At 43.7% G+C, this 57,671-nt stretch carries 54 protein-coding genes, 1 pseudogene and 1 riboswitch (2 of these 56 only partly in view); of the genes and pseudogenes, 11 read left to right on the top strand and 44 right to left on the bottom strand.

What is annotated here, in order from left to right; genetic code table 11:
- Positions 1 to 962 carry the 5' portion of an ABC transporter substrate-binding protein/permease gene (locus tag QF049_RS05575; RefSeq protein ID WP_307535514.1) on the bottom strand. 502 nt of this gene lie to the left of the window's left edge, so 962 of the gene's 1,464 nt are visible here — the first part of the coding sequence; its start codon is at positions 960 to 962; the stop codon falls past the left edge of the window.
- 183 nt (positions 963 to 1,145) lie between these two features.
- Here QF049_RS05575 and QF049_RS05570 point away from each other — a divergent pair, with 183 nt between their 5' ends.
- Positions 1,146 to 2,321 carry a M20 family metallopeptidase gene (locus QF049_RS05570; RefSeq protein ID WP_307535511.1) on the top strand — a complete coding sequence of 392 codons (1,176 nt, stop codon included), beginning with the start codon at positions 1,146 to 1,148 and terminating at the stop codon, positions 2,319 to 2,321.
- A gap of 266 nt (positions 2,322 to 2,587) precedes the next feature.
- A complete protein-coding gene (locus QF049_RS05565) occupies positions 2,588 to 4,354 on the top strand; it encodes an alpha-glycosidase (RefSeq protein WP_307535508.1) in 1,767 nt (588 codons plus the stop codon).
- A gap of 149 nt (positions 4,355 to 4,503) precedes the next feature.
- Here QF049_RS05565 and glgA read toward each other — a convergent pair whose 3' ends face one another.
- Complete coding sequence (gene glgA / locus QF049_RS05560; RefSeq protein ID WP_307535506.1) at positions 4,504 to 5,946, bottom strand: glycogen synthase GlgA; 1,443 nt, start codon at positions 5,944 to 5,946, stop codon at positions 4,504 to 4,506.
- Positions 5,943 to 7,949: a 1,4-alpha-glucan branching protein GlgB gene (gene glgB / locus QF049_RS05555; RefSeq protein ID WP_307535504.1), complete on the bottom strand. Its 2,007-nt coding sequence runs from the start codon at positions 7,947 to 7,949 to the stop codon at positions 5,943 to 5,945. Before glgB ends, glgA begins: the two co-directional genes overlap by 4 nt.
- A gap of 193 nt (positions 7,950 to 8,142) precedes the next feature.
- On the opposite strand from glgB, the gene QF049_RS05550 reads away from it, so the two are divergent.
- Positions 8,143 to 9,369, top strand: a complete 1,227-nt coding sequence (locus QF049_RS05550) for a glucose-1-phosphate adenylyltransferase (RefSeq protein ID WP_307535502.1) — start codon at positions 8,143 to 8,145, stop codon at positions 9,367 to 9,369.
- Positions 9,370 to 9,483: 114 nt separating this feature from the next.
- Here QF049_RS05550 and QF049_RS05545 read toward each other — a convergent pair whose 3' ends face one another.
- The 5 genes from QF049_RS05545 to QF049_RS05525 all read right to left on the bottom strand — a co-directional run bounded on the left by QF049_RS05545 (position 9,484) and on the right by QF049_RS05525 (position 15,012).
- Positions 9,484 to 10,983, bottom strand: coding sequence for a sensor histidine kinase (locus QF049_RS05545; protein ID WP_124115249.1), 1,500 nt, complete (start codon positions 10,981 to 10,983; stop codon positions 9,484 to 9,486).
- A complete protein-coding gene (locus tag QF049_RS05540; RefSeq protein ID WP_017688086.1) occupies positions 10,980 to 11,678 on the bottom strand; it encodes a response regulator transcription factor in 699 nt (232 codons plus the stop codon). The genes QF049_RS05545 and QF049_RS05540 overlap by 4 nt, the downstream gene beginning before the upstream one ends.
- Complete coding sequence (locus tag QF049_RS05535) at positions 11,671 to 12,885, bottom strand: hypothetical protein (RefSeq protein ID WP_143780983.1); 1,215 nt, start codon at positions 12,883 to 12,885, stop codon at positions 11,671 to 11,673. The genes QF049_RS05540 and QF049_RS05535 overlap by 8 nt, the downstream gene beginning before the upstream one ends.
- A 127-nt stretch (positions 12,886 to 13,012) precedes the next feature.
- Complete coding sequence (locus QF049_RS05530) at positions 13,013 to 13,738, bottom strand: phosphonate ABC transporter ATP-binding protein (protein ID WP_091020744.1); 726 nt, start codon at positions 13,736 to 13,738, stop codon at positions 13,013 to 13,015.
- Positions 13,739 to 13,821: 83 nt separating this feature from the next.
- Entirely contained in the window at positions 13,822 to 15,012 is a 1,191-nt protein-coding gene (locus QF049_RS05525; protein ID WP_307535498.1) for an MFS transporter, read from the bottom strand.
- Between the two features lie 208 nt (positions 15,013 to 15,220).
- Here QF049_RS05525 and QF049_RS05520 point away from each other — a divergent pair, with 208 nt between their 5' ends.
- A complete protein-coding gene (locus QF049_RS05520) occupies positions 15,221 to 16,141 on the top strand; it encodes an ArsR/SmtB family transcription factor (protein ID WP_124115252.1) in 921 nt (306 codons plus the stop codon).
- 49 nt (positions 16,142 to 16,190) lie between these two features.
- Positions 16,191 to 16,955, top strand: coding sequence for an HAD family hydrolase (locus QF049_RS05515; protein ID WP_091029388.1), 765 nt, complete (start codon positions 16,191 to 16,193; stop codon positions 16,953 to 16,955).
- A gap of 35 nt (positions 16,956 to 16,990) precedes the next feature.
- Here the strand turns inward: QF049_RS05515 and QF049_RS05510 are convergent, their stop codons facing one another.
- The 9 genes from QF049_RS05510 to pdhA all read right to left on the bottom strand — a co-directional run bounded on the left by QF049_RS05510 (position 16,991) and on the right by pdhA (position 28,895).
- Positions 16,991 to 19,330 carry a type IA DNA topoisomerase gene (locus tag QF049_RS05510; RefSeq protein ID WP_307535495.1) on the bottom strand — a complete coding sequence of 780 codons (2,340 nt, stop codon included), beginning with the start codon at positions 19,328 to 19,330 and terminating at the stop codon, positions 16,991 to 16,993.
- Between the two features lie 125 nt (positions 19,331 to 19,455).
- Positions 19,456 to 19,947 carry a ferric iron uptake transcriptional regulator gene (fur, locus tag QF049_RS05505; protein WP_036613667.1) on the bottom strand — a complete coding sequence of 164 codons (492 nt, stop codon included), beginning with the start codon at positions 19,945 to 19,947 and terminating at the stop codon, positions 19,456 to 19,458.
- A gap of 231 nt (positions 19,948 to 20,178) precedes the next feature.
- A complete protein-coding gene (locus QF049_RS05500; protein WP_133385186.1) occupies positions 20,179 to 21,666 on the bottom strand; it encodes a glutamate synthase subunit beta in 1,488 nt (495 codons plus the stop codon).
- 615 nt (positions 21,667 to 22,281) lie between these two features.
- On the bottom strand, positions 22,282 to 22,770 hold the full coding sequence (locus tag QF049_RS05495) for a dihydrofolate reductase (protein ID WP_124115255.1): 489 nt from the start codon (positions 22,768 to 22,770) through the stop codon (positions 22,282 to 22,284).
- Positions 22,771 to 22,820: 50 nt separating this feature from the next.
- Positions 22,821 to 23,615, bottom strand: a complete 795-nt coding sequence (thyA, locus tag QF049_RS05490; protein ID WP_307535491.1) for a thymidylate synthase — start codon at positions 23,613 to 23,615, stop codon at positions 22,821 to 22,823.
- 215 nt (positions 23,616 to 23,830) lie between these two features.
- Positions 23,831 to 25,246, bottom strand: a complete 1,416-nt coding sequence (gene lpdA, locus QF049_RS05485) for a dihydrolipoyl dehydrogenase (RefSeq protein WP_036613658.1) — start codon at positions 25,244 to 25,246, stop codon at positions 23,831 to 23,833.
- A gap of 3 nt (positions 25,247 to 25,249) precedes the next feature.
- A complete protein-coding gene (locus QF049_RS05480; protein WP_091020738.1) occupies positions 25,250 to 26,572 on the bottom strand; it encodes a dihydrolipoamide acetyltransferase family protein in 1,323 nt (440 codons plus the stop codon).
- A 176-nt stretch (positions 26,573 to 26,748) separates the two neighbouring features.
- Positions 26,749 to 27,726 carry an alpha-ketoacid dehydrogenase subunit beta gene (locus tag QF049_RS05475; protein WP_076210115.1) on the bottom strand — a complete coding sequence of 326 codons (978 nt, stop codon included), beginning with the start codon at positions 27,724 to 27,726 and terminating at the stop codon, positions 26,749 to 26,751.
- A gap of 101 nt (positions 27,727 to 27,827) precedes the next feature.
- Complete coding sequence (gene pdhA / locus QF049_RS05470; RefSeq protein ID WP_017688072.1) at positions 27,828 to 28,895, bottom strand: pyruvate dehydrogenase (acetyl-transferring) E1 component subunit alpha; 1,068 nt, start codon at positions 28,893 to 28,895, stop codon at positions 27,828 to 27,830.
- Positions 28,896 to 29,151: 256 nt separating this feature from the next.
- Between pdhA and QF049_RS05465 the strand changes: the two genes are divergently transcribed.
- A complete protein-coding gene (locus QF049_RS05465; RefSeq protein WP_091020737.1) occupies positions 29,152 to 29,886 on the top strand; it encodes an alpha/beta hydrolase in 735 nt (244 codons plus the stop codon).
- Between the two features lie 165 nt (positions 29,887 to 30,051).
- Here QF049_RS05465 and QF049_RS05460 read toward each other — a convergent pair whose 3' ends face one another.
- Positions 30,052 to 30,522, bottom strand: a complete 471-nt coding sequence (locus QF049_RS05460; protein WP_307535485.1) for a low molecular weight protein-tyrosine-phosphatase — start codon at positions 30,520 to 30,522, stop codon at positions 30,052 to 30,054.
- 1 nt (position 30,523) lies between these two features.
- Positions 30,524 to 31,225 carry a trimeric intracellular cation channel family protein gene (locus QF049_RS05455; RefSeq protein ID WP_307535483.1) on the bottom strand — a complete coding sequence of 234 codons (702 nt, stop codon included), beginning with the start codon at positions 31,223 to 31,225 and terminating at the stop codon, positions 30,524 to 30,526.
- Positions 31,226 to 31,407: 182 nt separating this feature from the next.
- Here QF049_RS05455 and QF049_RS05450 point away from each other — a divergent pair, with 182 nt between their 5' ends.
- Together QF049_RS05450 and QF049_RS05445 are read left to right on the top strand one after the other, a co-directional pair.
- Positions 31,408 to 32,049 (top strand): thiamine diphosphokinase, encoded by a 642-nt coding sequence (locus tag QF049_RS05450; protein WP_091020734.1) that lies wholly within the window; start codon positions 31,408 to 31,410, stop codon positions 32,047 to 32,049.
- A 296-nt stretch (positions 32,050 to 32,345) separates the two neighbouring features.
- Positions 32,346 to 32,846: a C40 family peptidase gene (locus tag QF049_RS05445; protein WP_091020733.1), complete on the top strand. Its 501-nt coding sequence runs from the start codon at positions 32,346 to 32,348 to the stop codon at positions 32,844 to 32,846.
- A 109-nt stretch (positions 32,847 to 32,955) separates the two neighbouring features.
- On the opposite strand, the gene QF049_RS05440 is transcribed toward QF049_RS05445, so the two are convergent.
- From QF049_RS05440 to QF049_RS05365, 16 genes and pseudogenes are all read right to left on the bottom strand, one after another.
- Positions 32,956 to 33,660, bottom strand: a complete 705-nt coding sequence (locus QF049_RS05440) for a response regulator transcription factor (RefSeq protein ID WP_307535476.1) — start codon at positions 33,658 to 33,660, stop codon at positions 32,956 to 32,958.
- Positions 33,661 to 33,779: 119 nt separating this feature from the next.
- Positions 33,780 to 34,829 (bottom strand): ThiF family adenylyltransferase, encoded by a 1,050-nt coding sequence (locus QF049_RS05435; protein WP_307535474.1) that lies wholly within the window; start codon positions 34,827 to 34,829, stop codon positions 33,780 to 33,782.
- Positions 34,826 to 35,593 (bottom strand): thiazole synthase, encoded by a 768-nt coding sequence (locus QF049_RS05430; RefSeq protein ID WP_307543101.1) that lies wholly within the window; start codon positions 35,591 to 35,593, stop codon positions 34,826 to 34,828. The genes QF049_RS05435 and QF049_RS05430 overlap by 4 nt, the downstream gene beginning before the upstream one ends.
- A gap of 2 nt (positions 35,594 to 35,595) precedes the next feature.
- On the bottom strand, positions 35,596 to 35,799 hold the full coding sequence (gene thiS / locus QF049_RS05425; RefSeq protein WP_091020730.1) for a sulfur carrier protein ThiS: 204 nt from the start codon (positions 35,797 to 35,799) through the stop codon (positions 35,596 to 35,598).
- On the bottom strand, positions 35,796 to 36,968 hold the full coding sequence (gene thiO / locus QF049_RS05420; RefSeq protein ID WP_307535470.1) for a glycine oxidase ThiO: 1,173 nt from the start codon (positions 36,966 to 36,968) through the stop codon (positions 35,796 to 35,798). The genes thiS and thiO overlap by 4 nt, the downstream gene beginning before the upstream one ends.
- A 17-nt stretch (positions 36,969 to 36,985) precedes the next feature.
- Positions 36,986 to 37,648 (bottom strand): thiamine phosphate synthase, encoded by a 663-nt coding sequence (locus QF049_RS05415; protein WP_307535467.1) that lies wholly within the window; start codon positions 37,646 to 37,648, stop codon positions 36,986 to 36,988.
- A 226-nt stretch (positions 37,649 to 37,874) separates the two neighbouring features.
- Positions 37,875 to 37,984: riboswitch (TPP riboswitch) on the bottom strand.
- A gap of 75 nt (positions 37,985 to 38,059) precedes the next feature.
- On the bottom strand, positions 38,060 to 39,610 hold the full coding sequence (locus tag QF049_RS05410; protein WP_036613631.1) for an ABC-F family ATP-binding cassette domain-containing protein: 1,551 nt from the start codon (positions 39,608 to 39,610) through the stop codon (positions 38,060 to 38,062).
- Positions 39,611 to 39,748: 138 nt separating this feature from the next.
- Complete coding sequence (locus QF049_RS05405; protein WP_307535465.1) at positions 39,749 to 40,732, bottom strand: hypothetical protein; 984 nt, start codon at positions 40,730 to 40,732, stop codon at positions 39,749 to 39,751.
- Positions 40,719 to 41,270 (bottom strand): hypothetical protein, encoded by a 552-nt coding sequence (locus tag QF049_RS05400; protein WP_307535463.1) that lies wholly within the window; start codon positions 41,268 to 41,270, stop codon positions 40,719 to 40,721. The genes QF049_RS05405 and QF049_RS05400 overlap by 14 nt, the downstream gene beginning before the upstream one ends.
- Complete coding sequence (locus QF049_RS05395; RefSeq protein ID WP_307535461.1) at positions 41,267 to 41,665, bottom strand: hypothetical protein; 399 nt, start codon at positions 41,663 to 41,665, stop codon at positions 41,267 to 41,269. The genes QF049_RS05400 and QF049_RS05395 overlap by 4 nt, the downstream gene beginning before the upstream one ends.
- A gap of 16 nt (positions 41,666 to 41,681) precedes the next feature.
- A complete protein-coding gene (locus QF049_RS05390) occupies positions 41,682 to 42,167 on the bottom strand; it encodes a hypothetical protein (RefSeq protein ID WP_062834890.1) in 486 nt (161 codons plus the stop codon).
- Positions 42,168 to 42,229: 62 nt separating this feature from the next.
- Entirely contained in the window at positions 42,230 to 44,296 is a 2,067-nt protein-coding gene (locus QF049_RS05385; protein ID WP_307535459.1) for a hypothetical protein, read from the bottom strand.
- Positions 44,286 to 45,492 (bottom strand): annotated as a pseudogene (locus QF049_RS05380) (ATPase, T2SS/T4P/T4SS family); the annotation flags it as partial. The gene QF049_RS05385 and the pseudogene QF049_RS05380, both read right to left, overlap by 11 nt.
- 496 nt (positions 45,493 to 45,988) lie before the next feature.
- The gene (locus QF049_RS05375; RefSeq protein ID WP_307535457.1) at positions 45,989 to 46,660 is read right to left on the bottom strand and encodes a hypothetical protein; all 672 of its coding nucleotides are present in this window, start codon (positions 46,658 to 46,660) and stop codon (positions 45,989 to 45,991) included.
- Between the two features lie 195 nt (positions 46,661 to 46,855).
- Positions 46,856 to 47,149, bottom strand: coding sequence for a hypothetical protein (locus QF049_RS05370; protein ID WP_307535456.1), 294 nt, complete (start codon positions 47,147 to 47,149; stop codon positions 46,856 to 46,858).
- An 11-nt stretch (positions 47,150 to 47,160) separates the two neighbouring features.
- Positions 47,161 to 47,355, bottom strand: a complete 195-nt coding sequence (locus QF049_RS05365; RefSeq protein ID WP_307535454.1) for a hypothetical protein — start codon at positions 47,353 to 47,355, stop codon at positions 47,161 to 47,163.
- A 367-nt stretch (positions 47,356 to 47,722) separates the two neighbouring features.
- On the opposite strand from QF049_RS05365, the gene QF049_RS05360 reads away from it, so the two are divergent.
- The 3 genes from QF049_RS05360 (at position 47,723) to QF049_RS05350 (ending at position 50,571) form a co-directional block, all read left to right on the top strand.
- A complete protein-coding gene (locus QF049_RS05360) occupies positions 47,723 to 48,679 on the top strand; it encodes a hypothetical protein (RefSeq protein WP_307535452.1) in 957 nt (318 codons plus the stop codon).
- Positions 48,680 to 49,045: 366 nt separating this feature from the next.
- Positions 49,046 to 49,717 (top strand): SOS response-associated peptidase, encoded by a 672-nt coding sequence (locus QF049_RS05355; protein WP_307535450.1) that lies wholly within the window; start codon positions 49,046 to 49,048, stop codon positions 49,715 to 49,717.
- A gap of 488 nt (positions 49,718 to 50,205) precedes the next feature.
- On the top strand, positions 50,206 to 50,571 hold the full coding sequence (locus tag QF049_RS05350) for a toxin-antitoxin system HicB family antitoxin (RefSeq protein WP_307535449.1): 366 nt from the start codon (positions 50,206 to 50,208) through the stop codon (positions 50,569 to 50,571).
- Positions 50,572 to 50,625: 54 nt separating this feature from the next.
- Here QF049_RS05350 and QF049_RS05345 read toward each other — a convergent pair whose 3' ends face one another.
- The 9 genes from QF049_RS05345 to QF049_RS05305 all read right to left on the bottom strand — a co-directional run.
- A complete protein-coding gene (locus QF049_RS05345) occupies positions 50,626 to 51,063 on the bottom strand; it encodes a hypothetical protein (protein ID WP_307535447.1) in 438 nt (145 codons plus the stop codon).
- 130 nt (positions 51,064 to 51,193) lie between these two features.
- Positions 51,194 to 53,815 (bottom strand): lipase family alpha/beta hydrolase, encoded by a 2,622-nt coding sequence (locus QF049_RS05340; protein WP_307535445.1) that lies wholly within the window; start codon positions 53,813 to 53,815, stop codon positions 51,194 to 51,196.
- Between the two features lie 281 nt (positions 53,816 to 54,096).
- Positions 54,097 to 54,957: a glycoside hydrolase family 25 protein gene (locus QF049_RS05335; protein ID WP_307535443.1), complete on the bottom strand. Its 861-nt coding sequence runs from the start codon at positions 54,955 to 54,957 to the stop codon at positions 54,097 to 54,099.
- Positions 54,944 to 55,372, bottom strand: coding sequence for a phage holin family protein (locus tag QF049_RS05330; protein ID WP_307535441.1), 429 nt, complete (start codon positions 55,370 to 55,372; stop codon positions 54,944 to 54,946). The genes QF049_RS05335 and QF049_RS05330 overlap by 14 nt, the downstream gene beginning before the upstream one ends.
- 88 nt (positions 55,373 to 55,460) lie before the next feature.
- Positions 55,461 to 55,610 (bottom strand): hypothetical protein, encoded by a 150-nt coding sequence (locus QF049_RS05325; RefSeq protein ID WP_307535438.1) that lies wholly within the window; start codon positions 55,608 to 55,610, stop codon positions 55,461 to 55,463.
- Positions 55,610 to 55,897, bottom strand: coding sequence for a hypothetical protein (locus QF049_RS05320; RefSeq protein WP_307535436.1), 288 nt, complete (start codon positions 55,895 to 55,897; stop codon positions 55,610 to 55,612). The genes QF049_RS05325 and QF049_RS05320 overlap by 1 nt, the downstream gene beginning before the upstream one ends.
- An 11-nt stretch (positions 55,898 to 55,908) precedes the next feature.
- Positions 55,909 to 57,219 (bottom strand): tail fiber protein, encoded by a 1,311-nt coding sequence (locus QF049_RS05315; RefSeq protein ID WP_307535434.1) that lies wholly within the window; start codon positions 57,217 to 57,219, stop codon positions 55,909 to 55,911.
- Between the two features lie 17 nt (positions 57,220 to 57,236).
- Positions 57,237 to 57,626: a phage tail-collar fiber domain-containing protein gene (locus QF049_RS05310; protein ID WP_307535432.1), complete on the bottom strand. Its 390-nt coding sequence runs from the start codon at positions 57,624 to 57,626 to the stop codon at positions 57,237 to 57,239.
- Positions 57,627 to 57,640: 14 nt separating this feature from the next.
- Positions 57,641 to 57,671: the final stretch of a hypothetical protein gene (locus QF049_RS05305; protein WP_307535430.1), read on the bottom strand. Its footprint extends 1,034 nt past the window's final position; only the last 31 of its 1,065 coding nucleotides appear in the window; the start codon falls outside the window, past its right edge; its stop codon occupies positions 57,641 to 57,643.

Raw genomic sequence — 57,671 nt, 5'->3', positions numbered from 1 at the left:
CCGATCCAGCGCAAGATTGCAGCGTCATGCAAACGGAACAAACAGATGATCAATCCAATAATTACCCCGAAGATAACCCCAAGTGCAGACAACAGAAGTGTGTATCCTACACCTGTAGCATAGAAACTTTTATATTCCCAGAATACTTGGAAAATATTTTGTGATTTGTTCGCTTTATCCGCCATCAAGAGGCTGGCGTCCGTCACCATCTGATTGATTTTATCTTCACTTTTCAATCGCTCCAGTGTTCCATTTACTGCAGCTAGCAGCTCGGTATTACCTTTGCGAATCCCGATTGCCGCTTCTGCTTGCTCTTCGTCCGGAACAGCAGCAGCAAGTCCAATGATATCGTCCAGATAACCTGCAGCAACGGTATCTTCAACGATTGCCGCGTCAATGCGTTTTGTTTGCAGTTGAAGCACGATATCCGAGATTTTATCAAGCGCAGTAAGCTTCGCTCCTGGAATACTCTGTCCGATCGTTTCCTGAATGGAGCCTTTCTGAACGCCAATTTTCGCATTTTCAAGTTCTGCCATGGTTGGATATTTGTCTTTATCCACATTGCGAACCATAATCACTTGTTTTGATTTATAATAGGTGTCGGAAAAATCGATACTTTTCTTCCGCTCATCCGTCGGCGTCATACCTGAAATTACCAGATCAACACGCCCGCTCTGCAATGAAGGCAGAAGACCGTCGAAGCCCATATCCTCAATCACAAGCTCAGCGCCAAGATCTTTGGCAATCTCTTTGGCGATCTCAATATCAAAACCGACGATTTCATCTTTGCCATTAATCACTTTATGGAATTCATAGGGTGCAAAATCGGCACTTGTACCGAGCACCAGCTTTTTACTGCTTGAATTATCTGTAGTTCCACTTGCAAATGCCACAGGAACGGCAGTTGTCAGCAGAACGACAAAGGTCAACAGCATTATGGTGTAACGACTTATTAATTTCAACCTTGTTCTCTCCCCTTACAATACTTTGTATGCTTCTCATGTTGATGACTGAGTCATTATAAAGTACAATGCATGATTATGCAATGCATTTTGACATTACAAATCTTGACTTGTTTCTGAAAAATTGAAGCAAACATGATATAATCAATGAATTATTTTCATTTTTGCATAAGGAGTTTACTAATGACAGCTAACAAATCACAAATTCTGACGGTTATTGATCAATATGCTTCCCGTTTTAAAGCCATTTCATCATATATCGGTGCCAACCCCGAACTGGGAAATGAAGAGTATCTCGCTTCTGCCCGTTTGAAAGAAGAACTGGTCTACCACGGTTTCACTGTAGAAGCTCCAATCCTTGGACTGGAGACAGCCTTTATCGGAACCTATTCAGCCGCCAAACCCGGCCCTACCATTGCATTATTGTGTGAATATGACGCCTTACCGGAGATCGGTCACGCTTGTGGACACCATCTGATCTGCATGATGAGTCTTGGAGCTGCTGTTGGGCTGAAATCCATTCTGGATGAAGTAGGTGGAACGATTAAAGTGTTTGGCACACCCGCTGAAGAGACACGTGGTGCCAAAGTTCCAATGGCAGAAGCAGGTTTGTTCGATGACTGTGATGTCGCTCTCATGGCGCATCCATATTATGCCTACGAAAAGTCAGGCAGCTCGCTGGCTATTGATGCAGTACAATTTGAATTCCATGGCCGATCTTCACATGCTGCTGCAAGTCCACACGAAGGTATTAATGCTCTTGATGCCGTCATTCAAACGTTCAACGGAATCAATGCATTCAGGCAACAAGTGAAAAGCACCGTTCGCATTCATGGTGTGATCAACAACGGAGGTCACGCAGCTAATATCATTCCTGACTATGCTTCTGCGCAATTTTATGTACGGGCAGCAACTCGCAAAGAACTGAATATCCTCACAGAAAGTGTGATTCAGATCGCTGAAGGTTCTGCTCTCCAGACAGGATGCAAGCTGGTGACATCCAACTATGAAACGTCCTATGACGAGATGGTTACCAATGAAGCATTCTCAGCTGCGTTTAGTCAAAATCTGATGGAACTTGGTATCCCGCAAGAAGAGATTGTGAGTGGTAATGATCACGGCTCTATGGACATCGGTAACGTTTCCCTGAAATGTCCTGCAATCCATCCCTACATTCGTGTTGTGGATGAGGTTCATACCCTGCACTCCATAGCCTTCCGTGACCTTGCACTTCAGGAGCGCGCGCTGGATGGCATGATTCTGGGAGCAAAGGCACTTGCCACAACAGCCTATGACGTACTGAGCCAGCCAGAGCTGCTTCAAACCATCCGCACGGAGTTTGAGCAAGCTATTCGCTAAAATTCACTTTCAACATGTTATATAGGGGTGCCCTGAACAATCTTGAATTTCAAGCTGTTCGGGGTACCCTTTTTCTAAATTAGCTGTAAGTATATTCAGCACGAAGCTGGAAATGCTGTGAAAGAAACCTTTGAAAACGATGAAAATAATACATTTTATTACAGTAAATGTGATTCATTTGCTGGCTAACTTGGTTAATTATAACTATAAGTGCGTGTTCAAAAGACCGGTTTTCATAACTTATCCTATATTCAGGAGGTGCTGTCATGCTGCTCGAAGCCATGTATCATGTTCCTCGTGACAAGTGGGCTTATGCCTATAATTCGTCTACCATACATCTGCGCGTACGAACCAAACGAAATGATGTGCAATACGTGACTGCACTGACCGGAGATAAGTACGATTGGAATGGAACGTACAAGGAAATTCAATTGGAGAAGGCTGCTTCTGATAACATGTTTGATTATTGGGAGGCTGCCGTCAAGCCACAATTCAAACGTCTCACCTATATATTTCGGATAACTGCCGGTTCAGAAGATGTTTTTCTTGCGGATAATGGAATTCATTATGAAACCCCCTATCCAACTGGAGGATATTATGAATTCTCGTATATACATGAAATTGATGTGTTTAAGGTGCCCGAGTGGGCCAAAGAAGCTGTCTTTTATCAGATCATGACGGAACGGTTTGCTAATGGAGATCCTAAGCTGAATCCAAAAGAAACTCATGACTGGGGTGGCAAACCTGAGTTGGACAATTATTTTGGTGGAGATCTGCAAGGTGTGCTGGATCATCTGTATGACTTAACTGAACTTGGCGTGAACGCCATTTACTTTACCCCGTTATTCCAGGCCAATTCTTACCACAAATACGACACGATTGATTATAAAAAAGTCGACCCTCATTTCGGTGATAATGCCCTGCTCAAACAATTGACAGAAGAATGTCATCGCCTGGGTATACGTGTCATGCTTGATGCGGTGTTTAACCATTGCAGCGAAGACTTCCCTCCTTTTCAAGACGTGCTCCAGAATGGAAAAAACTCTAAGTATGCCGATTGGTTCCACATCAATGAATATCCGGTTCAGATCAAGGACGGTATACCAACCTACGATACATTTGGGTTCTATGGAAATATGCCCAAGTTCAATACAGCCAACCCTGAGGTTAAGGCATATCTACTTGATGTAGCTGAGTACTGGATCAAGGAAATTAAGCTGGATGGGTGGCGTCTGGATGTAGCAAATGAAGTGGACAACCATTTCTGGCGTGATTTTCGCAAGGTTGTTAAGGCAGCGAACCCTGAAGCCTATATTGTTGGTGAAGTATGGAGCGACTCCTTGACCTGGCTTATGGGAGATCAATTCGACTCCGTCATGAATTATCCATTTGCCGACAAAGTGCTTCAGTTCTTCTGTGGTTCAATGGATGGTTATAACTTTGCCAACGAGATGGGTTCACTAATTATGCGCTATCCGCAACAAACCAACGAAGTGATCTTTAATATGCTATGCAGCCACGATACGCCACGACTGCTCACCCGGTTAGGAGAAGACAAACGCCGTTTAAAATTATCGGTTGTATTTCTTTTCACTTATATCGGTACACCTTGTATTTTCTACGGCGATGAGGTGGGAATTAGTGGTGATGCTGACCCGGATTGTCGAAAATGTATGGAATGGGACCCTGCCAAGCAAGACAGAGAATTGTATGATTTCTATCGTCTGATGATCGATTTACGCAAAAGCAATGAAGCCCTGCGCAAAGGGCGCTTCCGATTCCTCAAGGCTGATCACAATGATCCCTGTATCGTGTACGAACGTGTGGATGACAACCTTCACTTTACCGTATGGATGAACAATACACCTCAAGATCGAACGCTTTCTCATCCGATGGAAACAAAAGACTGGAAGGATGCATTAACTGAAGAGCCTGTCTTTCCAGCCGATGGAATGATGAATATTAAGCTTGACCCCTATGGGTACCGCATTTTGTACAGGCAGCTTGATCCGGCAACCATCCAACACTACTGAGGTTTAAATTCAGACACTCATATAAAAGAAAAACACTTCCACCGTCTCAGATGATGACTTTCATTCTGAACTTTTGGAAGTTTTTTTGTTTATTTGATTAAAAAGAGCCACAGCAGGAATGCTGTGACTCTGACTCATTCAGGATTGCATCAGTTTACTGGATCAAGTGTGATCCGACGATAAATGTCCATATATTCCTCAGCTGAGACATTCCAGCTGTATTCTCCGCCCATTGCATTTTTCACAATTTTCTTCCAGTGTTCTGGCTGTTTGTAGATCTCCTCAGCACGCCGAATGGTATTCATCATGTCATGTGCGTTAAAGCTTGTGAATGAGAAACCATTCCCTTCTCCAGTAAACTCATTGTATGCCTGCACAGTGTCGTTCAGACCGCCTGTTTCCCTTACGAGAGGCACACTACCGTACCGCAGAGCCAGTAGCTGACTAATACCACATGGTTCGAACCTCGATGGCATCAGGAAGATATCACTGCCTGCATAGAAACGTCGGGATAACCCATCATTAAACGTGATCTGGGCTGACATTTTGAGCGGATAACGATTAGCAGCTTCACGGAACCAGTGTTCATACATAGGCTCTCCTGTTCCCAGTACCGCGAATTGAATATCATCATAGTACAGCAATTCATCAAGGATACGGCAGACCAGATCAAGCCCCTTAGAGTCGACGAGCCTTGTCACCATCACCATAAGTGGTACATCAGGACGAACAGGAAGTCCAAGTTCCTTTTGCAGCTCAATTTTGTTCTCCGTTTTCTTGGACAGACTGGTTCTGTATTTCACTGGAATTTTGTTGTCCGTTGCCGGGTTGTAACTCTTGGTATCAATCCCGTTCACAATCCCGCTGAAACGATCTCCAAGTGAACTGAGCAGTCCGTCCAGGCCATATCCATAATAAGACGTTTGCACTTCCTGTGCGTATGTTGGGCTTACGGTTGTCACATGGTCAGCATACACAATTCCTGCTTTCAAAAAATTGACGTTACCGTAATATTCGGCTCCATCCACGGTGAAATATCGATTGTCCAGCTCCAGGATTTCACTGAATAACTCATGCGGGAATACCCCTTGGTACAACAAGTTATGTATGGTGAATACCGTACGAATACCACTGTAGAATGAATCGTGTCTGTAATGGGCTTCAAGCACCAAAGGGATCATTCCTGCATGCCAGTCATGACTGTGCAGCACGTCAGGCTTGAACTCAATCTGTGGCAACACTTCCAGAACTGCACGGTTGAAGAAGGCGAAACGCTCGCCATCATCCATATAACCGTACACTCCATCACGCCCAAAATAATACTCATTATCCACAAAATATACTGGAATCCCATCATGAACCAGCATTTCTATTCCACAATAGGGTCTGCGCCAGCCAAGAGGCACATCCGTTGTAATTACGGGCTGTAATGCGTCTTTATATTCATCGGGAATTCCCTTGTACTTAGGCATAATCACCCGCACATCTGCCCCGTTCTTCTTCAATGCAAACGGGAGAGCACCGATTACGTCAGCAAGGCCTCCGGTTTTGATAAATGGATGTACTTCAGCAGCAGCAAATAGAATATTCATGCCTTTGTCCTCCTCTTCGGTTTGAGCGTGTTGCTTTCATTTTTATTCTTCGTTTTTGAACTGACGGAAGTTATGCTCGCAGGTGATTCATCCGTTTTCCGACGCGTGTTCTTTTTTAGAATCACGATGCTCAGCGGAGGCAATACCAATTCGAGACTATGCGGATGCCCATGAAAAGGAATCTTTTCGGTAGGCAGTTGCATATCATTAGTAATGCCTGAACCGCCGTAAACGGAATGGTCACTGTTCAGTACTTCGGTATACATACCGGGACGCATGACACCAATCCGGTAACGCTCCCGCTTGACCGGCTGAAAGTTAATGAGCACAAGGAGTGTATCCGCAGGTTTTTTTCCTTTGCGTACGTATGAAATGACACTCTGGTCCTGATCATCCGGAGTGATCCATTCATAACCGTCCAAGGAATGATCAAGCTCCCACAAAGCTTTTTCACTCAAGTACAGGTTAGACAGCTCACGCTCAAACTTATGCAAATTGCGGTGACTGTCATAATCCAGCAAGAACCAGTCCAGTTGATCCTCATCTTTCCATTCGATGAACTGGCCAAAGTCTCCACCCATAAACAACAGCTTTTTCCCTGGGAAAGTCATAAAATAGCCCAGAAAAGCACGCATGCCGGCAAATTTTTGCTCATAGGTTCCTGGCATCTTGTCGAGGAGCGACTTTTTGCCATGAACAACCTCGTCATGCGACAGAGGTAGCACATAATTTTCAGCAAAGGAGTATACGACCGGGAAAGTCAGCAAATGATGTTTGGAAGGACGCTCATGAAAATCAGATTCCATGTAATCAAGCGTATCGTTCATCCAGCCCATGTTCCATTTGTAGTTGAAACCCAGACCACCTTCATCTACAGGTAAAGTCACCATTGGCCATGCACTAGATTCTTCAGCCATCATCAACGCATAAGGGAAATACTTGAACACCGTCTTATTCAGCTGCTGCAAAAAGGCTACAGCTTCCTTGTTCTCAAGACCACCTTCATCATTGGTACGATATTGTCCTGGCTGCTTCTCAAAATCAAGCCGAAGCATACTCGTAACCGCATCAACACGGAGTCCGTCAAAATGGTACATCTCCATCCAATATAATGCATTGGAGATCAGAAATGAACGAATCTCAGGTTTCGAGTAGTCAAAGCTAAGTGTACCCCAGCCCGGCTTCTCTGCTAACATCGGATCTGCATACTCATACAAAGGCGTACCATCAAACATACGCAACCCATGAGCGTCTTTGGCAAAATGTGCAGGTACCCAATCCAGCAATACGCCAATCCCAGCCTGATGTAGTGTATCCACTAGATACATCAGATCTTTTGGATGCCCATAACGACTGGTCGGCGCATAAAACCCTGTGTTTTGGTAGCCCCACGAAAGGTCATATGGATGCTCACTGAGGGGCATCATTTCAACATGTGTATATTTCATTTCTAATAAGTAAGGAACAAGCAAATCAGCCATCTCACGATAACTATAGAGGCTTCCGTCTTCTTTGCGCTTCCAGGTTCCCATGTGCATTTCGTAAATATGTAGAGGTTTGTTATACATGGCACGTTGTTTGCGTCTCCAGGCTCCATCATTCCATTTGTACCCTTCGATTGAACTGGTGACAGAGGCTGTCTGAGGTCGAACCTCTGCTTGAAACGCATATGGGTCCGCTTTGAGCAATTCTGTTCCATCTTCCGTTAATATACGGAACTTGTATAAAGTTCCTTCGTGGATTTCCGGAAAAAAACGACTCCAAAATCCTGATTCGGGTATCTTATATAAAGGTTCCTTTTCGCCTTTCCATTCATTGCGGTCCAGAGCCAGTCCCACTTCTACGGCATTTGGTGCCCACACGGTAAAGCGATACCCCTGAAGGCCATCGCAAGTCTCAGGCTGCGCGCCCAACATTCGATAACTGTGATGAAGGTTACCTTCATGAAATAAATAAATATGCTCCGGCAATATGTCCGGGTGTGCTAACGGTTGAATGGCCAAGAGATCACCTTCTTCTCAAGAAAATAGATATAACAGTAACCATTACCCCATTCTAGCCAAGTTGAAAAGAAAAATGCGGTGAATTAGAAAATGTTGTACATTTTCAGAATTTTTACAGTAACAATCGTTTCATTTGCTCTACTTTGCGTTAATGATGTACTACAATGCACAATATTTTGGGAGGGAAACGATTATGTTTAATAAAGATTGCATCGCTATGCTGTTGGCGGGAGGAGAAGGGAAGCGATTAGCCCCTTTAACCTCAAGTATCGCAAAACCCGCTGTACCGTTTGGCGGGCACTACCGGATCATCGATTTTCCTCTCAGTAACTGCGTAAACTCAGGGATCGATACTGTAGGAGTATTGACGCAGTACCAAGCGGAATCTTTACACGATCATATCGGTGGAGGAGAACCATGGGGACATGGCAACTCTAGTGAAGCAGGAATCTCCTTGCTTCCATCTTATCATACAGGAAATGACGAATACTTGGGAACGGCGGATGCTATTTATAAAAATATCGACTATATTGATCAACAAAACCCCGAAAATGTTCTAATTTTGTCGGGTGACCATATTTATCATATGAATTATCGTGATATGTTGGAGGCTCATCAAGCCAATAATGCCGCAGCAACGATTTCAGTTATGGAAGTTCCATGGGATGAAGCACATCGCTTTGGGATTATGGCTGCCGATGCGGATTTGCGTGTAACCGAGTTTGCCGAGAAACCGGCTGAACCAAAGAGTAATCTGGCTTCAATGGGCATCTACATGTTCAAATGGGATTATCTGAAACGCCATCTCTTGGAAGATGCCGCTAACCCTGAATCCAGCCATGACTTCGGTAAAGATGTTATTCCACAAATGTTGAACGAAAATAATCCCCTGTTTGTCTATAACTTTAATGGTTATTGGAAAGATGTAGGTACAGTAAAAAGTCTGTGGGATGCACATATGGATTTGTTACACAACGATGAAGACTGGAGTCTTCAAAAAGAGAACTGGCCGATGTTTACTCGCGACTGGCGCTCCAAGCCAAGTGCTTACAAAGCAAGACATACAAAGATCGAACATGTTACTTCCATGATTCACGACTCTTGTGCAATCGAAGGTCGTTCAGAACGTTCCGTTATCTTCTGCGGTGCAGAAGTAGGTAAAGGCTCTGAGGTTAAAGACAGTGTCGTTATGCCTAACGCACGCATAGGCCGTGGGGTTCACATCGAACGCGCCATCATTGGTGAAGGGGCCATAATCAAGGACGGTGCAATCGTTAAAGGTACGGCGGATGAAATTGTAGTCGTTGGACCTAACGAGATCGTCTCTGCCAAACCTGCAGTCCGTACACAACCTGTTCGTATGTTGAAAGAAGTATATGAAAAAAGTGGGCGCCTGCGCACTGGTGAACTTTCTTCATAATAATATGCAAAAAAGGTGAGCCTTGGATGGCTCACCTTTTTTTCTGTTGATATGGATGTTATAAAGCGTACATGCTCGATCGTCAGGTAGAAAAGTCTCTTATCTTTTAAAATCTTAAGACTTTTCTATATCTGATTTTGTATCGCTTGCTGTTCGCTCATCTGTGAATTCAGCATCACCAGACGCAGTTACAGATTCTTCTGTACCCATCTCCTCAGACACAGCCGGTAATGTAACAGTAACGGTTGTACCAGATCCAAGTTCACTCTGCATCGTGATCGTCCCCTCATGCAGTTCTACCAGTTCTTGCGTAATCGCAAGACCCAGTCCCGTTCCCCCATTTTGATGATTTACCTGGAAGAAGCGGTCCCGTACTTTGATTAGGTGTTCTTCACTAATTCCGATACCGGTGTCCTGAACAGCTGCAATGATCTGACCATTCTCCTCTTTGACGGACAAGAAGATCCAGGAATTCTCATGTGAAAATTTGATCGCATTATCAACAATGTTTAAGAACACTTGTTTCAGTCTGTTGCCGTCTCCATGGACATTATAAGCGCGAGTCTCGTCCGTTTCCAACTTGAGATGGACTTGTTTTTGTTCCGCTTTGGCCCAAACATTCAACATCGTTTCCTGTACAATTTCACGAATGTTGACTGTTCCTTTGACCAGCTTCATCTGATTCTGTTGTAATTTGGAGAAATCCAGCATCTCTTCAACAAGTCCAATCAGTCGTTCGGTTTCCTTGGAAATGATGCCCATACCGATACGGGTCTCTTCCGGATCATAACCACCTGAGTCCAGTGTCTCGCTCCAGCCCTTAATGCTGGTCAGAGGTGTTCTTAATTCATGTGAGATCGAAGAGATAAAATCATCTTTGATCTGATTACTGCGTACAATCTCATGTGCCATGAAGTTAAGTGTTGATGCCAATTCGCCCAGTTCGTGCTTATAATTCCCCTTAACCCTGACATCCAGCCGTCCTCTGGCCATTTGGGCAGATACTGCGGTGATGTTGTTGATTGGACGTACAATGGAATTTGCCATCCCAATACTGATGATCAACACTATGGCAAGCACGCCAACACCGACCGCAGCGGCGAGTAGTCCCATATTCAACAGCTTTGAATTCACATCTTCGAGTGAAGTCAGATATCGAATAACATAAGTATTTTCGCCGCCCAGATCAAACTTGTGTGAAACGGCCATGACGGATTCTCCAGTACCTGGTTGTCTTCCAATCCAGCGTCCCATATCCCCATTCAGAGCCTGCATAATATCACTGGTTTGCAGCACAGCACGGTCAGATTCAAAAGCAGTCGAACTCGCCAATACGCGCCCGTTCAGATCCAAAATTTCCAGTTCAGTATTGGACAATGCCAAATTCACAATCAATCTGGACAGATTATTGCCGTCTTCCGTGTTATTCTCACGAGCGATCGGCTCGAAAAAGTCCTTTGAATTGGAAATGTGGGTACTAATCGTATTGTAGATACTTTCATAATAGTACCTTTGCACTGCCAACATAAATACGAATTCGACCAACAGCAGAGCAAGAAAAACTACAAAGAAATAATGTAGTACGATCTGCCGTGTAATGCCTTTTTTAATCATTGCTCCCGGCCCTTCCATTTGTACCCGTGACCCCATACTGTCTGCAGGTATTCGGGCTCGGAAGGATTGTTCTCAATTTTCTGACGTAGACGACGAATGTTGACATCCACAATTTTTGGATCACCCATGTACTCTTTTCCCCATACATGATCTAACAATACATCGCGGCTGAGCGGTGTGTTTTCTTTTTCCAGGAAAAATTGAATCAAGGAAAACTCCGTTGGAGTTAACTCAATAGCTTCATTTTGTTTCTTGAATTGCTTCGAGATCAGGTCCAGTGAAAATGGCCCAGACTGGAACGTAACCTTCGCCGCAGTTTCCCGATGCACGTTCACACGACGCAACAATGACTGAATACGTGCAATCAACTCTGTTGGGCTGAAAGGCTTGCTAACGTGATCATCTGCACCAACGGAGAGTGCGTACACTTTATCCTGTTCCTGAACTTTCGCGGTCAAAAAGATGATGCCCAGACGTTCATTGGTTTCACGGATCCGTCGACACACCTCGAATCCATCAATACCTGGTACCATGACATCCAGCAGAGCCAGATCAATATCCGGTACCGTCTGCAGTATGCGAAGCGCTTCATGACCGTCACCCGCTTCAAGCACTTCGAATCCGTTTCTCTTTAAATTAATCACTATAAAACTGCGGATGGATTCTTCATCCTCAAGAATAAGTACTTTACTCATTAAGTTCTCCCTTTCTATTCAGCTGTGAAGTATTGCTCAGTGCATCTTTACCCGCCTCTGATTGTGCTACCCGTGAAGCAATAACCCGATCTTTGGTGCGCGTAATTTCCTTCCAGCTTTTACCCTTCTCCTGTTCCCACTTGGAAAGGGTGAAATATTTGATCTCTGCCACGGTTTCGTCCGTATCAATCATTTTAAATCGAATATATTTTTCCTTCTCCGATTTGGTGTCAATAGTGATCTTACCGTACCACTCTGGTTTGAGATTTAGATGGAATAAATCAGCATCATCCCGGAATTGGAATGAGACAAATTTCTTGCTGTCTTTGCCATCCCACTGATAATAGGTGTAAAACCACAACCGAGAGTCAAATACGTAATGCTCCCAACCTTTTGGAGTCTCTTTAAGTCCAAACTCAATAATACCATCATTATCGACATCACCGCTTAAAATTTTGTCATCTCTATACGTTTGATCCGGTGATTTGAAAGCATTGACTAACTTGTTATCTTTAACATACATAATTTGCGAGAAGGAACTCCGATCATCCAGCTCGGCATCCAGTACAATGCCCATCTGTCCTTTGGCGATCTCTCCGCCCAGAGCATTATAAACTTCTTTAACGGTATAATCGGTCTGCACCCGATCAACTTCCTTGAAGCTGCCATCTTCGTACTGATATAACGCAATCGTTGCAAAACCGCTGTTGTTCAGCGAAATGATAACAAAATCACTCTTACCATCTCCGCTCAAATCCAGCGTGTTCCCCTGCGCATCATCAATGATATATTGATTATACGGAACTCCACCCAAGACCTGCTCCAGTGCCCCGCCCTTGTACGAATATGCAGTCAGGGCCTTCTGCTCCTGCAGACTTACACCAAGAATAATATCCGGATTTCCGTCATTCGTAATATCCAATACTTTAAAGGATTGCAACTCATTTCCCGGCACATCAAATGTAAGTTTTTTAACCCAAGTGCCTCCCTGCTCTTCCAAAATCATGCCATGGATTCGCACATTCTCATTTGGTGTCTCATAAAAAACAATCGCTTCCCGAGTTCCATCCCCGTTCAGGTCTTCCACCCGAATCATGCTGGTATTATTCATATCCTTGGGACGAATCAATGTACTCTCTGGCGGCAATTTAACCTGAACCACGTTGTACAGTTTCTCCTTATCGGTGGACATCATTGGTTTTCTCATCAAACCCTTGGGGTCACTTATGACTGTGCATCCGCTTAGAACAGAACCAAGCATAATTGCCATTGTTCCTGCTGCAATGAAGCGTCCCCACCGTGAATTAAACAATCTCATCACTCTTTTCAATAGTTTAAATCTGGTTTTTTTCTTGCTGTGTCAGTCTTCGTCCACGAATATCAAAAGCAATCTTGCCGTCTGCCAATCCCCAGATCCGTGTGGCATGTTTCTCAGCAAGTTCAATTGGCAATACTGCAATGACTGTTGCACGTTCTTCTTCACATAATTTGCGCAGCGTTTCCAGCACCGAATCTGCTGTGTGCGGGTCAAGACCAATCACAGGTTCGTCGGCTAAAACCACTTTGGCACCATGAGCAAGTGCTCTTGCAATAGCAACACGCTGCTTCTCGCCACCACTGAGCTTCTCTGCTATTTGATGTGCTTTATCAAGTAATCCCAATCCTTCGAGATAATCCATAGCACCCATATAATCATCTGAACGTACCATACCGGTTACCATTCTCCATACAGGAGTCTGACCCGATCGTCCGATTAACACATTTTTAAGAGCCGTACGTCTGGGAAATAGTTCTGGATTTTGTTCCAAGTATGCCCATTCCCGTTTGATTTTCCGTTTTCCGGACCAGCCTTCTTTCAAAATCTCGGCGCCATCCACCGTAAATCGGCCTGAATCCCATTTCTCCATCATAGCCAGACATTTGAGCAGCATGCTTTTTCCGCTACCGCTTGAGCCAACTACAGCTATCATCTCACCTTGTTGCATATCAAATCGAATATCCCGTAGAACGGGAACGCGGTCCACGCCAACGGATTTACTCAAGTTCTCTACTCTGATCATCGCGATGTCTCCTCTTGTCCATGTTTTTCCCTACCACTAGTGTACTCGGAAATGGACATCAATTTCCATGCGAACACCAGCTTCTATTTTAACACAGATTCGAACTCTGGTTTACGACGAAATAATATACCTGCCAAGCCGAAAAGAAGATACATGATTCCAAGCAAGGTGAACATGCTTCCGGGTGAAATCCAGTTGATCATCTGACCACCCAGATTCGGTCCAATAATACTTCCAATCGTGAAATGAAAGGAAGCCACAACGTTAGCTGCAGGCAGCAACACTTTAGGCAAAATGTCTGCGGCATAGGCCAGGCCCAGTGAGAAAAAGGAACCGACCAGGCCACCTGCGATTGTTAACAATACAAGCGTCCACCAGAAATGCGTACCTGCGACTGGAACCAGCATGAAGATGATTCCCCCGCTGATGCCCGCAAACATCAATATCTTTTTACGCCCGTATCGGTCACTCAACATCCCCAGAGGCAATTGAAGGAACAAACCTCCAATCCCGATAAAGGGAAGCAACGACGAAATCTGATCGGTGTCGAACCCAATACGCAGGCCATACACGGGGAAGTTACTATTCATGCCAGCCTCCATATATCCGTATAAAAGAGCAGGTAACAGTGCGTACCAAGCCCATGCCAGACTACGACGGAAGCGCCGTTCAGGGAGCTGGCCATGCTCTGCTTTTTCCGGTTTCGTATTCGGAAGCTTCATTAATACCAGTATAAGTACTGCTGCTATACATACGAACAATACCCAGAAAGGGACAGCATCACCGAAGCCAAGCAGCTTGATTCCCAGCGGACCAATGCTGAATCCCAGACCGTAGGACATGCCATATAGCGATATGTAGCGACCACGCTTTTCAGGTGCCGTAACAAGCAGCACCCAGAGCTGAGCCGCATAATGCAGTGCGCTGTCTCCTATTCCAACGATCAGGCGCAATATGAACCATATTTTAATATCTGGTAAATACGGAAATAGTATTAAAGGGACCATGACCAATATCAGGCCACCCACAATCAGTTTTTTGAACCCGAGTGCTCCTAATAGTCGTTCCGCAACTAGAGTCATGGCAAAAGAGCCAATGTACAATGCAGCAGCGTTTAATCCGTTTAAACCTGGTGAAACCCCTTTTTGCTCCAAAAAAATCGAAAGCACAGGCAGCAAAAGCCCCTGACTAATTCCAGCTACCACAATAACCGTAATCAAAATCAGATAGTTGGCTGTCGAGTGTGATAGTTTGGGGCGAGTAATCGATGACACGAATTCATTCCTCCTGCGAGCACACAAAGAAAAATCGCCATCGCTGACGACTTTTGTATGGTATACATATGGTTTTAAACTGCTATTCTTGAATCAGGGCTTTGCCCCGGACTTGAACATTATAGTGGACAACGCCCTGCAAAACAAGCCATAATAGTACTTAAGTCGCTGCGTACACTTAGATGTGACGGGAGGATTCTGCAACAATATGGCTTATCATGTTAAAATTGATGTTTCACCGATATATGAAATGCTCAACAGCTTTCTGGTTTATGTCACGAAAAAATGGATTCAGCATCTGGATATAGGTCCTGAATGGATTCTGGAAGTGGAAGGCAAACTAAGTTCCAATGTACGAGCTGCGCTCGCACCTGCTGCCACTTGGCCTTTTGATGATTTTGATGTCCTGTTTGCATGGGCTGCTTATCAAAATGATACGAAGGAAAATCGTGAATTTCTGGACATGCTTGCCGGAATGACAGCGGAAGACCTGTTTGCACGTGTGTCTCCTCTTCTGCCCGCTCTTACATTAGAAGAATCTACGCGCATTCGGAACAGTTATGTCCCATTATTGCGACTATGGGATGAACACTACTGTCAGAATATGAGCGAAGATCAGCGTGTGTGGCTGGAAGAAGATGCCGAAGAAAAACGCATTTTGCTTGACAAAATGGGCCCTGAACTGCTAATTGAATATGCTACAGCAGGAGTTCTTGTTGAACCAATGCCTGGATTGAACGAAGTTATCCTGTTTCCAACGGTGCACAATCGCCCTATTAATATGTACTGCTTCTATGAGGGGATGATGATTATGCAGTATCCCGTAGATGCACCTGAAGAGAACGAAGACCAGCCGCCAACATGCCTTTTACGTTTTACCCATGCACTGGCTGATCCCGAAAGACTTCGCCTGCTTCGTTACGTATCGGATGAACCCAAATCCCTCGCTGAGATGTGTGAAGAATTGGATAAAGACGAAGACACGGTCAAAGACCAGGTGATGGCGCTACGCATCGCAGGTCTGCTACGGACCCATCTGCTCGGAAGTAACCGCAAAGAGAAATACAGTATTCGGCCGGATGGCGTATCTGAATTGAATATGTTCCTGGAATCCTACATTCGCATTTAATTTAGTTGAACCATTGTGGAGTTACTGGCTACAAGGAGTGAGTTAGATCATGAAAATAATGAAACAACATATTTTGTTTGACCTTGATGATACACTCGTATATTGCAACAAGTACTTCAACCTGATTTTGGGAGAATTCTTTGAGAATATGCAAGAGTGGTTTGATGGACATTCTCTGACAACGCAAGAGATTCGGGAAAAACAGCTGGAGATCGATGTAACTGGAGTGAACAAGCTTGGTTTTGCAAGTCATCATTTCCCGCAATCCCTGATTGATACCTATCGTTACTTCTCCGGAAAGTTCAACAGATTAACTTCTCCCAGAGAAGAGTCCTATCTGAGCAAGTTGGGCATGAGTGTGTACGACCAGGAGGTTGAACCCTACCCTCATATGGTTGAAACGCTTGAGAACCTCAAAGGTGCTGGACATTCCCTCTACTTATATACCGGCGGCGAAACCGTGATTCAGCAGCGCAAGATTGATCAGATGAAACTCTCGGCTTATTTTGATGATCGGATCTATATCCGACAACACAAAAACGTCGAGGCACTGGAAGGCATTCTGTCTAACGGTCCGTTTGATCGTCGTGCAACTTGGATGATCGGTAACTCACTGCGGACAGACATTATGCCCGCGGTAAAAGCCGGAATTCACAGCATATATATCAAACAACCAAATGAATGGCAATACAACATCGTAGAACTTCAACCTAATCCGGAAACATCGATGTATACCATCACTGCACTGGAAGAGGTACCAAAAGTCATACACGAAAATATACAACAGCAGCAACAAAAAAGGACCCTTGGATAAGGGTCCTTTAACTGTATGTTAACTGTTAACTAACATCAAGCATCCTGTTTCTCACCAGATAATTTGCCTGTTACCACATCTTGCAAAATAATACGTGCCTTCACCGTACTCCCGTCTTTTCGTTTGAAAGACAGTACCTGGGTACTCCCCTTCTCAATCAGCGATTTTAACATCGTACTGGTGATTTTTTTGCCCGCATACTCTTTCCAGACTACAAATGAACAGCCTTCTTTGAAACGTGAGCATCCATAACCCTTCTTGCCCTCTATAATCTGACCTGTGCAGCCGGGAGAAGGACAAGGTGCCAGTAACTCTCTCACTCCCGATGGGCTCGCACTTGAGGACGGCGCCTTGGTGGTCGCATTTTTCCCACTGCCGGCTCTCGATGAAGATGCCGTAGCCTGACGAGACGTTTTTACAGTTGAACCGCCACTAGCTGTCTTGGCTGATGTCCTTGTATTACCTGCCTGGGTTCTGGCTCCCTTGCCTTTTCCCCTGCCTGCACGCGAATCTTCTCCAAAAGCATCTGCCGGCGCCGGGGCTTGTACACGCACTTTCTCAATGATGGACAAGGTGAATTTCTTAACGTTCTCCATGAACTTGTCCTGACCCGCCTCACCTTTGGAAATCTGATATAATCTTCTTTCCCATTGCCCGGTCATCTCAGGTGAAGTTAACAGATCTACGCCTGCTCGGCGAATCAATTCGATTGCCGTTCTGCCTTTGAGCGTTAACTGCATTTTTTTCCCCTGCAGCGTAATGTAACCCACGTTTTTGAGGCGTTCAATTGTAGCCGCACGTGTAGCCGGAGTACCCAGACCACTATCTTTCATCGCATCTCGCAGCTCTTCATTCTCGATCTGCTTGCCTGCACTCTCCATCGCTTTCAGCAATGTTCCCTCGGTATAACTTTTGGGAGGCTGGGTCGCCTTCTCCTTAAACTCACTCTTCGTACATTGAACAGGCAATTCAGGTTGTACAGCAAAAGCCTTGTCCGTCCACTCTTCAGCTTCCTCTTCCTCATTGCCGTTTTTCTTAGTCTTCTTCTTGCCTGCACCGCCCTGTTCCTGATCTCCAGAACCGAGAACCACTTTCCATCCGAGGGACAGCAGCTCTTTGACAGATGTCTTAAACTGATGTTTCTCCACTTCGGTGAGCACGGTATGTTGCTTATACTCCGCCGGAGGATAAAAGTGAGACAAGAATCGTCTGACAATCAAATCATAGATGTTCTGCTCATCCTTGGATAAGGTACCTGGTCGCTTCAAAGTAGGTAGGATCGCATGGTGATCCTCAACCCTGCTCGGATTACATACCCCTTTATTATTCTTATGAACAAGCTCTGGCTTGGCCCCTTGCACAAGCTCACTATAGGTACCATTTTTAAGCAGGTTTAGGGTTTTGTGCATACCTTCGATATTCTGTTCAGTAACATAGTTAGAGTTTGTCCGCGGATACGAAATTACCTTGTGTTTTTCATACAAGGCCTGTGCAATATCCAGTGTTTTTTTGGCACCATATCCGAACTTGGCATTGGCTTCACGCTGTAAAAGGGTCAGGTCATACAAACGATACGGATACTCCTTCGTCTGCTTTGCTTCGTATTTGGTAATCTGCCCTGTCTTGCCCTTCACACTGGCTGCAATGGCCTCTGCTGCCTCCGCATCGGTCAACTTATCTCCCTGACGCAGTCCCCGGTACTCGACACCTTCCTGCCGAAACCAGGCGGCTACTTCATAAAAGGTCTGTGACTGGAACGCTTCAATCTCTATTTCACGATCGTAGATTAGCGCGAGTACCGGCGTCTGAACACGACCTACAGACAACAATGCATTATGGCGGGTTGTAAACGCCCGTGAGGCATTCATGCCGATCAGCCAATCGGCTTCACTTCTTGCGCGAGCAGCATGGGTCAGATTTTCAAATTCAGAGGCATCCTTCAGACCATCAAAACCACGTCTAATGCTCTCTGCCGTCAAATCCGATATCCATAAACGCTTTACAGGCTGACGCAGCTTCAATTGCTGTTGTATGAGGGCGAAGATGTACTGACCTTCTCTCCCTGCATCGCAAGCATTAACGATCGCTGAAGCCCGTTTTGCCAGTTCTCCAATCATTTTGAGCTGATCTTTTGTTCTCGGATTGGGTACAATCTTGAACTGATCGGGTATGATTGGCAGGTCCGCTATATTCCAGCGTTTGTACTTTGTATCATAGGCATCCGGTTCAGCCAGTCCAAGCAAATGCCCTATCGCCCAAGTGATGATGTAATGCTCACCCTCCAGATACGTGCGATTGTTCTTGGCCTTTGGTTCTATGACGGCGGCAATGGTTCGACCCATGTCGGGTTTTTCCGCTATAACCAGTGTCTTCATCCGTCCATCTCTCCTCCTTCACCGTCCGCATGACGGCAAAAAGGGGCATTCCGCCGACGGAAGCCCCTTGCTTCTGAAACTCATTATATCAGATTTTGGATTCGGGAGCACCTTCCCGAAATGAATTATCCTGCTGCTTGTTCTTTTAATACATGTTTTTGTCTGCACTCTTTGCATACACCCTGGAAATCCAGACGATGATCTGTAACAGCAAAGCCATACTGACGCTCGATTTGTTGTTCCAAACGAAGCAGCCCATCTTCCATAATCTCTTCCACTTTACCACATTCTGTACAGATCAAATGATGGTGGTGATGGGAACCGTCTGTACTTCGCAGATCAAAGCGCGCAGCGCCGTCACCAAAGTTAATTTTTTCAACGACCTGAAGGTCACTCAGCAGTTCGAGAGTTCGGTATACGGTAGCCAATCCAATCTCAGGGAACTGTTCCTTAACCAGGAGAAAAACTTCCTCTGCGCTGAAATGATCCTTTTCATGTTCAAGCAATACACGTACAGTAACTTCCCGTTGTTGTGTTAACTTATATCCTTTTTCAACCAATTGATTTTTAATGTGAAAGATCTGTTCTGAAATGGACTTGTCCCGGTTACTTGCCATAGCAGGTCGCACCTCCGGTTTATATTCATTAGATTTTACTTTTATCTTACTGATTCTCGGTTTCACTGAATCCTTATTTATAATAATTATAATATAATAATAAATCTTTCTCACTTAAAAAGCAATGATATTGCTCACACTCACATGAAATATGTAGTCAAATTGGTTAAAATAACAGCAAACAACCCTCGCTGATCGCGAAGGTTGTCATTTATATCTTGTTCTATACTTTTACACCAGAACCGAAGCACCCATCAAGTATTTGTCCACTTCACGAGCAGCCTCACGGCCTTCATTAATTGCCCATACAACCAAGCTTTGACCACGACGCATGTCACCTGCTGCAAATACTTTATCCACATTGGTGTTGTATTTGCCGTAACGTGCCTTAACGTTTGTACGACGATCTGTTGCAAGTCCCAGTTGCTCTACCAACGTTTGTTCCGGTCCATCAAAACCAATGGCAATCATGGCCATCTGAGCCGGGAATACACGCTCTGTACCTGGAATCGGCTGATAAATCTTGCGACCAGTCTCATCCACAATACGCTCGATCTGTACTGTATGCAATTCTTTGAGGTTCCCCTCATCGTCTCCGACAAATTTCGTTGTCATGATGGAGAACTCACGCGGATCTTGACCAAACAACGCTTTGGCTTCCTCTTGCGCATAATCAAGTGTGTATACGTTCGGGAATTGCGGCCAAGGGTTGTTAATGCGATCACGCTCCATAGGCGCTTGTGTATGCGTACCGAATTGAGTTATGGTACGACAACCATGACGCAGCGATGTAGCTACACAGTCAGATCCTGTATCACCGCCACCAATTACGATAATATCTTTATCTTTAGCCGACAGATATTGACCATCTTCCAGGTTGGAGTCCAGATAACTCTTAATGCTGCCATTCAGGAAATCCATTGCGTAATGAACGCCTTTCAAGTCGCTGCCTTCAATATTGAATTCACGCGGCTTCGTTGCACCACCGCACAATACAACAGCGTCATATTCATCCACCAGTTGTTGTGCTGCAATATCTTTACCGATCTCGGTGTTCGTAATGAATTGAATGCCTTCTGCTTCGAGCAGATCAACACGACGTTGAACTACCTTTTTATCCAATTTCATCGTTGGGATACCGTACATCAGCAATCCGCCGACACGGTCCGAACGCTCATATACGGTTACCGAGTGTCCTGCTTTATTTAACTGAGCCGCAGTAGCTAATCCCGCTGGACCTGAGCCTACCACAGCTACACGTTTACCCGTACGTTTTTCAGGAGGTTGGGGAACGACCCATCCTTCTTCGAAACCTTTTTCAATAATTGCTTCTTCAATCGTTTTGATGGTTACAGGCTGACCAATTAAGCCAACTGTACATGATCCTTCGCAAGGAGCTGGACAGACGCGACCTGTAAACTCTGGGAAATTATTCGTTTTGTGAAGGCGCTCAAGTGCTTCTCTCCACAGTCCGCGATATACAAGATTATTCCATTCCGGAATCAGGTTATGCACGGGGCAACCTGACGTGCCACCAATCATATCTATACCTGTATGGCAATACGGGGTACCACAATCCATGCATCGTGCACCTTGTGTTCTGAGCTCTTCTTCAGCCATGTGTTTATGAAACTCTTCCCAATCCTTAATCCGCTCCGCTGGCTCACGATCTGCTGGCAGTTGACGTTTGTATTCCATAAATCCAGTAGGTGTAGACATCTTACGTTTTCCCCCATCCGTTCTTGTCTTAATCCCTTCATGTGCATGGTTCTATATGAAATGGATTACTCATTACTTGAGTTTTTGTCTATTGTATCACAAAATCTTCTCGAAGATATTTCAATTATAGTAGCATTTACTGTGCTGAATATTAAATGGATTATCCGCATAATTATTTGTATTTTATACATCATATCTTTCAAGTCTACCCATGGTCAATACCCTTATTTTGGTGTTAAATGTGGTTTTGAACTGCGAAATCTGGTGTGTGTTAAAGAAATAAAAGGTCGAAACGTTAAGTGAATGTCAGATAATTTGTCATCAAATCCAACATATTTTGCTATAAATCGTTCTCGATTCCGAATATCAGACCTGTTTTAGGACTTCACAACGTTAAAATCCCAAAACTTTTACACTTTTTTACTGTTTAATGCTTGGTCATATGTATATTATACATAAATACCAATTAATCATGTTACATTAATGTTATATGTATTCCAATTTAAACAAGTGACTCTTTTTTTATAAAAGAAAAGACGCTGTTCACGAATATTTCGCAATCAGCGCCTCTCATCATACAAATACGACCGAAGTCAGGAATTTCTTATGCCACATTTACCGTTTACGTTCGTAAAATTCAAATGTGTACGCATGAACATTTTTTTCATCCTGTTCGCCTTCAATCTGTTCAATCAGTTCCCATTCGGACCAATCCACTTCAGGGAAAAACGTATCTCCCTCAAAATTCTCATGAATTTTGGTCACCACAAGACGATCTGCAAGTGGCAGGAACTCACGATACACTTGGGAACCCCCAATTACGCACAGTTCCTCACCTTTGGTTACACTCAGACCCTCTTCAATCGAATGTACGATTTCAGCCTGTTCCACCTTGTAGTTCAGATCTCTTGTCACTACGATATTACGACGCTGAGGAAGCGGCTTACCGCCAAAAGATTCCCATGTGTTACGTCCCATGATAATCGTTTTGTTTAATGTACGTTGTTTGAAAAAGGCCATATCCTTGGGTAAACGCCATGGAATCGAATTATTTAATCCGATCACACCGTTCTCCCCCATTGCCCATACCAATTCAATACTCAAGGGTAATACACTCCTTCAATCCAAGTCTCATGTCGAGATTGAACACATAATTAGACTGCAATTGGAGCTTTAATGCCCGGATGATGCTGGTAGTTCTCAAACTCGAAATCTTCAAACTTATAATCAAAAATAGAATCCGGCTTACGTTTGATTACCAGTTTAGGTAAAGCATAAGGTTCACGCTCCAGCTGAGTTTTAACCTGATCTACGTGGTTGGAGTAGATGTGGACATCCCCTCCAGACCAGACGAATTCACCCACCTCAAGATCACATTGCTGGGCAATCATATGAGTCAAAAGCGCATAACTCGCGATGTTAAACGGCAATCCGAGGAACGTATCCACGGAACGCATCGTAAGCATACATGATAATTTACCCTCTGCAACGTAAAACTGAAACGCAAAATGACAAGGTGGAAGCTTCATATTATTGATCTCAGCCACATTCCATGCGCTGACAAGGTGACGACGTGAATCCGGATTATTTTTGATCGAATCAATGACTGCAGAGATCTGATCAATTTTTTCTCCGTTGGGTGCTTCCCATGTACGCCACTGCGAGCCGTATACCGGACCGAGATCCCCATTTTCGTCCGCCCAATCGTCCCAGATCTTCACACCGTTTTCTTTCAAATAAGATATATTGGTATCGCCACTCAAAAACCACAACAGTTCATGAATAACCGATTTGAGATGAATTCGTTTGGTTGTTACCAGCGGAAATCCTTCGGAGAGATCATAACGGAGCTGTCTGCCAAATACAGATTGTGTTCCTGTTCCTGTACGGTCTCCTTTATGCACGCCGTTGTTCAGAATATCCTGCAATAAATCGAGATAGTTTTTCATGTTGATATCTCCTCACTGTTATACTACTCTAATCATTATTACAGTGTACCACAAATGAGGAATTCGTTGTATTGTAATCAGCTATACAGATCAAGGCATAACCTTTTTAAACTTTGCTCTTATTTCAATCAAAAAAAGAGACGAATAACGCGTTAACGTCATTCGTCTCTTCTGATATACGTATAATGCCGGACGGATCCGAAGCTTAGATGATCTTAACGGGAGATGATGTGGATCGGGTGACCCATAACCAATTCCGCAGCTTCCATCACGATTTCGCCCAAAGTTGGGTGAGCGTGAATTGTGAGAGCCAGATCTTCCAAAGTAGCGCCCATCTCAATTGCCAAACCAAGCTCAGCAATCAGGTTGGAAGCTTCCAGACCTACGATTTGGCAACCCAATACAAGGCCGCTTTCTTCGTCAGCTACGATTTTCACGAAGCCTTCAGCGTGGTTCAAAGATACAGCACGGCCGTTACCCGCATAAGGGAATTTGCCAGCTTTTACTTTGTAACCTTTTTCTTTAGCTTCTTTCTCAGTGTAACCTACGCTGGAACACTCTGGATCTGTGAATACAACAGCTGGCATACATTTGTAGTCAACTACAGATGGTTGTCCTGCGATTGCTTCAGCAGCCACTTTACCTTCATAAGAAGCTTTGTGTGCCAGAGCCAAGCCAGATACGATGTCACCGATAGCAAAGATGTGAGGAATGCTGGTACGACCTTGGTGGTCAACTTTGACAAATCCACGCTCGTCAACGTCAACACCAATCATATCGAGACCCAGTTCTCCATCTGTGTTTGGACGACGTCCAACAGTTACCAGCAGGTAATCTGCAGTTACTTCTTTGGACTCACCATTTACAGAGTACTTAACAGTTACATCTTTATCCGTTTGCTCAGCACTTTCAGCTTTTGCACCCGTTACGATTTCGATGCCTGTTTTCTTCATGTTTTTAGCCACGAGGCTAGTCATGTCTTTATCGAAACCTGGCAGTACTGTATCCAAACCTTCGATGATTGTTACTTTTGCACCGAATTTGGAGTACATTTGACCAAGCTCAGCACCGATATATCCGCCACCGATAACGATCATGCTTTTTGGTACTTCAGGCAAGTTCAGAGCTTCTGTCGAAGACAGAATGCGTCCGCCAAACGGGAAAGGTTTCAGTTCGATTGGACGGGAACCCGTTGCAATAATTGCATTTTTAAATTTGTAACGTGGAGACTCGTGGTCATTGAATACACGAGCTTCGTTTTCGTTGATGAACATGCACTCACCGTTGAAAACTTCAACTTTGTTGCCTTTGAGCAAACCAGCTACGCCGCCAGTCATTTTCTTAACAACGCCGTTTTTGAACTCTTGAGTTTTGCTGAAGTCCACTTTTACGTTCTCAGCAGAGATACCAAAAGCTTCACCGTGAAGTGCAGACTCATATTGGTGTGCAGCAGATATCAGGGCTTTGGATGGAATACATCCACGGTTCAAACAAACACCGCCCAGTTCGGATTTGTCTACGATCAATACGCTTTGGCCCAGTTGAGCAGCGCGGATGGCAGCTACATAGCCGCCAGGACCCGCACCAATTACTAATGTGTCGATATTGAGAGAAGCGTCGCCTACTACCATATCTTACACCTCCATAACAAGCAGCTCAGGGTTAGCGAGCAGCTGTTTAATGTAATTCATAAAGTTTTGTGCTGTTGCGCCATCGATGATACGGTGGTCAAAGCTCAGGGAAAGAGCCATTACAGGTGCTGCAACTACTTCGCCGTTTTTGATCACTGCTTTTTCGCTGATGCGTCCTGTTCCGAGAATAGCAACTTCAGGGAAGTTGATGATTGGAGTGAAGAACATACCGCCAGCAGAACCAATGTTACTGATGGAGATTGTGCTTCCTCTCATTTCATTCGCGCTCAATTTGCCCTCACGACCACGAGCAGCCAAATCACGGATAGAATCAGCAATCATCCAGATGGATTTACGATCAGCATCTTTGATAACAGGAACGATCAAGCCGTTGTCTGTATCTGTAGCGATACCGATGTTGTAGTATTTTTTGTAAACAATTTCGTTAGCTTCTTCATCAATCATAGCGTTCAGAGCCGGGAATTGGCGGGAAGCCGCAACCAGTGCTTTAACGATGAATGGCAGATAAGTAACTTTTGTTCCTTTTTTCTCTGCAATTGGTTTCATGCGAGTACGGAAAGCAACCAATTCAGTTACGTCCACTTCGTCCATGATTGTAACGTGAGGTGCTGTGTAAGCCGATTTAACCATTGCATTAGAGATCGCTTTACGGATACCTTTGAATGGTACGCGCTCTTCTTCAAGGTGTTGATCAGCTGCAGCCGCTGCTGGTGCTGCGGATTTTTTCTCTTCTTGAGCCGGAGCTTCGGAAGATGCCGCTGCGGAAGAACCGCCACCGTTTTTGAAGGATTCAACATCTTCTTTGGTTACTTTACCGTTGTTGCCAGTGCCGTTAACCTGAGCGATGTCTACACCTTGTTCGCGAGCAAATTTACGCACGCTTGGTGTTGCCAGAACGTCTTTGGCAGGTACTGCCGGAACGCTGTTGTTGCCGCCTTCTTTAGCTGCATCCGAGCTGGAAGCTGCTGCAGAAGAACCGCTTGTGTCAGCTCCGCCTTGAGCTGCATCTTTCTCTTGCTCGCCTTGATCGCCAGCAGGAGCGTCGTCTTGCTCAGGAAGTTCGCCTTCTGCATCGATGATCGCTACAACTTCACCAACGTGGCAGACTTGACCGTCTTTAGCGAATACTTCTGTAACTGTTCCGTTAACCGGACAAGGTACTTCTACAACCGCTTTGTCGTTCTGTACTTCCATGATGATGTCGTCGTCAGTTACTTTGTCACCGACTTTGATGTGCATCTTGATGATTTCGCCTTCGTGCAGGCCTTCGCCCAATTCAGGGAATTTATATTCAAATTTAGCCAACTGAAAAACCTCCTTGATTATGTGCTCAATCCTGAAAACAACCCTTAACTCCAAGAAACAACTGTTACTGCTAATGCAAATAACTGTTACTCAAGGGGCTAATGGCTGTTTACAGTGCAGCTTGCGCTGCGGTGTGAATCACCATACTGCGCCTTGCGGCATGTCAGATGATTAAATTAGAAATTTACGACTTTGTTAACCGCAGCAACGATACGCGCCGGGTTAGGCAGCCATGTATCTTCGATTTGTGCAAATGGATATACAGTGTCCGGACCAGCTACACGCAGAACCGGTGCTTCCAAGTGCAGGATTGCTTTTTCATTGATTTGGGCAATGACTTCAGCTGCAACACCTGCGCTCTTTTGGGCTTCCTGTACAACAATTGCACGGTTTGTTTTCTTAACGGAAGCAACGATAGTATCGATGTCGATCGGGCTAACCGTACGAAGGTCGATAACTTCAACTTTGATTCCTTGTTTTTCGAGTTCATCCGCTGCTTTCACAGAAGTGTGAACCATCATACCGTAAGTAATGATTGTTACATCAGAACCTTCACGAACAACGTTCGCTTTACCCAACTCAACAACGTAATCTTCTTCAGGCACTTCTGCACGGAAAGCATGGTACAAGTTCAAGTGCTCCATGAAGAATACAGGATCGTTATCGCGAATAGAAGCGATCATCAGACCTTTTGCATCGTAAGGGTTAGACGGAACAACGACTTTGATACCTGGTGTTTGCGTGAGCAGACCTTCCAGGGAATCTGTATGCAATTCTGCCGCTTTTACACCGCCACCGAATGGTGTACGGAATACGATTGGAGAATTGTATTTTCCACCGGAGCGGAAACGCATACGGGCAGCTTGCACTACCATTTGGTCAAGGGCTTCGAAGATAAAACCAACGAATTGGATCTCAGCAACCGGACGGAAGCCTTGAACACCCAGACCTACAGCCAGACCACCAATAGCGGACTCAGCCAGTGGTGTATCAAATACACGCTCTTCGCCAAACTCTTTTTGCAGACCTTCCGTTACACGGAAAACGCCGCCTACATTACCTACGTCTTCACCGAAAAGCAGAACGTTAGGATCACGTTTCAACTCCACGCGAAGCGCATCACGGATTGCTTCTTTCATGTTCATTTGTGCCATTTGCTTCATTTCCTCCTTAAACATTGACAGTTCACATTTGAATTCGTACATGTATACCGGAACATTAAAGTCGCGGATGTTTATGCTTTATCGGAAAAAACTTATTGGAAATCAGCTTTTTGCTCTTCCAAGTGCTTAGGCGTTTGTTCGAACATGCTGTCGATCAAGCCTGAAATCGTCATTTTCTCGGTTTTTTCCGCTTTTTTGATCTCTTCATTTACTTTAGCTTTTGCTTCTTCTTTCACACGTGCTGTATCTTCTTCAGTCCAAAGACCTTTTTTCTCCAGATATTTAGCGAAACGTGCAATAGGATCTTTAGCAGACCATTCTGCCTCTTCTTCTTTTGTACGATACTTGGAAGCATCATCCGAAAGGGAGTGAGGACGGAAACGGTATGTTACTGCTTCGATCAATGTTGCGCCTTCTCCGTTACGTCCACGCTCAGCAGCTTCCTGAACAGCTTTGATAACAGCGAAGATGTCCATACCGTCAACTTTAACACCTTTGATACCTGCTGCTACCGCTTTGTGAGCGATGGACAGAGCTGCTGTTTGTTTAGCAAAAGGAGTTGTGATGGCATAACCATTGTTTTGTACGAAGAAGATAACAGGCAGTTTGTATACACCAGCGTAGTTCAGACCTTCGTAGAAGTCACCTTCAGAAGAACCGCCATCACCTGTGTACGTGATAACAACTTGTTTTTGTTTCTTTAATTTGTAACCCATAGCGATACCCATTGCATGCAGAATTTGTGCACCAATGATGATTTGTGGCATCAATACATTAACGCCATCTGGAATTTGTCCACCATGTTGGTGTCCACGGGAGTACAAGAATGCTTGATAAAGAGGAAGTCCATGCCATACGAGTTGCGGAATGTCACGATAGCCAGGACATACAAAGTCTTCTTTTTCAATTGCAAATTCACTACCAACCATTGTAGCTTCTTGACCAGATACTGGAGCATAGAAACCAAGACGACCTTGACGGCCCAGGTTTACTGCACGGTCATCCCAAGTACGGGTAAATACCATGCGGTACATAATTTCTTTTAATTGATCATCGGAAAGTGTAGGCATCATGTCTTTGTTAACAATTTCGCCGTCAGGAGACAGCACGGACAGAGCTTCTACATCCTCTGTATACACTTCATAAGGAACCTTGCTCATTTTTTTCTTCACCTCAACAAAAAATTTGAATATCAAGTTCCGCTGTTATAATATTATTATACACCTGTTTCACTCCATACGTCAAAGAAATCCGTAATTTTTTTATGTTTCCTGCCGGATTGTATGTATAACAGGGGCTTAATATTGGTATAACAGCATAATACATGATTGCGTGTTTGACCTAACCCCGCACAAGGGTAATCTTACCGTATTGCGCGGTCGAATGCAAAAAATTAACCGAGAAAGGTGACGTTTTATGACGGATTCCCGCTATTTGAAACGCACGATTGTGAAGGAAGAGATTGAAAGTCGCTATCTCGGAGAGAAGCGAACGCTCCGTATTTACCTTCCTCCGGGCTATAACGAATTGCTTAGCTACCCTGTCGTTTATTGTCAGGATGGCGAAGAATTTTTTAATTTCGGACGAATTGCTACAACAGCTAACCAAATTATTCTGGACGAAGGAGCAGAACCTTTTATTATTGTAGGGGTTCAGGTCGATGTGTCTGTGAGAACGCAGGAATATGCTCCATTTGGAGATCGGTTCAAGGCATATACCGCTTGCTTCGCTGAAGAGATTATTCCCTATATAGAAGAGAAATATCCTGTGCGCCGTTCTCCGCAGGAACGCATTCTTGCCGGAGACTCGCTCGGTGGCAGTGTTTCGCTTCATCTTGCTCTGTTATATCCGGATCTGTTCACTCGTGTGATCAGCATGTCTGGCGCCTTCTACTCTGCTTCTCAGGAAATCTATGCCGCAGCTGAAGATCTGTCTTGGCTCTCGATCTGGATGATTGTTGGTTTGCAGGAAACTGATTTTGAGGCAGACACGGGTACGTATGATTTTGTTCAATTAAACCGGGATACTCGAGAATTGCTGGAAAAACGTGGTGCCCTCGTCTCCTATCAAGAGAAAGACGGAAAACACCAATGGGGTTTTTGGCAGAAGGAATTGCCCGAAGCATTACTTTATTTTCTCCAGGAAAGATAAAAGGATCACTTTAACAGGCGGCTGAAATGCCGCTATTGTTTTCCAACTCAATGATACCGCTTACAATTGTAATCTGAAAAAGAAGCAGGATACCTGCTTGCTTTAAGTGCTCTAATCCTGCTTCTTTGTCCGATTACAAGTTACATATCAGATCATGTTTATTTATTAGGCTAAGGAATGTTCCTCTTCAATCTTTCTCAACAGAACATCGCAGCCTGCGTTAACCAGCTCGTAAACCTCTTCAAAATTGCCTGTGTAATACGGGTCAGGTACTTCTCTGAGTTTTTCCTCGGGAAGCATGTCCATGAACTTGATGATGTCCGCCTCAGCTCCGCCTGGAACGTTACGCACATTATCTGCATTGGAATTGTCCATACACACAATGTAATCAAATTGAGTAAAGTCTTCGCTGGCGAATTGTCTCGCTGCCATGTTGGCATAAGAAATCTGGTACGAATCCAGCAATTTTCGAGTCCCTTCATGCGGAGGTTTACCAACATGCCAGTCCCCTGTACCCGCTGAGTCCACACGAATCTGGTGTTCAAGCCCCTTCTCCAGGACTTTGTGACGCAAAACGGCTTCAGCCATTGGTGATCTACATATATTGCCCAAACATACAAACAAAACATTAATCATATTAATCCCCCTTGCTTAACGTACCTTGAAGTACCGACGATGTTGGCTGTGCCACAATGCTCTCCGACTGAGGACTGACGTTCCCGGTCTCAGATGGTACGAGCGAACGACGTGGCAGTTTCCATTTATAATGTACAGAACACATCCGGAAGAACACAACGGCCGCAAAACAAAATAATAATCCAGCATTCGTTGTTAACCAGCCCATACCTATGACAAAACCGGCTGTCATTGCCCATACAGCATAAATTTCGTCACGCAATACAAGCGGTTTACGTCCAGCAAGCACATCACGAATAACGCCCCCACCAATACCGGTCATTACTGCTGCAACGATAACTGCGCTAATGGGATGTCCCATGTTCGCCGCATACAGCGCCCCTTGAATTGCAAATGCTGCGAGTCCGATTGCATCAAACAACGCCTCTGTTCGCTTCCAGTGACTAATCCACTTGAGAGGTAATATAAACGCAATTGCTACAGATACTAAGGCTAACATAATAAGTGATCCCTGACTCCACAGTGTCGTTACAGGTATACCTATAAGTACATTCCGGATAATCCCGCCTCCGAATGCCGTGACAAGTCCAAGCACTAGTACACCCAGAATGTCATACTCCTCTTCCATTGCTACAAAGGCACCGGACATTGCAAATGCGATAGTGCCTATAATGCTGAATACTTCAAAAATGTGTAAGTCCAACCTGTTCAAACCTCACTTTTCAAGTCATCTCCATGTCGCTCTACCCATTGTATCCGCGAGCACTGAAATTGTGCAACCACATTTTGTGGATTATACTGGTTTGGTGAATATATTTGTACAGGTTCCAACATTATATTTGAACAATGAACTATTTTTCTCTGAATTAGGAAGGATGAAATAAAATGACGGTGAAACGGATAGTTATTTTTACAGGCGGAAACTTATCTGTAGAATTACTTCAGGAAATACGAGAAGATGATATGATCATCGCGGCCGATCGCGGTGCATTATTTTTAATTGAACACGGCATTCAGCCTCACATTGCAGTTGGAGACTTCGACTCCATTACTGAAGAGGAACGTATCATTGTAAGCAACAATAGCATTCGGTTCATTACATGTGACCCTGTTCATAAGGATCTTACTGATACAGAAATGGCTTTTGAGACAGCGCTAGATTACGAACCTTCTCACATCTTAATGTTAGGTGCTACAGGTACACGTATGGATCACACTCTCGCTAATGTACATATCATGGTTCGCGCGATGCAACATCATATCTCCTGTGCCATTCAGGACAAGCACAACTACATGACACTGACAACATCCAACGCTGTGGTTGAGCACCGAGACTATAAATATGTTTCTCTGCTGCCCTTGACTCATGAAGTTACAGGAATAACTCTAGATGGTTTTATGTATCCGCTAGATCAAGCCACCATTCGCATGGGACAATCCCTGGGTGTAAGCAACAAGCTCTTAGGTTCCTCAGGTACAGTCACTATTGATAGTGGCTTATTACTGATTATTCAGAGCAAAGATTGAATCTATTCGTATGCTTCATAGTTATTTATTACGTTTTTGTAACCAGTGATTCAATGAAGAAAATAGGTTCACACATAATAAAGACCCTTGATCTTCAAGGGTCTTTGTTGTTTCATCATTATTCTTCATCCGTCAATGATTAATTTTTTGACATTTTTAATCATATTTTAATAAACATACCCAAACCATTGTGGCGCAAGGGATTACACTTCCCTATCCAATTTCTAGGCTGTTACAAAGCTGTTATACTCGCTCTAGCAACTTAACGAAAACGAATTTTGGAGGTACTAACTAACATGAAAACAAACATCTTTGTCCAAAAGGCCGTAACCGTCGGGTTGTGCGCTACACTAGGTTTTGGAGCTGTATTAATGACTAACGCACCTGTTGCACAGGCAGCAACTGCTTCTGTATCCACAGGTCAACAAATTGTTAACTATGGCAAAAAATTCACTGGAACTCCATATAAATTTGGTGCTTCAACTTCAACAACCAAGGTTTTTGACTGTTCTTCTTTTATGAAATATATTTTCAAAAAGTATGGTGTAGATTTGCCGCGCACTTCCGTGAAACAATCCAAAGAAGGTAAAGCTGTGTCTAAAGCTAATCTGCGTGTTGGAGATCTGGTGTTCTTCTCCAGTGGCAGCCGTTCTACTGGTTCCAATGTCACTCACGTAGGCGTATATGCCGGGAACGGCAAGATTCTGCATACGTATGGATCTCCAGGCGTAACCATCTCAGATCTAAACTCCGGTACTTGGAAGAGAACGTATGTTAAAGCTCGCCGTGTACTCTAGAACTTATCATAGCTAATCAGTAAGGACCGGAGGTTACTATCCGGTCTTTTATTTTTACCCTCTTTTTGCCACACTCTAAACTGGTGATTCATGGAACTAACATCGTAATCTATTTTTTATCATGCAGCATATAACCGATCCCACGCACAGTATGAATAAGTTTCACACTTCTTCCCTTATCCACCTTAACCCTTAGATGTTTGATATACACATCCACAACGTTGGTATCCATCGCATACTCATATCCCCATACTTCCCGCAAAATATCACTCCGGGTACATGCTTCATTCACATGCAGGGCCAGATATTCCAGCAATTCGTATTCTTTTGGCGTTAATGTCAGGTATTCACCCGCACGATTTACCCGCCTCGAACGCAAATTCACTTTAAGATCATGGACTACAATTACTTCTTCACCCTCTGGTGATGCATTCGCAAAAACACGCAATAAGTTTCGTATTCTGGCAAGCATCACGTTCAAGTGAATAGGTTCCTCCATCACGTCATTAGCTCCGTAATCCAGCCACTCCACGATGAATTGAGGAGATGCGTTAGACGTGATAACCAGTAGAGGTATAACCTGACCTTTATCTATCCATCGTTTTAACTCTAATTTCTGAGCCTGGCCACAATGTTCCTTCCCCTCTTCCCGGTCTACCAGGATGATCAGGTTAATATGCAGCAACGAAGGCTCGACGGATTGGTTTAGTTCAGACCACTCCATTCGTTGCACCTCATACCCTTCGCTACATAAAATATCCTGAATTAGGCTGACCTGTTCTCCTGCTCCAATCAGCAAAATGGCTGTTTTCACTCTTTTTCACCCGGCCTGTCTCTATCCCCACTGCTCGCAGCAATGGTTGGTACAGATAGCATGCCGTAAAAAGAAAAAGTCCATTCCCTCAAGGGAACAGACTTTGCTTCTTTCTTGCTTTAACCAAAGTAGCGATGGACGAGCGTACGTGCTTCAGCTGTGTCTTTTGTTCCGTGTACGAGTACACGTCCATCTTGGAAAATGACCATTCTATGGACTCCTGTTGTAAAAGAAACCAGAAACGGATTGGATTCCACTTTTCCTTCTTGAAGTCTATCCAAACGTTCCGCCGTATGTTTAAGATCCAGATTCATTCGCCGTGCAGGTCGGATCTGAACGGTGTCCCTGCCACACAACACATCGGTTTTCTCCAGATTGGACACAGAAAGATATGGATAGGTTGCCGAAGTACCGCAGGAAGGACAGTCTTGCTTTTTCGCACCATCCACATTGATGGATATGTATTCGTTCCTCCACACGTCAAATGACAATAACTTACGTCTCAATGCATTTGCATTGCCGCTAAGTAACTTCATCGCTTCTGCGGTCTGATTCGCTGTTACCATCTGTACCGCTTGAGGTATGATGCCAGACGTATCACAGGTATCTCCACCCAGAGGGACTTCACCCAGCAAACAATTTAAACATGGCGTATCTCCAGGCATAAATGTATAGGTAATACCGTAACTACCTACGCATCCACCATAAATCCAGGGAATACGGTGCTTCTGTGCCATGTCGTTAATGAGTAGTCGGGTATCAAAGTTATCCGTTGCATCCATGATCAAGTCTGTATGCTGAACGAGTTCTTCCAACTCATCTACTCTGACATCCAACACTTTCCCTTCCACATGGACCGTGGAATTAATGGCAGATAAACGTTTTTCCGCCGCCATTGCCTTCGGTATCCGCTCCATCGCGTCCTGTTCTACATATAATTGCTGCCGCTGCAGGTTACTCCACTCCACATAATCACGATCCACAATCGTTAAGTGTCCGACTCCTGAACGAACTAACGTTTCTGCAATTCCTGTTCCGAGTGCGCCAGCACCTACAATTAAAACTCTGCTGCCCTTTAATCTGGCCTGGCCTTCCTTGCCAAGTGGCGCGTACCGTTCCTGTCTGGAATAACGATCGGCCTGCTCGGAAGATGTTATTTGATCTGTCATGTATGAACCATTCCTTCCACCGGACTACTGGCTGCTGCATAACGCTTTACGGGAATCATGCCTGCCTCATATGCCAATCTACCCGCTTCTACCCCCAATCGCATCGCTTTAGCCATGCTCACTGGATCCCCTGATCCGGATACGGCTGTATTTAACAATACGCCATCTGCACCAAGTTCCATCGCATAAGCAGCATCTTTTGGGGAGCGCAACCCTGCATCCACAATCACAGGCACAACGGCCTGCTCAATGATGATCTCAAGGTTATAGGGATTGATAATGCCTCTTCCCGCTCCGATGGGAGAAGCGCCAGGCATTACAGCATGTACGCCAAGCGATTGTAGCCTTTTCGCCAGAATGACATCATCTGAAATATAAGGCAATACTGTGAAGCCCTTTTCAAGCAAAATTTCGCAAGCCTTGTACGTTTCAATCGGATCTGGGAGTAACGTAATTCCATCTCCGATGACTTCGACTTTTATCATATCACAAAGTCCTGAAGCCCGCGCAAGCTCGGCAATCCGCACCGCCTCTTCCGCATTTGAAGCTCCAGCCGTATTCGGAAGAAGAGTGTATTTGTCCAGATCCAACGTATCCAGGAAATGCTTCTGGTTACGTTCCTCCAGATTCAGACGACGAACAGCAAAGGTTAAAACTTCCGTTTCAGATGCTTCCACAGCCTGACTTTGCACTTCCAGATCCGAAAACTTGCCTGTTCCGAGCAACAATCTGGACTCAAACGTATATTTACCAATGTTCAACATCATCAACCGCCTCCTACAAAATGTACAATCTCAATTCGATCGCCTTCTCTTAATGCAGTCGTTTCATGATACTCACGGGTTAAAATATGCTTGTTCAGCTCTACAACTACAGTCTTGACTTGCAGATCAAAAGATTTAAGCAGTTTATCCACACGATTCAATCTGTCTTCAATCTCCATCCGTTGACCATTAACGATGATATTCACTGCACCACTCCCTTTCTGTTCAATCGCTCCGGACTCAGCGCCTCAATTCCGAGTTCTTCTGAGCTTTTGCCAGCGAGCAACTCAGCGATAAGCCTGCCTGTTATCGCACTAAGCAAGATACCGTTGCGGTAATGCCCAAAGGCGGCGAACAGCCCGGGTATACTCTTGCAAGCACCTACATAAGGCAATCCATCTGGAGTTGCTGGTCTCACGCCTGCCCACGCTCGTATAAATTGTGCTTCTTTCATCCCAGGCACCCAGTGGGTAGCCGCTGTTAGCAGCTTCTGAACACCCTGTACAGAAACGTTCAAATCCGTTCTGCCTGGCAGACTGGTTGCCCCAAGCCAAACTTCACCATTGGCTTTGGGAACAATATAGATATCCTCTGCATACACCGTTCTGTCAGGTCTGTACCCTGCATGTTCATCTGAGAACTGAACGGCGGCTATTTCACCTTTCACCGACCACACGGGCAAGCTCAGATTTACATGTCTCATCAACTCTTCACTCTGTAATCCAGCCGCTATAATGACATGTTTGCATTTCATCTCACCGATCGATGTGGTGATCCCCTGCACGCCGTGTTCGTTTGCTTGCACACGTATATCCTGTATGTCCTCCATAACCCGTGCTCCCAATGTTTGAGCGGATTCGGCGTATGCCTTCGTTAGATGGACTGGAAGGATTTCACTCTCGTAAGGTCTGTAATAGGCTCCATACGTATCTCTGTTGAGCCATGATGCCTCATGTTGTACAACGGAACGATCCCACCACACCTCATCAGCAGAAGCAGACAAAGCAAACTTCCGATTGTCCTTATAACTACTTAATTCACTGTATGAACGAAAAGGAGTTAGGAATCCCTGGCGTTGCAGACCAGTCTCTACCTCACTGAGTGTAGCCATTAGCACTTGTTGCTCGATAAGTAATTGTCTACTCTGCCTGGCAAGCTTAGCCATCAAAGGATGAGCAAAATCCTCACTATCTGCCGCCAGCATTCCAGCCGCCGCGCAAGACGTGCCTCCTGCAATCGCCGAACGCTCAAGCAACAGCACATCCTGTCCACGGGAAGCAAGCTCATACGCAATGGCACATCCAACAACGCCTCCTCCTACAATAATCGTTTCTGCATGAATTTTATCCGGTTTATCAGTAACGATCTCTTTCATCCTCTCATCTCCTTGATTCAGCGCCTCAGAATTTCTGTAGCAACGATAGCCTGCTTTAATAATGCAGCCGCCCGATCCGGGGAATCGCTCGCCCATACATTCGAGATCAAAGCGACTCCCTGTGCGCCTGCGGAGCGAATCGCGTGAATGTTTCCCGGCTCAATGCCCCCGATCGCAATGACAGGAATGGAGACACCCCTGCACACTTCAGCCAGAGCATATAATCCTCTTGGTTCAAGACCAGGCTTACTGTTGGTTGAGTAGACATGCCCGAAGAAAAGGTAATCGGCTCCCCGTTCTTCAGCGATTTTTGCCTCATCGATTGAATGAACAGATACACCCAGACGAAGGCGCTGCACATTGCTTTTAACAGCAGGGTTATAGTTTCGTATCGCATCTTGCCCCCAATGTACACCGCCATAGATGTCATTCTGTGAAGGCAGCTCTGAACCATTGATAACGATGCGACAAGATGGAACGCCAACGCTACGCAGACTTTCAGCCCAACCAATCTTGTCTTGCCATGTGAGTTGTTTTTCTCGTATGTGAATATAGTCCACCCAAGACCAAACGTCCTTTGCAGCTTTTACAAAAGATGCTTGATCCCCTGCACCCGTAGATACAACATGCAATTCAAATGATTCGTGAACATGTTCATGAGAAATTACCGTACTGTTCATCTCCTTCCAGGCGTGAATGCTATGAAAAATACAAAAAAGCCACTCCCGTAGGGGAGTGGCTGCGTATTAATTATAGGACCAGATGACTGACTGAAGCATACAGTTCATTTCGTGCAATAAAGCTATAGACCTTATAGCCTTAACGTTATACACGCAACTGCATGTTTCAATTCGTTAAGCAGACGGTTGAAATCCTTTCGAATTGCCGTTGCTCACGTCATTCACTGAAACGCGCTCGCCACTTCCCTACGCTGGTATGATCCAGATCAGGTGCAAAGGGTCCGGAATCGCATTCTTCCATCTCAGCCGCATCGTGCGGCCCCCCTAGTGTTCATATGAAGTTGTAGCCTATGTTACCATAGACGGATTTTTTTGTCACCGTCATTTCTGTTAAACATTGTCTTGAATCGTCTAGTTTTTCTCAGACCACTCTTCGACATTCCATGTTTTGGTAACCCAACCCTCGTAGAAATCAGGTTCATGAGATACCAGTAACACCGTTCCCTTGAATTCTTGCAAAGCACGCTGTAACTCCGCTTTAGCTGTGACATCGAGATGGTTTGTCGGCTCATCGAATAAAATCCAGTTGCTTTCACGCATCAAGAGTTTGCATAAACGAACCTTGGCTTGCTCTCCACCACTCAGCATGTTAAGAGGACGGGTAATGTGCTCATTTTTCAACCCACAGCGAGCGAGATGACCCCGGACCTCATTCTGGGTCAAATGTGAAAATTCATTCCAGACATCCTCAATGGGCGTGATATTCCCAGCACGAACTTCCTGCTCAAAATAGGCCGTTTCGAGATAATCTCCCAAAAAGGTCTTTCCACTGAGTGGAGATATTTTTCCCAGGATGGTTTTCAACAGCGTCGATTTACCGACACCATTACAACCTACGATGGCAATTTTCTCACCACGTTCAATTGTCATCGTCATTTTGGGCAGCAAAGGATACGTATATCCAATTTCGAAATCAATACCCTCAAAGACCGTTTTGCTACTCGCGCGGGCATCCTTGAATTTGAACGTTGGTTTAGCCGCCTCATCTGGACGATCAATACGTTCAATTCTGTCCAGCTGTTTCTCCCGGCTCTTCGCTCGACCTGAAGTTGAAGCACGTGCCTTGTTACGCTGAATGAAATCTTCCTGCTTCTTGATGTACTCTTGCTGCTTCTCGTATGCATCAATATGCTGGGCTTTATTCATATCAGCCATCTCAAGGAACTTGTTATAGTTCGCTGCATATCTCGTTAATTTGGCAAATTCCAAATGATAAATGACATTTACGACTTCATTCATGAATTCCGTGTCATGGGAGATTAAGAGAAACGCATGCGGATAGTCCTTCAGGTAACGTGACAGCCATTCAATATGCTCTACATCCAGATAGTTAGTCGGCTCATCTAGCAAAAGAGCTGTAGGTTTCTCGAGCAGAAGCTTGGCAAGAAGCACCTTGGTACGTTGTCCACCACTTAGAGCTGCGACATCTCGATCAAGACCAATTGCGGACAAACCAAGACCATTGGCCATCTCTTCCACTTTTACGTCAATCAGATAAAAGTCGCCCTGTTCCAGTTGTTCCTGAATATCGCCCATCTCTTCCAGCAACTGCTCCAGCTTATCTGGATCTGCATCTGCCATCTGGTCCGTAATATTCATCATTTCTTTTTCCAATTCAAGCAACGGAAGGAATGCATCCTTAAGCACGTCACGAATGGTTTTGCCTGGCGTAAGCTTCGTGTGCTGATCCAGATATCCATAACGGACCTTAGGTGTCCATTCCACTTTCCCACTATCTTTAAGCAATTTACCAGTAAGGATATTCATTAATGTGGATTTACCCACACCATTGGCACCAACAAGTCCTACGCGCTCTCCGGCAAGTAAACGAAACGATACATTTTTAAATAACGTGCGATCTCCAAAATTGTGACTTACGTTCTCTACTGACAATAAACTCATAAGATGAGGTTGCTCCTATCTATTAGACATTACTTTTGTTATTGTTCCGAAACCCTATTCTAGCACAGGTCCCGTCTTTTCTGAAAGTAATGTAAACAGTTCAGGAACCTCTTACATGATTTTGTCATACAGGCTAACCTAACGATTAGAGCATTTATATTCGAAATAGCCTTGTGCAGCTGCTTGTCTTGCGTCTGTAAACACCTCTTCAGCACGGTAACCATTACCACATGTGGAGGGATAATAGTACCTGATACCCGTTAAAGGATCTACCCCACCTACGATGGCCGTTTTCTTCACAAGTCTGCCTCCACCGATCGCATAATTGTTGATCTTTTGGTCACCCACACCTATACCTTGGATAAAGGCCATAATCCCTGTATCGTTAATGGAGTTGTACCAATCTTCCTGCGCAATCAGGGGCATCGTAAACGTATAGGAAATACCGTTCTTTCTGGCAAACTCATTATGGCGGTTAATCACATCAGCCAGATCATCCTGCACAGTAGTCACAATCCGGCTTTGTCTAACTTGCTCAAATACGCTGGTATTCTGAATTAAAGGAATCTGTGTGCTTGAGGCCAGTTCTTTTTGAAATCCTTCAATCCATTTCCCTGCGCTTGCGTCAAAGGCATATACGTAGTCGTCCAGTGTAAAGTTAATACTGTTACCATCAGAATCTGAATATGTATAAGGTTTCTTGGGACTCCACACTTGCCTGAAAGAATCTTCACGGTGACCCGTCATCTCTGTTTCTGTGGACAACATATAATATCCATCATAATCCAGAATAACCACGGCAGGAATGTAATTAAACATGTTTCGAATAGCTGCGGGATCATCCTGAATCCCCATATTCAAAGCCATCGTCTGCGTAAATGTCAACAAGGCAAGCTCCTTGTCCGCTTTAACAAATTTGGTTGAATCATAACCTGCTTCATCATTTTGTTTCTCATTCTGATGCATGACTGCACCTGCATCCATGACTGCAGTTTGAAGTGCAGATCTGTATCGTTGACCAAGATATTGTGCCTCTTCGGCATCTTGGGTATGGAGTGAGATGATCCAGAAGAGCGGGAAGAAGATCAGCACAAATACAATGGATAGCTCAGTAATCTTCATTGAGGACCATACCTCCGTATGTTACAAATACTGCTGAAGCCTGAGCCGTGCCACTCAACCATTCACGAATGAGCATGGAAGGTGTACGATTTGTATTTTGGAGTGTCACGGTGAAAAAATCCCCTGTCGTCAACGTATATCTTCGGCCAGGATCATCAATCGGTATCACACCTGAGGTTGGGAATAGTCTTTCTCGAATCTGTGCTGCATAATATCCATCCTGCACTACCTCATAGGTCCCGTTAAAACTGTTATTGTCCATCGGGTCTGTATAATGAGGTACATATTTTTTATGTAAATGTTCCATCGACACCTCATACAGATTGCCCGTCTGGGCCAGTTGCTCCTCAAACTCAGCCAACATTCGAGGTGAAATATATCCTTTCGTTCGGACAGCATCAACAAAACGTGTTACATTCTGAACAGCCGTCATACGTGATATATCATCCTGCCGATCAGCTGTTTCAGCAGCTGGATACACATAGAGCAGAAGGACTGCGAGCAATACGGCAAGCAGCTTGGATGCGGCATTAATCAATTCACACTCGCCTCCTTCCAAAAAACAATCTTGACCAGTTCTCCAGTTTCATTTCGTATAAACTCCGGTCTGTAGGTGGCATCGAGCTGGACAGGAATCGTCGCTGTTTTGCTGAGAAGTGGATCGATCACATACGAAGTTCCATCTACCTCCACAGGAATGCCTGTACCAGTCATCTGTCTCACGGTATGCAACACTTCCGCACCAGTATACTGATACGGATTGGTGGTATGCAGTGTTGTTGTCAACCGACCTTCCATGCCTGCTGTTGTCTGTACTCTGTCGTTCAAGGCCGCTGATAAAATCTTAACATTCTGTTGCCCGTACAGGCAGGCTGTCACAAACAGGACAACCGCCGTACAAAACAACATGAGATGCTGTGTATTCCGGGACATGTTAAACCAACTCCTGTCAGGATTGCTGGAAGATCAGCCCTCTTACCACGTTGGATCGGTCTTTTACGATAATGGCTTTGAATTTACCACTTGGATTGACATATTGATTGTCTTTTTCACTCATGGTCTGGTTAATAATCCCCACTTTATCGTCAGGTGCAATAACCGAGCCGTAGTCGGCATTATTGAGATCCTGTGAAATGTTTAATTGATTGCCGTACCATTGACCCGCTTTATTTTTACCTGTAATAACTTGAATACCGAACTGATCCTTGTCCGCATATTTACGCAGCGCATTCGTTACCTGTGATCCACTGATGGTTGTTCCGTCATATACCGTAAATGCAGCCTGGGACAACTCGGTTTGGATATCAGCAAAATTGTTCTGGGCCGTCTTGGTTGCCTCCTGAGCCGAAATAAACAACAGAACTACAATTGTGATCAGAGCGATTGTTAAGAATATCCCTGCTGCCACCTTTAAAGCGCTTGATGCATTGTTCATGATAAATCCTCCCAAGTTATAAGTTATTAAATTATTTCAGACTGCCACACAGATGAATTGCGCTACAGTTTCTGAATTTGCTCATAATAAATGTTCATCTGCAAGAAGCTCAAGCCGACTAATGGAATGACCAGATACAAAAAGATAAGGGCGTACATAGGTGTAAATCCAATGGTTCTTCCCCATGATGCTTTGACATCTATCATTTTGCTGTACTCTTGCTTGCGTTGTTCAAAATAAAATGCCATCATGCTCTCAAGATCATCGAAGGCTTCACGTATTGAGATTTTGCCAAGGGCAAGCTGTAATTTATCAACCAGTCGCTGGAACTCGGGCAAGCCCGCCTCTTCCTTTAATTGTTCAAGTGCAAGCTCTGGACCATGTTCAAAATGCAACAAACATTTTTGCAGCGGACGCTTGAAAATGACGGCAAATCGATTAAGCCATTCCAATATCTCCTCGACTGACATTCGGTCCATCTCACGCAAAATGGATATCACTGTCTGGAATTGATAGATTTCATGTAGCATATCCAACCTTCGCATTTTCCGCTGAAATAACATGAGCCATACAGGCATGTAGTACCCTGCTACACCCATAAGAATGGCTATAATCATTTCCCACCAGCGTACATATTGCTTGTTGTACACCTCAAGTTTCTGCATAATGCGCGTGATGGTCTCATTCTGGGCATCATGGTCTAACTGAACTGGAGATAACTGCTGTAACGCTTTGGAGACTTCTTCGTATGTAGCTTCTCGGTTCATTTCTACACTTGCCAACACGGATTGATCCAACGCTGTTTTTTCCTCAGCTTTCCTGAGATCCGCTTCAGCCATTGCACCAAACATTCGATCATCGCGGATTGGATCATACAAGATGTGGTTACGTTCAACCTGGTGCAACAGCAAGATGCAACCCATTGTAAGGACCAAACAACCTGCGAATAACATCACTCGTCGAATGGCAAGCCATTCGTATTTCAACTCTGAACTGCTCTCCCTCATGAGCCGTATCGTTTGACTGTACTGTGAACTGCCAGGTTTTGCTGCAAACAACATCGCCAATTTCCGTATGAACGTCTGCCTGTACAGAAACTGATCCAACCATGAATGCTTAAGCCCTGACCGGTAACGTGTCTCATCGTATTGCTGGAGCCTTTGCAGAAGCAAATAAGCAAGGATAATGATGACATAGATCGACATTTTGGTAACAAAACCGATTTTGCTGCGATAAAATTCATCCATCGTTGGGAAACTGACTCTGGCCCAGCGTTCGATTGGAGCGGTGAATAATACCGGAGCTAGCGCGATGATATTAAGTCCTTTGAGCAGGTAATCCAATTTATCACGCCGCAAAATCTCCAGATGAATCTCCTGAGTCAGGTTACCAAGTCCTTTAAGATAAATAGAGCCTTGTGCTCTGTCCTTATCCCCAAACTCCATGACCATGTAGGAAACGCCGGCGAATCCTTTGAGAAAACGGTTGGGAGCCACTTCATAATAACGCTCAAGTGCTTCATTCGGATCTGGAGAAGTTAGAGCTTCGTAGATCAGTCTTACTTGTTCTGCTGCTTCTCCTGTACCTGCTTCAGCGGCTTCATATAGCGCTTCTTCGACCATGCCATGCTGATGATACCGATGCCTTACATCTGCAAAGAGATCCAACATCTGCACCAGCAACCTTTTTTCCATACGACTGAGGCACATATCCAATACCAGGCTGTTTAGCACCACAGCACTGAGTACGGAAAGTATTACAAAAGCGATACCCGGCTGCAGAAGAAACAGAATGACACTTATGCCTCCATAACCTCCAAGAATAATCAGAACCACTGTCATCGTCAGCCTGCGAAGTGAAGGCTCATCCCCAACATGGCGGAATGAAATACGTTTCTGCACCTGTAGAATATAAGCTGATAGCAGTGGCACTTTCATTCCAAGACGGTAGGACTGCAACAAGATTGATCCCAGTCCCTTGAATCCCTTCCCCCTAGGAGCAAAAATCACGCCGGATTGACTTGTTGAACCACCTCCTCTGTGACGTAACATACTTAAAACCAGAAGTGTGATCAGCAAACCTCCTGCACAAATACTTAATACGAGGAGCAAAATCCATTTAATTGTCATGCTGGTCACCCCAGTGTTGCTTCATAAACTGTTCAAATCTCACAGCATCCTGTAATGTCATCTGTTCTCGCATATCCACCATGCTTCCAGAGGAGATTGGAGCTGTTGCAACATACGCTCCATTTCTGTACTCCACAACATTACGAAATGCAAAACCTGCCCTCTCTTCCACACTGTCACCTTGATTCGCACGAGGAAGACACTCCGTAATTCGATCGATATATCTGCGTCCCTCAGCATCTTTCTTCATATGAACATCGAAGTTAATTACACTCACAACCTGCTCCTCAGCAATATGCTCATGCTGGAGACATACCTGTCTTGAGCAAGGAATTACGGAGGGAGAAGACCAGATCACGAAACGTTTTGGCATGGTGGGTAAACAGGGTGAACAGACTGGCAACCTGAGACATTTGAATCATCCATGCGGCCACCTCATCACTCGCAACCTCACCGAGAATATTGACGGTACCATCCGTTTTTTTCTGCAAATCAAGCCCTTGTTGACCTGAAATGTGTTCAGTCTCTCGGAAACTCAAAATATTACGTCGGCTATAGATCCGTCTTAATTGAAGTTCAAACGCCATCTCCTGCACCCGAAGGGTGTATGATGCATAGATGTGTTTGACCATAGCCATAAGCAACGTTGTTTTACCAGAACCCTGTGCCCCGGTTACAGCTGTGATCCGGCTTCCTTTCATCAGGAATTGAAGTAATGTGATTGGCAGATCTGCGTTGTTACCCGTAATCAATTGTTCAAGTGAAGCATTCGGAATATCGAACTTCCGGACGAAGAACGCCCACGATTCTGCAAAAGGAGGTCTAACAACTACGACACGGGAGCCGTCTTTCATCTCGTTCACCTTGTAGCCACTTGCTTCCGACAACTGTCCGGGATAATTGTATTTGTATATATTCTGGCATACCCTTTTCAGTTCACGAATACTGCCGAAGGACAGAAAGGATAGATGAATGGACTTACCTTTATAGAAAATCCAGACACTTTCCATGCCGCTAAGCGGTTCTTCATGTGCATCATCCTCCAGTCCTTGCTCCAGCAAATCATTCCATGATGCCGGTTTTCGAAGTCCTATATTATGAACAGCATCAAGCATACCGCTGACACCACCACTAACACCGTCAATACGTTGGTCCCTTATCTCATCAACAACCGAGAAACCTTTATAATGCTGATATTTCTAAAGCTTACATCTAGTTTCACCCATCATTGATTCAACGTATCTATCGGGCTTCGATTAACCTTTTTATTCGCTCAGATTCATCCTCTTTCATAAAAAGCGTGAGTTTTCTGTGATTTTTTTTGTGTGTAATAATGCATAAATGGTCGTTCCTCTATAGGTGCACGATTGGCTCTAAACTTAGCACGAAAGAGCTCCATCAGCAAAAGCCAATGGAGCTCTTTCTTTTAATATTCGATTACTTTGAACCTCAGCATCAGCCAAAACAGTATATCATTGATTTTCCAGCCACAAGATGGGGGAAGGAGAGGAAAACGTCATTGGCTGCTCAAGAGATCTGTTTTATTCTTGAAGAACTCTTTACCACGCAATTTATGAGCTCATGGTACATATTATTCTGTACACTGATGATAGTTATGGCTTAGTGAACGAATCGTAGTATCCATAACAAAGAATGCTTATTAGGACAGAAAGGTAACTCCTACAGTGCTGGCTACGGTTTGTTCCCAGCACCAATAACAACTGAATAAATCCCCTGTATATCATGCTTAAATATGACGCTAAAGGTACCCGGTTTATATTCAGGATCATCTTTTTGCAGATCATAAAAACTCTTTAAACGTTCTGCGAGCAACTTACTTTCGTACTGGATAACATCCCGATCCTCATCGGCCTTGTATTCTTTGACTTTTATTGAATCATTTGGAATTACCAAAGAGGCTTCACGTAACGCTTCTTTTTTTGAAAGCCTTGGAATATCCGTGGATTCGAATTGCAAAGTCACATTGAAAGCTGTTTTATTCTTGGTTGCTTCATCTTCAGAATATAAAACGAGAAGCTTATTATTTTGGTAAGAACTAAACGTTGCGTCTTCCCCATTCTCATCTGCACCGCGAAGTTGCTCGATAACCTCCTTTGTATCACCAAACCCTCCATTTTTCGTAATTAAAGGCTTACTAACTGCTGGACTTTCAGTTATGTCCGCATTACTATTTTCTTTACTTGTATTATCCTCTTCCACAGCTGGTTCAGATACAGAGGTAGTAGCCTCTGTTACCTTTTCGGTTTCTATATTTTCATTGCTTGATTCACCGCAGCCTGTTAATGCTACTGACAAAGAAATACATCCGGCCATTAAAATCAGCCTCTCCCTATAATTACGCACACTCAATCCTCCATGTATGTATTTAATGCTTAATCCTAACACAATGAGGTAATTACTACCATATTAAAAGACCGACTTTACTCAGCCGGTCTTTACCCTCTATTTTACATCCTCGCAGTATAATCTCCTCAATCCTAATTATGCTGTAATCCTCATCGTCGCAATCAATTTCTTGGAAACCAGTTCTTGTTCTCCTTAATATTCGGTCCAATAACTTAAATTTCTTGGCTGCGCCGGCGGCGGTGCCTTCGGAAGTTTCGGCTTCTCCGACTCGCGCTCCCAGCCTTCCAATATAACAATGTTGGCCGTGTCCGATTTGTCATCCCAATGTATGTATTCAGCGTCCATAAGAGCGTTCAAAGCCGCCATAACATCAGGCCTGCCCTTACCTGTTTTAACCGTTAACTCATGAAACGTCGGTAATCGTCTTCGGCCGCTATTATAGTTGTACAAGATCCTTAATACCTTCCGTTCGTAATCAGATAACATTCGTCTGCCTCCTAAGCTGTCGTCTTGATTGGATGCCATGCCAGTAGTCCCGACTCGCGAAATGTCCGTGGCTGCCCCGACAATAGATCATCAGCTTTAATCATTCCAGACCGGATGCTCTTGACCTGGATACGACGTTTCGTGATCTTGCCGCTTTGATCCTCGTAAATGATTTCAACTAACCAACCCAAGTATTTCACTGGCATATTTATCCCTCCCACAAGAACGTTTGTTTGTATTATATGAGAACGTACATTCGTTATTCAACAGAAAAAAATACCCAGTCATATAACTAGGTATTATCTGCAATTATTCAAAATAGTCAATTTCAGTTGAAGAAGGATTGTCGAGTTTAAATACCGAATTGTTAAATTAACATAAAACGAGGAGGAAAATATCATTGATACACTAGATTTTCTTATATTTCTAACTAAATCAGCAACAATTCGTAAGTTAAGTGGTGAACCTAAAAAAATATACAAATATGTCCTTGGTGCAGTCTTTCTTAACCTCATTAACTCTAAACAATTTGAAGAAGGACAAATTCAGATCATTCGCGTCGCCTGTGATATATTGGAAAATCCTAAGGAAGCAACAAAAAAATATAGTTTGAAAACTGTACAGAAGCAGGTACAACACAGTTTTGAAGAAGCTCACTTCAAACATCCGTATGAAGATACAACAATTGATAAGGTATTTTTATTTTTTAGAGAAAAATTAGAAGATGCAAAAAAAGGAAAAACAATGTTTCTAGCATCTGAACTGGAAGATATAATCGAAGTAATGCCCCATTTTGAATACAAAGGGGTTCCCCTCAAACCACATCATTGGCTAGATTTCGATATATTTGAAGGATTAATCCCTACAACACCTGAGTTTATTACATATACCGATATAATAAACACATGGAATCTACTGATAGAACAAAAAACTAAAATTGATGAAATGCATAATAAAGCGTCGAATAGTAGAGGATTTGCAGAACTTGATAGTACTTTTGCGCTTAGATCTACCCTGACGACCCTTAAAAAAAATTGCATGGTATCAGCTATTACTTTTGCAGAATCATACCTTTACTATCTTTTTTATGACTTTAAGCAAATGAGACTATTCGAAGACAATCCAAAGGTTAAAGCATTGTATGGTAAAGAGGACAAGGATCACATACAGGATACGGAAATAATAAAGAACTTAATTTTTGAAGTATTCCCAAAGATCAAAATTGATAAACGCATTAACAAGTTTTACAAGGAATATATTAAGATGAATAATACACGCAATGGAATTATTCATACTTCTGTATCTAAAAATGATAATAATAAACTATCTAAATTACAGCCTACAATAAATATTAGCATACCACTTGTTCAAGATTGCCTCGGTACAATTACAAATTTTATTTTCAGTATTGACGAGGGAATGCCCTTAGAACATCGAATTTTGTTTTGGAGAGACAGATTTGAGGACCCCGACTTCACGAAGTGCGAAAAAATTATTTTTGTGAACCAAAACAAAGGCGAACTTTCCTAATGAGTAACTCAGAATCATGAAAGAAATAAAAAACTTTGATTAAGTATACTATTAATATTGAACTAACTGGAAACTATAGCTCACTAAAAACAATTAGCAGCCGATCAACGTGATCGGCTGTTTTGTTCAATCAGTGGGCAAGACAGTTGTATAATAGAAGATGTCAAGTAGTTTAGCGACACTAAGTAGCTTGTGGCTTTTTCAGGCCTGAACCTCGGGATTTTCTTAGTTAAGGAAACAAGCACGCGAATAACAAAACGAGGATCTCAGACGTTCGATTGATGTTCACCTCCACAAATTACCCGTTTCTATTCATAGATTATTGAGTAAAATTACATAGTATAACGTCTCAAAGGAGGCTTCAATATGTGCGGTAGGTTTACGATAACTGATCCGATCGAAGAAATTATGAATCGATATAGGGCAGCCGTGGCTAATGGCTTCGAATACAAACCTAATTACAACGCTGCACCTATGCAATACATCCCCACCGTTATAGGGAGCAAAGAAGGTAATCGATTGGGTTCACTCCGTTGGGGTCTGGTTCTCACTTGGGCTAAGGATGACAAGATTGGTAATAAGATGATTAACGCTCGGGCCGAGACACTAGCCGAAAAGCCAGCCTTCAAACGTCTGATCAGTTCCAAGAGGTGCATCATACCAACGAATGGGTTTTATGAGTGGCGAAAAGAAGGAACGGTTAAGACGCCTTTGCGGATTCTAATGAAAGATGACCGCTTGTTCTCGCTTGCCGGCCTTTATGATACTTGGACCGATCCAGACGGAAAAAAGCTGAGTACGTGTACCATCATTACTACTGAACCAAATAACCTTATGGAAGACATTCATAATCGTATGCCGGTTATTCTGCGGCCCGAGGATGAGGCAGAATGGCTTGGAAGAGATAATGATGATGTTCAGTCGCTGCTCGGTCTGTTGAAGCCGTATCAAGCATCTGAGATGCGCGCATACGAGGTGCCAAAGGAAGTAGGTAACGTACGTAATAACAATGAGGGTTTGATTAATGAAGTAGGTTAAACAGAAAAAGAGCAGTGAGGAATTTTTAGACCTCGCTGCTCTTTTCGGTTCTTCTAAGATCATGCTCTTTGAGACAAAAGCAACATAAATCAAAACTCAAATTTATTTTATATTGCACCTGTGGACACTGATTATAAAAATCAGTGTCCCAAATAAAATCCCATAGTTATTTGTAGGTAGCTTTAGTTAATTGTTGGCTTAATTAAAAAGCTTTAAAATCTCCAAAATCACTTTAAACGATAACACGGTAACCAATAGTATCCAAGCCCACTCCATAAAACTTCTCTTTGAACGTTGTTGCTTCATTTGAATATTCTTTCTTGGGCAGCTGCTTGGGAACCTACCTAATTATTTTAATACGGATACATTAGGTAAAGCAAGTACCTATTGAAAAGCCAAAGGCGGCATACGTCAAAGACGTACTGGACCGGATTGGAGAGTAGCACCTCCCCTTTCCTTAATCCACATGATATCCTAGCCGAATAATAATGGAAAATCATAGCCAAAACAAGGAATTAGCGTATTACATGGCCCTCCCGTATACGATACAAATCAAACCCGTTAAAGACGAGAGCGGTGATTATTTCTTCGCAACTGTTGTGGAATTAGATGGGTGCCAGAGCAATGGAGATACTTTTGCTGAAGCATACGAGAGTGTTCGAGAAGCAATGGAGGGACATCAGGCAGTAAAGCTGGAATATGGAGACGTCATTCCTGAACCGATCGGTGAGGATGAGTACAGTGGAAAGTTTAATCTTCGGGTACCTCGGAGTCTGCACCGGCAGTTGGTGGAACGCGCAGCTGCGGAGAGTGTTTCCCTGAATCAGTACTGTCTGTACAAATTGAGTAGATAGAACAAAAGAGCCCCGCTAACCATTAAAGGTTAACAGGGCTCTTTTTGATAACCACTAATGAATAAAATCCCCATCATTTTCCGATTTGGTATAAACTTCCAACAAAATACCACTTGGAAGATTTGTTTTTTCTGAATATAATTCTGTTGCTTGTTCTTTAGTTACATCAGTAATTATAATTTTCCCTGCCGGACTTCCTTTTCTTAAATATAATTTGAATTGAGTATTATTCTGAGATACAAATGGGAAAGAAAAAGCCCATTTTTTACAAATTTCAGATGCATCTTTTATCTTTCTTAATTCCACTTTAGTTTTAGAATAATTTCTATATATTTTCAAACTAAAAAAGATAATTATCAACAATGGAATGCCTAAAGTTAAAGTAATAGTTAGCGAACTAATGCCAGAGGCAATTACGACTTTTGTTAGACCAATGAAAAATGAAACGATAGCCCACACAATTAATACAAATTGAACAAGTATGGAAATCATATCCGAGCTGTTAAAAAGGCCTCCAGATTTCCAAAGCCGCGTGAAATAAAGAATGAAGGCAATGAACAGTATGAGCAATAGGGACCCAAATTGCACAATTATCATATTATCCAAAGCCCTCACCCCTTACTTAATTATCATCCTCATCTTCATCTTTCATTATCAAAGGTATTTCTCTTAACGGTGGTTTTACGTTTTTGAGGTCCGTTATAACCAACTTATAACGGTATTCAAGGAACTGCTCATCAACTTCGAACGCTCCTTTAAATATACCTTCATCATCCTCAGTAAGACTGATTTGTCTGTCCGGAACTTTCTTTGTTTTAATGGCAACTAATCTTGCCCTTGGTCGAGTATGGGTAATGGTATCATGAGTACGTTCAGAAATCAGTTTGAAAGAAAACTCATGTGTTTCTCCAACTTCGAGTACTTCAGTTGGTGCACCATCAAAGTATAATGAATATTTTTCCAAAAACCTAACATCAAACTCGTATAAATTTAATACAAATTTCACACTTCTGATATTGTCAGGTATATCTTGATTTGGTGTGACTTTTCTTGAAATTTTGTTACCTTTACCAATGAGAATAATTTCAGCCTCATACAAATTTAACTTCTCATGTTTAAGCATATTATCCCAAATCATTAGAGGTTGTGTCATAGATGAATTTTCTTCCCACATAAGTACTGGTATATTACCCAAACCTAGATTAATTGATTGAATATCTCCTTCGTTACCAAACTCATTAACTGAATAGTAATCAATTTTGTAATATGAATTGGGATTACTACGTAATTCAGCCAAACCTAGGTTGATTTTAGCGGTTGAATCAAATTTTTCAAATAAATCATCGCTATTAATTCTGAAATAAGAGTCTGCACCAGCGCCATTAGTTACTGGTTTGAATGATAAATCCATACCCTCAGGATCAATATCGACAAATATTTTCGTTAATGGTTTTTGTTCATCCACTTTGAAAGACAAATTAATCATTTTGAGAGATCTATTAAATTTATCTTTCCCAAAAGCCTTTATTATATGCGTACCTGACTCTAAGTTGAGATTGACAGGTTCAGTATACTTTTGAGGGATCCCTCCATCAATTGCATAAAATAAATTCTCAACATTATTAATGTCATCAACATCAAGGACCAAAGTAATCTTGCCTGAATAAATTTTTCTGTATTTAACTTTATTCCCTTGATTATCGATTCGGATCGTAATACGAGGGAGTGCATCCTTTATTTCGGATATTACTTCTTGTTTACTTCTTCTTGTTACCTTCGGCTCAATCACCTTACTTTCAACATGGAGCGAAGTTTCATGATTTCTGTTAGATAGAGGTATTCTTAAGACAGCTGCTGTTTCATCTGATACGGGGAGGGGATCGAATTTCTCCTCTTGTAAAGAATTCTCATTGTAAGTTTTCACTGAAATGTCAGCTACACCATTATCATAAGAATTTATCTTAATGATCATATCTTCTTTAACATCTTCATTAAAATACACATACTTTGCTTCACCTATGCTAAAGTATGTAACACTATCATCTAAAGCGTGCGGGCTTATTTCCTCTATATTTGGATCGAATACTCCTGCAACATATCTATTCTCACTGTCCACAATAGTTGAATCAACGGGACACATTATTTTTGCCCATACACCTTGCTTGAAAAGATCTCTTATTTCCTCTTCATAAACTCCCTGCGGTATTGGGTATTCCTTCCCTCCCAAAGACCACTTAATAAATTGGATAATAGAATTTTCCGAGCACATAGTACTATGCTGAGCAGAACAATAGTACAAATTTGCAGCATGTGATGGAGTGGCACTAAACACAGGAACTACTCCGTCGCCATTTTCGAACTTGCAATCATTCTTAAACGGTAGACGTTTTTTTGTGCTTTCGATGGGAAGCCTATATAATGTGGGTTCTTGACAACCAATTAAATTGTCATGTTCTATGTGATCAGGTAGTTCTTGAAGCATCATTTTTTGTACAGGACTCATAAATTCATCCCAAACGTTAGCAGGGATACCATGAGTACTAACCATCTCATTATAAAAATTTTGTGCTCTCATTTGGACATCTGCGTATGAGACTATGCCCCCTTCTTCATTTGGAAATAGAAATTTTCCCTCATCATCATTATCATCAAAGTAATGTCTACTTGGCAGCAGCTGAAAGACAGACGGTAACTGTCGAGCTAACGCTCTTGTCTTTTTATCATTAAATGCCTCAAAAAGATTTGATAGGTCTTCGAAAAAACCAGGTTCACCAAATGATAAAGCTTTATAAGAGTCAGGTGCACCATGCCACGGTGTGCCTATAGTTATCAGCTTTTTCACCTTATCTGAAAGTCCATATTCCTTTAGCTGTAGTATGGCAATTTTAGCGATCATACCGCCCATACTATGCGCGACTAAATGAAGATTTTCATATTTTGCACTTAATCTGTTAATCTCACTTACAAGTAATTCAGCACTTTGAATAATATTGACGCGCCAATCATAGGAGAATAATTCTGCTTCCTCACTTGTAAACCCCTCGATGATACCTTTATATATCTTCTTTCGTTTTATATTGAACCCATTAACAACATTTAATGGAGATCTTGCTTCCATGAAATTATTTATGTTCAAAGATTGGAGATCTTCAAGATTCTTAGGAAACCACCTTTTGTTATCCCCTTCCCAAAGTTCACTCCCTTTAATTCCGGGAATAAATAATATATACGGATTTGATTCCATTGCACTTCCCCCTAGAATATGCCAGTAAGTCTAAAAGCAGATCTACACGACAAAAATAATAGCTATATAGGTTTAAAGTAGCATACAGAATGCACATCAGTCTACATAATTTGCCAATAAAGCTTTTTAAAGAAACCAAACAATAAATAACCTAAAATGATTTAGTAAGAACATTTGTTCTGTTTTAAAAAAAAAAAAGAAACTCCACCAACATTGAGCCAGTGGAGTCTTTTTTTACCGATGCTATCGGATTTAATAGTATATTACCACAATTATCCTTTTTAATCAACGTATTTCAACAACCGGCTAACTACGGTTCCCAGCTCCTCACGAGTAACTGCTGCACCTGGACGTGTACCGTCGAAGAATCCTTTATCCGTTACTTCCTTCCACGTCGTCTCAGCCCACTTGCTTGGTACGTTAATATCTCTCTCCTGTGTCACTGGCTTGTCCTCCTTAACTGGTTCACTCTTCTTTGAATACTTGGCTTTCAGCTCTGCAACCGTACCGTCAAACTCATTCAGATCCACTGCACCATTGATCCCGTCAACCTTCCGGTTACCTCGCGGCAAATAGCCGCCAGCCGCGCCATCGCTGTACTGCCAGAAATCCCAACGTGTCCAACCAGAAGCATCAGCAGGCGTTTGATTGCTGTAACGTGCAATCCACAGCGGATAAGATGACAAGCCGCTAAAATTACTGATGAACGCTGGGTATGTGTACACCAGCGGTTTAATCCCTGTAAGCTTGTGAATCTCTTCAAGAAACATCTTAGCCACGGCTGTAATCGTTGCTTTGCTATAGCCATTTTTATTTGATTCATAGTCCATCACCGGGGGCAAATCGAACTTTCCAATTCCTCCGGCATCTTGAATGGCTCGGTAAAAATTCTGTGCCTCAGCTTTGGCTACATCTACACTCCCGGCAGAGTCATCCACGTAATGGTATGCACCAACCAACAAACCCGCTGCCTTGGCATCCCGGACAAACTGCAGAAACTTAGCTGATCGGAAGGACTTGCCTTGTGTGGCCTTGACAAAGACAAAGGAGATCCCGTCAGCTGCAACCTTTTTAAAATCAATGTTACCGTTATGATGGGATACATCAATTCCCTGAGCATTGCCTGCTTTACGCGCTTGCATCTGTACCAGCTCCTTTATCGTTATCGTTTCCGCCCTTACCTTTTAATACTTCAATAGCTTGCTTAATTACTGCCGGGATAGGCGCTCCCATTTTGCCGCCATTTTCAGTAATAGACAGCAGTTCATTCGCAATATAGAAGAATGCCACCGTGTCCCTGAATAGATGGCCATCGCCCAGAATGCCATCCACTAAGTGGCCCACCGCTACCATGGCAAAAATAAAGACCTTACGGGCAATCCCGATAAGGCCAATTTTGCTTTTCAATCCCCCAACTGAACCGGCTGCCACTACTCCAGTTAAATAATCCAGGACCACGAATACAAGCAATACCCCCAACACTCCGGACCACCCTCCAAACAGATAAGACACTAACCAGCTACCTGCAGCTAAAGCCCATTTCCCCACGTTCTCCAATTTTCTATCCCCAATCTATTTTTTTGTGTAAAAAAAGCCCCCTGACCACTCCAGAGGACATAAAAATAGTGCACCACTTGGGTACGACTTACTTAACGTTTTCATTACTAATCAATTCTTCTCTTCCTTGTTGCACGAGATATGCATCAATCCCATCTTTTAGATCAGGCCTCCTCCCACATACATATTCGTATGAGTAGGCCCCTTCTATGATCCTTAGTCCCATGTATGCAGCCATTACGATCCTCCCATAATCATGTCATCCATCGCCTTTTTGATGATGGTTTGTTGCTCAGTCAATTCTTTTAAAGTGTCCTCAATGGTCCGCTGCTTCGTGTAATTGTAATACAGCTCTTTGGTCGCTAAGTTGATAAACAGGATCGGTAACATCCCCGGAATATCATCTGCGACAGGGATTTTACTATCGGTCAGGATTTCATTCTCCCCAGGGTCATCTACTGGGGAATGCGTGAGACCTAACACCATCGCTGTATTTTTTGACGCAGCGTGTTTGACTAGGATCATGTGAACCCTCCTTAAAATTTGAATGTCCAAGTTGACTCTGGATAATATGCGGTAGCCCTACCCTTGTAGGAGTCAGTACCGCGAACTAACGCCCTATGGACTAGCTGCATGGAGCTGGCGTTAAAATCACTTGCAAAAGCAGTCCATGCGGTTGACTGGATTGTGCGGTCTATTTGTGTATAGTAAAAACTTCTGTATCGCCTATTGATCGGGTCGATGATGATCTGCACAACATAGAGATAGTTGTTTACATTGCTACCAACCGATGAAGTACTTTGTATCCATATATCACGACCAGCAGCGTCCCTTAGCATAATCGTACTTAGGGCGTAGTTATCGGTATACTGACTTGTAATGGTGTTTAACGTAATACCTGAAGCGCTAGAGATAACGGTGAGCCTGTTGGATGGGACGTTTGTAATCCAGGTATCTAAATTGGCCCCGTTAGTTGTACCGTCCTTACCCGTCAACCCGGACAAGGTTAGCACCTCATTGGGTACGTACGATCCAGCTACACCCATCACGTTCTTGCCTACCAACAAGTTTTCGGGTTTTAAATCCGGTGTAGGGGTACATACCCATGAATCCCCTGTGTAATAGCCATCGGGTGGCATTAAGAAGGTTAAATCCCCAGCCCATACAGCGGATTGTTTTGCGGGTTGGTGATGGTTTTCGGCGCTGCGGTTAGGCATCATGCCCGTTCGGCCATTACCAGTAGCATTGCTAAACGTCGCCCCAGCCAATACTTGCGCCACTGTGGCGTTACCTGTTGCACGTATCACTCCAGCCATTTTGCTGATCAACTGCGTCCAAGTATCTGATGTGGATGCCGCTACACCAATGGCAACAAGCGCGGCAACCACATCCGCTTTTCGCTCATTGCCAAGCTGCTTTGCCGCTGTTGCCTCGTCATAGGCCTGCTTCACGGCATTTGCTGTAGCAGCTTCATCCGTCGCCGAACTACTGACGGAGTTATTCAGTTTGGTAATCCCGCGCGCTTGTGTTGAAGCACTGGGCAAGTCAGAGGCAGGATGTGTATGTGCTTTTGGGGCTGCATTGTTGCGTGTATACAGCTCGGCATTTGCCTGAGCAGAATCCCAGATTGCTTGCTTTGCGGCCGTGACGTGTAGCTCCGTATTGACAGCATGAGCATCCAGCGCTTCCTTGGATGCTACCCCGTTAGCCGCTGGATCGCTCTTAATGCTTTCGACCTGTGCAGCCAGCTCCTGGTCATTCTCGTACAGCGTTGTGATAGGGATGTTAAGCACATCTGCATGGCCTTGATCCGTAGTGACAAACTTTCGTGGCTCTTTAATTACCATTGGTCATTTCCTCCTTATCAGTAGATATCGTCGATCTCAAAAATGAACTCCATATCGCTGTCCTTAATTTTGTTGGTCATTGTTCGAATGGCTGTTAGCTTTCCGGCTGAATCAATCAAAGCCAACTCATTGATCGTTTTCCCGGCCAGTTCAGTTTCCGCAAGCGAACAGACATAACGAATAGCCGCCGGGGCAATAAATTCATAGTTGGTAATATCTTTTTGGAGCAGTTCGGCCTTTAAAGACTGCTCTGTACCATCCAGCGGAAGTGGCTTGCCTTCTGCGTCAGTCCCACCACTACCGAAAGCCATCTTAACCACCTTCGTCAGTGTACCGCCTTCGGCACGCGCTCGGGCCATCTGTTCACGTGCATAAGCAGTCGTAACGGTTAAAACTTGTTCTGCCACGATTACCATCCTCTCTAAACTTCCAGAATCGTTTCTGTCGAACTC

The organism is Paenibacillus sp. W4I10 (assembly GCF_030816325.1).
GTDB classification, from domain to species: Bacteria; Bacillota; Bacilli; order Paenibacillales; family Paenibacillaceae; genus Paenibacillus; species Paenibacillus amylolyticus_B.
This window is presented reverse-complemented; position numbering and strand designations above follow the sequence as displayed.

What these genes read in the sequence shown, in the direction of transcription:
- QF049_RS05570 (WP_307535511.1), top strand. Translation starts at nt 1,146, where the DNA reads ATGACAGCTAACAAATCACAAATTCTGACGGTTATTGATCAATATGCT.
- QF049_RS05565 (WP_307535508.1), top strand. Translation starts at nt 2,588, where the DNA reads ATGCTGCTCGAAGCCATGTATCATGTTCCTCGTGACAAGTGGGCTTAT.
- glgA (WP_307535506.1), bottom strand. Translation starts at nt 5,946, where the DNA reads ATGAATATTCTATTTGCTGCTGCTGAAGTACATCCATTTATCAAAACC.
- QF049_RS05550 (WP_307535502.1), top strand. Translation starts at nt 8,143, where the DNA reads ATGTTTAATAAAGATTGCATCGCTATGCTGTTGGCGGGAGGAGAAGGG.
- QF049_RS05545 (WP_124115249.1), bottom strand. Translation starts at nt 10,983, where the DNA reads ATGATTAAAAAAGGCATTACACGGCAGATCGTACTACATTATTTCTTT.
- QF049_RS05540 (WP_017688086.1), bottom strand. Translation starts at nt 11,678, where the DNA reads ATGAGTAAAGTACTTATTCTTGAGGATGAAGAATCCATCCGCAGTTTT.
- QF049_RS05535 (WP_143780983.1), bottom strand. Translation starts at nt 12,885, where the DNA reads ATGAGAAAACCAATGATGTCCACCGATAAGGAGAAACTGTACAACGTG.
- QF049_RS05530 (WP_091020744.1), bottom strand. Translation starts at nt 13,738, where the DNA reads ATGATCAGAGTAGAGAACTTGAGTAAATCCGTTGGCGTGGACCGCGTT.
- QF049_RS05520 (WP_124115252.1), top strand. Translation starts at nt 15,221, where the DNA reads ATGGCTTATCATGTTAAAATTGATGTTTCACCGATATATGAAATGCTC.
- QF049_RS05515 (WP_091029388.1), top strand. Translation starts at nt 16,191, where the DNA reads ATGAAAATAATGAAACAACATATTTTGTTTGACCTTGATGATACACTC.
- QF049_RS05510 (WP_307535495.1), bottom strand. Translation starts at nt 19,330, where the DNA reads ATGAAGACACTGGTTATAGCGGAAAAACCCGACATGGGTCGAACCATT.
- fur (WP_036613667.1), bottom strand. Translation starts at nt 19,947, where the DNA reads ATGGCAAGTAACCGGGACAAGTCCATTTCAGAACAGATCTTTCACATT.
- QF049_RS05500 (WP_133385186.1), bottom strand. Translation starts at nt 21,666, where the DNA reads ATGTCTACACCTACTGGATTTATGGAATACAAACGTCAACTGCCAGCA.
- thyA (WP_307535491.1), bottom strand. Translation starts at nt 23,615, where the DNA reads ATGAAAAACTATCTCGATTTATTGCAGGATATTCTGAACAACGGCGTG.
- lpdA (WP_036613658.1), bottom strand. Translation starts at nt 25,246, where the DNA reads ATGGTAGTAGGCGACGCTTCTCTCAATATCGACACATTAGTAATTGGT.
- QF049_RS05475 (WP_076210115.1), bottom strand. Translation starts at nt 27,726, where the DNA reads ATGGCACAAATGAACATGAAAGAAGCAATCCGTGATGCGCTTCGCGTG.
- pdhA (WP_017688072.1), bottom strand. Translation starts at nt 28,895, where the DNA reads ATGAGCAAGGTTCCTTATGAAGTGTATACAGAGGATGTAGAAGCTCTG.
- QF049_RS05465 (WP_091020737.1), top strand. Translation starts at nt 29,152, where the DNA reads ATGACGGATTCCCGCTATTTGAAACGCACGATTGTGAAGGAAGAGATT.
- QF049_RS05460 (WP_307535485.1), bottom strand. Translation starts at nt 30,522, where the DNA reads ATGATTAATGTTTTGTTTGTATGTTTGGGCAATATATGTAGATCACCA.
- QF049_RS05450 (WP_091020734.1), top strand. Translation starts at nt 31,408, where the DNA reads ATGACGGTGAAACGGATAGTTATTTTTACAGGCGGAAACTTATCTGTA.
- QF049_RS05445 (WP_091020733.1), top strand. Translation starts at nt 32,346, where the DNA reads ATGAAAACAAACATCTTTGTCCAAAAGGCCGTAACCGTCGGGTTGTGC.
- QF049_RS05435 (WP_307535474.1), bottom strand. Translation starts at nt 34,829, where the DNA reads ATGACAGATCAAATAACATCTTCCGAGCAGGCCGATCGTTATTCCAGA.
- QF049_RS05430 (WP_307543101.1), bottom strand. Translation starts at nt 35,593, where the DNA reads ATGTTGAACATTGGTAAATATACGTTTGAGTCCAGATTGTTGCTCGGA.
- thiO (WP_307535470.1), bottom strand. Translation starts at nt 36,968, where the DNA reads ATGAAAGAGATCGTTACTGATAAACCGGATAAAATTCATGCAGAAACG.
- QF049_RS05415 (WP_307535467.1), bottom strand. Translation starts at nt 37,648, where the DNA reads ATGAACAGTACGGTAATTTCTCATGAACATGTTCACGAATCATTTGAA.
- QF049_RS05410 (WP_036613631.1), bottom strand. Translation starts at nt 39,610, where the DNA reads ATGAGTTTATTGTCAGTAGAGAACGTAAGTCACAATTTTGGAGATCGC.
- QF049_RS05405 (WP_307535465.1), bottom strand. Translation starts at nt 40,732, where the DNA reads ATGAAGATTACTGAGCTATCCATTGTATTTGTGCTGATCTTCTTCCCG.
- QF049_RS05395 (WP_307535461.1), bottom strand. Translation starts at nt 41,665, where the DNA reads ATGTCCCGGAATACACAGCATCTCATGTTGTTTTGTACGGCGGTTGTC.
- QF049_RS05390 (WP_062834890.1), bottom strand. Translation starts at nt 42,167, where the DNA reads ATGAACAATGCATCAAGCGCTTTAAAGGTGGCAGCAGGGATATTCTTA.
- QF049_RS05385 (WP_307535459.1), bottom strand. Translation starts at nt 44,296, where the DNA reads ATGACAATTAAATGGATTTTGCTCCTCGTATTAAGTATTTGTGCAGGA.
- QF049_RS05370 (WP_307535456.1), bottom strand. Translation starts at nt 47,149, where the DNA reads ATGTTATCTGATTACGAACGGAAGGTATTAAGGATCTTGTACAACTAT.
- QF049_RS05365 (WP_307535454.1), bottom strand. Translation starts at nt 47,355, where the DNA reads ATGCCAGTGAAATACTTGGGTTGGTTAGTTGAAATCATTTACGAGGAT.
- QF049_RS05355 (WP_307535450.1), top strand. Translation starts at nt 49,046, where the DNA reads ATGTGCGGTAGGTTTACGATAACTGATCCGATCGAAGAAATTATGAAT.
- QF049_RS05350 (WP_307535449.1), top strand. Translation starts at nt 50,206, where the DNA reads ATGGAAAATCATAGCCAAAACAAGGAATTAGCGTATTACATGGCCCTC.
- QF049_RS05345 (WP_307535447.1), bottom strand. Translation starts at nt 51,063, where the DNA reads ATGATTTCCATACTTGTTCAATTTGTATTAATTGTGTGGGCTATCGTT.
- QF049_RS05340 (WP_307535445.1), bottom strand. Translation starts at nt 53,815, where the DNA reads ATGGAATCAAATCCGTATATATTATTTATTCCCGGAATTAAAGGGAGT.
- QF049_RS05335 (WP_307535443.1), bottom strand. Translation starts at nt 54,957, where the DNA reads ATGCAAGCGCGTAAAGCAGGCAATGCTCAGGGAATTGATGTATCCCAT.
- QF049_RS05325 (WP_307535438.1), bottom strand. Translation starts at nt 55,610, where the DNA reads ATGGCTGCATACATGGGACTAAGGATCATAGAAGGGGCCTACTCATAC.
- QF049_RS05320 (WP_307535436.1), bottom strand. Translation starts at nt 55,897, where the DNA reads ATGATCCTAGTCAAACACGCTGCGTCAAAAAATACAGCGATGGTGTTA.
- QF049_RS05315 (WP_307535434.1), bottom strand. Translation starts at nt 57,219, where the DNA reads ATGGTAATTAAAGAGCCACGAAAGTTTGTCACTACGGATCAAGGCCAT.